Source organism: Actinoplanes hulinensis, assembly GCF_019429605.1.
Classification (GTDB): domain Bacteria; phylum Actinomycetota; class Actinomycetes; order Mycobacteriales; family Micromonosporaceae; genus Actinoplanes; species Actinoplanes campanulatus.
In genome coordinates this window covers 170,989-228,659 of sequence record NZ_JAHXZI010000017.1, presented here as the reverse complement: position 1 = coordinate 228,659, position 57,671 = coordinate 170,989, and the positions used below count along the sequence as shown (strand labels likewise).

At 71.6% G+C, this 57,671-nt stretch carries 46 protein-coding genes (2 of these 46 only partly in view); 18 read left to right on the top strand and 28 right to left on the bottom strand.

From position 1 onward, the window contains the following. Positions 1 to 1,241 carry the 5' portion of a GTPase HflX gene (gene hflX, locus KZ829_RS30235; protein WP_220147284.1) on the bottom strand. It extends 172 nt beyond the left edge of the window, so 1,241 of the gene's 1,413 nt are visible here — the first part of the coding sequence; its start codon is at positions 1,239 to 1,241; its stop codon lies off the left edge, out of view. Positions 1,242 to 1,395: 154 nt separating this feature from the next. On the opposite strand from hflX, the gene KZ829_RS30230 reads away from it, so the two are divergent. Then, positions 1,396 to 2,856, top strand: coding sequence for an NAD-dependent malic enzyme (locus tag KZ829_RS30230; RefSeq protein ID WP_220147283.1), 1,461 nt, complete (start codon positions 1,396 to 1,398; stop codon positions 2,854 to 2,856). Between the two features lie 47 nt (positions 2,857 to 2,903). Here the strand turns inward: KZ829_RS30230 and KZ829_RS30225 are convergent, their stop codons facing one another. Genes KZ829_RS30225 through miaA form a run of 3 tightly spaced genes read right to left on the bottom strand, consistent with a single transcriptional unit; the run spans position 2,904 to position 5,403 of the window. Then, positions 2,904 to 3,644 (bottom strand): glycerophosphodiester phosphodiesterase, encoded by a 741-nt coding sequence (locus KZ829_RS30225; protein WP_220147282.1) that lies wholly within the window; start codon positions 3,642 to 3,644, stop codon positions 2,904 to 2,906. Beyond that, a complete protein-coding gene (gene dapF / locus KZ829_RS30220) occupies positions 3,644 to 4,489 on the bottom strand; it encodes a diaminopimelate epimerase (protein ID WP_220147281.1) in 846 nt (281 codons plus the stop codon). The genes KZ829_RS30225 and dapF overlap by 1 nt, the downstream gene beginning before the upstream one ends. Before the next feature lie 8 nt (positions 4,490 to 4,497). Further along, positions 4,498 to 5,403 carry a tRNA (adenosine(37)-N6)-dimethylallyltransferase MiaA gene (gene miaA, locus KZ829_RS30215; protein WP_308285721.1) on the bottom strand — a complete coding sequence of 302 codons (906 nt, stop codon included), beginning with the start codon at positions 5,401 to 5,403 and terminating at the stop codon, positions 4,498 to 4,500. A 180-nt stretch (positions 5,404 to 5,583) separates the two neighbouring features. Here miaA and KZ829_RS30210 point away from each other — a divergent pair, with 180 nt between their 5' ends. The 4 genes from KZ829_RS30210 (at position 5,584) to KZ829_RS30195 (ending at position 10,825) form a co-directional block, all read left to right on the top strand. Then, positions 5,584 to 6,792, top strand: coding sequence for a DUF349 domain-containing protein (locus tag KZ829_RS30210; RefSeq protein ID WP_183216306.1), 1,209 nt, complete (start codon positions 5,584 to 5,586; stop codon positions 6,790 to 6,792). 243 nt (positions 6,793 to 7,035) lie between these two features. Next, positions 7,036 to 8,937: an SCO2524 family protein gene (locus tag KZ829_RS30205; RefSeq protein WP_220147279.1), complete on the top strand. Its 1,902-nt coding sequence runs from the start codon at positions 7,036 to 7,038 to the stop codon at positions 8,935 to 8,937. Next, complete coding sequence (locus tag KZ829_RS30200; RefSeq protein WP_220147278.1) at positions 8,937 to 9,854, top strand: SCO2523 family variant P-loop protein; 918 nt, start codon at positions 8,937 to 8,939, stop codon at positions 9,852 to 9,854. The genes KZ829_RS30205 and KZ829_RS30200 overlap by 1 nt, the downstream gene beginning before the upstream one ends. Then, on the top strand, positions 9,851 to 10,825 hold the full coding sequence (locus KZ829_RS30195) for an SCO2522 family protein (RefSeq protein WP_220147277.1): 975 nt from the start codon (positions 9,851 to 9,853) through the stop codon (positions 10,823 to 10,825). The genes KZ829_RS30200 and KZ829_RS30195 overlap by 4 nt, the downstream gene beginning before the upstream one ends. On the opposite strand, the gene KZ829_RS44180 is transcribed toward KZ829_RS30195, so the two are convergent. After that, complete coding sequence (locus KZ829_RS44180) at positions 10,794 to 14,984, bottom strand: HEAT repeat domain-containing protein (protein ID WP_220147276.1); 4,191 nt, start codon at positions 14,982 to 14,984, stop codon at positions 10,794 to 10,796. The genes KZ829_RS30195 and KZ829_RS44180 overlap by 32 nt on opposite strands. 46 nt (positions 14,985 to 15,030) lie before the next feature. Continuing rightward, positions 15,031 to 15,996, bottom strand: a complete 966-nt coding sequence (locus KZ829_RS30185) for an FAD-dependent oxidoreductase (protein ID WP_220147275.1) — start codon at positions 15,994 to 15,996, stop codon at positions 15,031 to 15,033. 170 nt (positions 15,997 to 16,166) lie between these two features. Between KZ829_RS30185 and KZ829_RS30180 the strand changes: the two genes are divergently transcribed. Next, the gene (locus KZ829_RS30180; RefSeq protein WP_220147274.1) at positions 16,167 to 17,108 is read left to right on the top strand and encodes an SCO2521 family protein; all 942 of its coding nucleotides are present in this window, start codon (positions 16,167 to 16,169) and stop codon (positions 17,106 to 17,108) included. Positions 17,109 to 17,122: 14 nt separating this feature from the next. Here the strand turns inward: KZ829_RS30180 and KZ829_RS30175 are convergent, their stop codons facing one another. From KZ829_RS30175 to KZ829_RS30160, 4 genes are read right to left on the bottom strand one after another with little or no spacing between them, the layout of a single operon-like run. Next, positions 17,123 to 17,605, bottom strand: a complete 483-nt coding sequence (locus KZ829_RS30175; RefSeq protein WP_220147273.1) for a hypothetical protein — start codon at positions 17,603 to 17,605, stop codon at positions 17,123 to 17,125. Between the two features lie 17 nt (positions 17,606 to 17,622). Next, positions 17,623 to 19,410 carry an NAD-binding protein gene (locus KZ829_RS30170; protein ID WP_220147272.1) on the bottom strand — a complete coding sequence of 596 codons (1,788 nt, stop codon included), beginning with the start codon at positions 19,408 to 19,410 and terminating at the stop codon, positions 17,623 to 17,625. A gap of 44 nt (positions 19,411 to 19,454) precedes the next feature. After that, positions 19,455 to 20,942: a tRNA (N6-isopentenyl adenosine(37)-C2)-methylthiotransferase MiaB gene (gene miaB, locus KZ829_RS30165; protein WP_220147271.1), complete on the bottom strand. Its 1,488-nt coding sequence runs from the start codon at positions 20,940 to 20,942 to the stop codon at positions 19,455 to 19,457. A gap of 21 nt (positions 20,943 to 20,963) precedes the next feature. Next, positions 20,964 to 21,437 carry a hypothetical protein gene (locus tag KZ829_RS30160; RefSeq protein WP_220147270.1) on the bottom strand — a complete coding sequence of 158 codons (474 nt, stop codon included), beginning with the start codon at positions 21,435 to 21,437 and terminating at the stop codon, positions 20,964 to 20,966. Between the two features lie 129 nt (positions 21,438 to 21,566). Here KZ829_RS30160 and KZ829_RS30155 point away from each other — a divergent pair, with 129 nt between their 5' ends. The 4 genes from KZ829_RS30155 to KZ829_RS30140 all read left to right on the top strand — a co-directional run bounded on the left by KZ829_RS30155 (position 21,567) and on the right by KZ829_RS30140 (position 24,890). Then, the gene (locus tag KZ829_RS30155) at positions 21,567 to 22,310 is read left to right on the top strand and encodes an amino acid ABC transporter ATP-binding protein (RefSeq protein ID WP_220147269.1); all 744 of its coding nucleotides are present in this window, start codon (positions 21,567 to 21,569) and stop codon (positions 22,308 to 22,310) included. A 70-nt stretch (positions 22,311 to 22,380) separates the two neighbouring features. Beyond that, positions 22,381 to 23,313 (top strand): glutamate ABC transporter substrate-binding protein, encoded by a 933-nt coding sequence (locus tag KZ829_RS30150; protein WP_220147268.1) that lies wholly within the window; start codon positions 22,381 to 22,383, stop codon positions 23,311 to 23,313. A 69-nt stretch (positions 23,314 to 23,382) separates the two neighbouring features. After that, positions 23,383 to 24,039 carry an amino acid ABC transporter permease gene (locus KZ829_RS30145; protein WP_220147267.1) on the top strand — a complete coding sequence of 219 codons (657 nt, stop codon included), beginning with the start codon at positions 23,383 to 23,385 and terminating at the stop codon, positions 24,037 to 24,039. Continuing rightward, positions 24,036 to 24,890: an amino acid ABC transporter permease gene (locus tag KZ829_RS30140; protein ID WP_220147266.1), complete on the top strand. Its 855-nt coding sequence runs from the start codon at positions 24,036 to 24,038 to the stop codon at positions 24,888 to 24,890. Before KZ829_RS30145 ends, KZ829_RS30140 begins: the two co-directional genes overlap by 4 nt. Positions 24,891 to 24,893: 3 nt before the next feature. On the opposite strand, the gene rny is transcribed toward KZ829_RS30140, so the two are convergent. The 6 genes from rny to KZ829_RS30110 all read right to left on the bottom strand — a co-directional run bounded on the left by rny (position 24,894) and on the right by KZ829_RS30110 (position 33,207). Further along, on the bottom strand, positions 24,894 to 26,618 hold the full coding sequence (gene rny, locus KZ829_RS30135) for a ribonuclease Y (protein WP_220147296.1): 1,725 nt from the start codon (positions 26,616 to 26,618) through the stop codon (positions 24,894 to 24,896). 2,273 nt (positions 26,619 to 28,891) lie between these two features. After that, the gene (locus KZ829_RS30130) at positions 28,892 to 29,620 is read right to left on the bottom strand and encodes a regulatory protein RecX (RefSeq protein ID WP_220147265.1); all 729 of its coding nucleotides are present in this window, start codon (positions 29,618 to 29,620) and stop codon (positions 28,892 to 28,894) included. Between the two features lie 14 nt (positions 29,621 to 29,634). Then, positions 29,635 to 30,684 carry a recombinase RecA gene (gene recA / locus KZ829_RS30125; RefSeq protein WP_220147264.1) on the bottom strand — a complete coding sequence of 350 codons (1,050 nt, stop codon included), beginning with the start codon at positions 30,682 to 30,684 and terminating at the stop codon, positions 29,635 to 29,637. 194 nt (positions 30,685 to 30,878) lie between these two features. Beyond that, the gene (locus KZ829_RS30120) at positions 30,879 to 31,079 is read right to left on the bottom strand and encodes a DUF3046 domain-containing protein (RefSeq protein WP_183216339.1); all 201 of its coding nucleotides are present in this window, start codon (positions 31,077 to 31,079) and stop codon (positions 30,879 to 30,881) included. A 35-nt stretch (positions 31,080 to 31,114) separates the two neighbouring features. Continuing rightward, positions 31,115 to 31,777: a UdgX family uracil-DNA binding protein gene (locus tag KZ829_RS30115; protein ID WP_220147263.1), complete on the bottom strand. Its 663-nt coding sequence runs from the start codon at positions 31,775 to 31,777 to the stop codon at positions 31,115 to 31,117. 83 nt (positions 31,778 to 31,860) lie between these two features. Continuing rightward, entirely contained in the window at positions 31,861 to 33,207 is a 1,347-nt protein-coding gene (locus KZ829_RS30110) for an aminotransferase class I/II-fold pyridoxal phosphate-dependent enzyme (protein WP_220147262.1), read from the bottom strand. Positions 33,208 to 33,266: 59 nt separating this feature from the next. Between KZ829_RS30110 and KZ829_RS30105 the strand changes: the two genes are divergently transcribed. Continuing rightward, a complete protein-coding gene (locus KZ829_RS30105) occupies positions 33,267 to 34,505 on the top strand; it encodes a bifunctional pyridoxamine 5'-phosphate oxidase family protein/GNAT family N-acetyltransferase (RefSeq protein WP_220147261.1) in 1,239 nt (412 codons plus the stop codon). Positions 34,506 to 34,552: 47 nt separating this feature from the next. Then, complete coding sequence (leuE, locus tag KZ829_RS30100; protein WP_220147260.1) at positions 34,553 to 35,206, top strand: leucine efflux protein LeuE; 654 nt, start codon at positions 34,553 to 34,555, stop codon at positions 35,204 to 35,206. Positions 35,207 to 35,218: 12 nt separating this feature from the next. On the opposite strand, the gene KZ829_RS43385 is transcribed toward leuE, so the two are convergent. Continuing rightward, on the bottom strand, positions 35,219 to 38,077 hold the full coding sequence (locus tag KZ829_RS43385) for a serine/threonine-protein kinase (protein WP_246636484.1): 2,859 nt from the start codon (positions 38,075 to 38,077) through the stop codon (positions 35,219 to 35,221). A gap of 142 nt (positions 38,078 to 38,219) precedes the next feature. Between KZ829_RS43385 and KZ829_RS30090 the strand changes: the two genes are divergently transcribed. Then, a complete protein-coding gene (locus KZ829_RS30090) occupies positions 38,220 to 42,770 on the top strand; it encodes an ATP-dependent helicase (RefSeq protein ID WP_443611888.1) in 4,551 nt (1,516 codons plus the stop codon). Positions 42,771 to 42,844: 74 nt separating this feature from the next. Here KZ829_RS30090 and KZ829_RS30085 read toward each other — a convergent pair whose 3' ends face one another. Beyond that, positions 42,845 to 43,774: an LLM class F420-dependent oxidoreductase gene (locus KZ829_RS30085; protein WP_220147259.1), complete on the bottom strand. Its 930-nt coding sequence runs from the start codon at positions 43,772 to 43,774 to the stop codon at positions 42,845 to 42,847. A gap of 73 nt (positions 43,775 to 43,847) precedes the next feature. Here KZ829_RS30085 and KZ829_RS30080 point away from each other — a divergent pair, with 73 nt between their 5' ends. Then, entirely contained in the window at positions 43,848 to 44,636 is a 789-nt protein-coding gene (locus KZ829_RS30080; RefSeq protein WP_220147258.1) for an SAM hydrolase/SAM-dependent halogenase family protein, read from the top strand. Positions 44,637 to 44,802: 166 nt separating this feature from the next. Here the strand turns inward: KZ829_RS30080 and KZ829_RS30075 are convergent, their stop codons facing one another. Then, positions 44,803 to 45,537, bottom strand: coding sequence for an N-acetyltransferase (locus KZ829_RS30075; protein WP_220147257.1), 735 nt, complete (start codon positions 45,535 to 45,537; stop codon positions 44,803 to 44,805). Between the two features lie 59 nt (positions 45,538 to 45,596). Here KZ829_RS30075 and KZ829_RS30070 point away from each other — a divergent pair, with 59 nt between their 5' ends. Then, a complete protein-coding gene (locus KZ829_RS30070) occupies positions 45,597 to 46,385 on the top strand; it encodes a DNA-formamidopyrimidine glycosylase family protein (RefSeq protein ID WP_220147256.1) in 789 nt (262 codons plus the stop codon). A 4-nt stretch (positions 46,386 to 46,389) separates the two neighbouring features. On the opposite strand, the gene pspM is transcribed toward KZ829_RS30070, so the two are convergent. The 6 genes from pspM to rimO all read right to left on the bottom strand — a co-directional run bounded on the left by pspM (position 46,390) and on the right by rimO (position 51,371). Beyond that, positions 46,390 to 47,160: a phage shock envelope stress response protein PspM gene (gene pspM / locus KZ829_RS30065; protein ID WP_220147255.1), complete on the bottom strand. Its 771-nt coding sequence runs from the start codon at positions 47,158 to 47,160 to the stop codon at positions 46,390 to 46,392. Positions 47,161 to 47,187: 27 nt separating this feature from the next. Then, entirely contained in the window at positions 47,188 to 48,048 is an 861-nt protein-coding gene (locus KZ829_RS30060; protein ID WP_220147254.1) for a PspA/IM30 family protein, read from the bottom strand. A gap of 237 nt (positions 48,049 to 48,285) precedes the next feature. After that, entirely contained in the window at positions 48,286 to 48,660 is a 375-nt protein-coding gene (locus KZ829_RS30055; RefSeq protein ID WP_183216360.1) for a helix-turn-helix domain-containing protein, read from the bottom strand. Between the two features lie 158 nt (positions 48,661 to 48,818). Beyond that, positions 48,819 to 49,310: a CinA family protein gene (locus tag KZ829_RS30050; RefSeq protein ID WP_220147253.1), complete on the bottom strand. Its 492-nt coding sequence runs from the start codon at positions 49,308 to 49,310 to the stop codon at positions 48,819 to 48,821. A gap of 16 nt (positions 49,311 to 49,326) precedes the next feature. Then, positions 49,327 to 49,917, bottom strand: a complete 591-nt coding sequence (gene pgsA / locus KZ829_RS30045; RefSeq protein WP_220147252.1) for a CDP-diacylglycerol--glycerol-3-phosphate 3-phosphatidyltransferase — start codon at positions 49,915 to 49,917, stop codon at positions 49,327 to 49,329. Further along, complete coding sequence (gene rimO / locus KZ829_RS30040) at positions 49,914 to 51,371, bottom strand: 30S ribosomal protein S12 methylthiotransferase RimO (RefSeq protein ID WP_220147251.1); 1,458 nt, start codon at positions 51,369 to 51,371, stop codon at positions 49,914 to 49,916. Before rimO ends, pgsA begins: the two co-directional genes overlap by 4 nt. Positions 51,372 to 51,459: 88 nt before the next feature. Between rimO and KZ829_RS30035 the strand changes: the two genes are divergently transcribed. Both KZ829_RS30035 and KZ829_RS30030 read left to right on the top strand, forming a co-directional pair. Beyond that, positions 51,460 to 52,101 (top strand): helix-turn-helix transcriptional regulator, encoded by a 642-nt coding sequence (locus KZ829_RS30035; protein ID WP_220147250.1) that lies wholly within the window; start codon positions 51,460 to 51,462, stop codon positions 52,099 to 52,101. Positions 52,102 to 52,132: 31 nt separating this feature from the next. Then, on the top strand, positions 52,133 to 52,618 hold the full coding sequence (locus tag KZ829_RS30030; protein ID WP_220147249.1) for a DUF3291 domain-containing protein: 486 nt from the start codon (positions 52,133 to 52,135) through the stop codon (positions 52,616 to 52,618). Here KZ829_RS30030 and KZ829_RS30025 read toward each other — a convergent pair. Continuing rightward, positions 52,563 to 55,079 (bottom strand): DNA translocase FtsK, encoded by a 2,517-nt coding sequence (locus tag KZ829_RS30025; protein WP_220147248.1) that lies wholly within the window; start codon positions 55,077 to 55,079, stop codon positions 52,563 to 52,565. The genes KZ829_RS30030 and KZ829_RS30025 overlap by 56 nt on opposite strands. A gap of 86 nt (positions 55,080 to 55,165) precedes the next feature. On the opposite strand from KZ829_RS30025, the gene KZ829_RS30020 reads away from it, so the two are divergent. Next, positions 55,166 to 55,585, top strand: a complete 420-nt coding sequence (locus tag KZ829_RS30020) for a YbjN domain-containing protein (protein WP_308285720.1) — start codon at positions 55,166 to 55,168, stop codon at positions 55,583 to 55,585. 112 nt (positions 55,586 to 55,697) lie between these two features. On the opposite strand, the gene KZ829_RS30015 is transcribed toward KZ829_RS30020, so the two are convergent. Continuing rightward, positions 55,698 to 57,263 (bottom strand): S1 family peptidase, encoded by a 1,566-nt coding sequence (locus KZ829_RS30015; protein ID WP_220147247.1) that lies wholly within the window; start codon positions 57,261 to 57,263, stop codon positions 55,698 to 55,700. 116 nt (positions 57,264 to 57,379) lie between these two features. After that, positions 57,380 to 57,671, bottom strand: partial view of a ribonuclease J gene (locus KZ829_RS30010; protein ID WP_183216376.1) — the final stretch only. The gene runs 1,397 nt beyond the window's last position; only the last 292 of its 1,689 coding nucleotides appear in the window; its start codon lies beyond the right edge, outside the window; its stop codon occupies positions 57,380 to 57,382.

Sequence of the window (57,671 nt, the reverse complement as noted above, 5' to 3'; positions counted from 1 at the left end):
GGCAGCCGGTCAGCGATCGCCTTGTGCAGCTCCGGGATGCCGGCGCCGGACCGCGCGGAGACGAAGATCGCATCCGGCCACGCCCGCTTGAGGCGCAGCACGGTCTCCTCGTCGGCCGCGTCCAGCTTGTTGATCACCAGGAGCTCGGGCAGCCGGTCGGCGCCGACCTCACCGAGCACCTCGCGGACCGCGCTGACCTGACCCTCCGGGTCCGGGTGGGCGCCGTCGACGACGTGTACCACCAGGTCGGCCTGGGCCACCTCCTCCAGCGTCGAGCGGAACGCCTCGACGATCTGGTGCGGCAGGTGCCGGACGAAGCCGACCGTGTCGGAGAGCGTGAAGACACGCCCGTCCTCCGCGGCGGTCCGCCGGGTGGTCGGGTCCAGGGTGGCGAACAGCGCGTCCTCCACCAGGACCCCGGCCTGGGTCAGGCGGTTCAGCAGGCTGGACTTGCCGGCGTTGGTGTAACCGGCGATCGCCACGGCCGGCACCCCGCTGGCGGCACGGCGGGAACGCTTGGTCTCCCGGACCGTCTTCATGGATTTGATCTCACGCCGGAGTTTCGCGATCCGCGTGTTGATCCGCCGCCGGTCGGTCTCCAGCTTGGTCTCACCGGGACCACGGGTGCCGACACCGCCGCCACCCGCGCCGCCGCCGGCGCCACCACCCTGCCGGGACATCGCCTCACCCCAACCGCGCAGACGCGGCAGGAGGTATTGCAGCTGGGCGAGCTCGACCTGGGCCTTGCCCTCCCGGCTCTTGGCGTGCTGGGCGAAGATGTCGAGGATCAGTGCGGTCCGGTCGACCACCTTGACCTTGACCTGCTGCTCCAGGTTGCGCAGCTGGGACGGGGACAGCTCGCCGTCGCAGATGACCGTGTCCGCGCCGGTCATGACGACCACGTCGCGGAGCTCGTCGACCTTGCCGCGGCCGATGAAGGTGGCCGCGTCCGGCTGCTTCCGTCGCTGGATCAGGCCCTCGAGGACCTGGGAGCCGGCGGTCTCGGCGAGAGCGGCCAGCTCGGTCAGTGAATTGTCGGCGTCCTCGACGCTGCCTTCGGTCCACACCCCGACCAGGACGACCCTCTCGAGTCGCAACTGGCGGTACTCGACCTCGGTGACGTCGGTCAGCTCGGTGGAAAGACCGGCCACCCGCCTGAGCGAGTGCCGCTCCTCGAGCTCCAGGTCCCCGGTGGTGGGATCCAGCTCGTCAAGGACGGGTGTCTGGTACGTGTTTCGCAAAAGTAACCTCCTCCGCACGATCGTGGCACGTCGTGCGGGCGCATGCATCCAGATAACGGGGCCTGACTCACGGGTAACCACCGCGAAGGGATCGAACATTCCGCGCGAGCGACAATTCCATCTGCTTCACCCCACCAACGTCGGAGGGAAACCCGTGGTGACCACCCGCCTGCCGAGCGCAGGATTCTCGATCACGATTCGCATCGCCGTAACCGCGGACGCCTCGTCCATCGGCCGGCTCACCACCTGCGTCGGTGAGGCCGGGGCGATCGTGACAGCGCTGGACGTGGTGGACTCCGACCCCACCCACGTGCTGGTCGACCTCACCTGTGACACCGCCGACGCCGCGCACGCCGACCAGGTCGTCAAGCAGCTCGAGGAGCAGGACGGGGTGGACGTCCGCAAGGTGTCCGACCGCACGTTCCTGCTGCACCTGGGCGGCAAGATCGAGGTGTCGTCGAAGGTCGCGCTGCGCAACCGGGACGAGCTGTCCCGCGCGTACACCCCGGGGGTGGCCCGGGTCTGCATGGCGATCGCGGAGAACCCGGCGGACGCCCGCCGCCTCACCATCAAGCGCAACACGGTCGCCGTGGTCAGCGACGGCTCGGCCGTGCTCGGCCTGGGCAACATCGGGCCGGCCGCGGCGATGCCGGTGATGGAGGGCAAGGCCGCGCTGTTCAAGCGGTTCGGCGGCGTGGACGCCTGGCCGGTGGTGCTGGACACGCAGGACACCGACGAGATCGTGGCCATCGTGAAGGCGATCGCCCCGGCCTACGGCGGCATCAACCTGGAGGACATCGCGGCGCCGCGGTGCTTCGAGATCGAGGCACGGCTGCGCGAACTGCTGGACATCCCGGTCTTCCACGACGACCAGCACGGCACGGCGATCTGCGTGCTGGCCGCGCTCACCAACGCGATGCGGGTGGTGGGCAAGCGGATGGAGGACGTGAAGGTGGTCGTGTCCGGCGCCGGCGCGGCCGGCACCGCGATCATGAAGCTGCTGATGCGGCAGGGGGTGGGCGACATCATCGCCTACGACCGCCGGGGCGCCCTGCACCGCGGCATGCCCGGCCTGAACGAGTCGATGCAGTGGCTGGCCGACCACACCAACCGGGAGAACTACTCCGGCGACCTGCCCGGCGCGATCGCCGGGGCGGACGTGTTCATCGGCGTCTCCGCGCCGAACCTGCTCACCGGCGACGACATCGCCCGGATGGCGGACCGGGCGATCGTGTTCGCGATGGCCAACCCGGACCCGGAGGTCGACCCGCGGGAGGCCCGCAAGCACGCCGCGATCGTCGCGACCGGCCGTTCCGACCAGCCCAACCAGATCAACAACGTGCTGGCCTTCCCGGGCGTCTTCCGCGGTCTGCTGGACGCCGGCGCCGAGGAGTTCACCGAGGAGATGGCGCTGGCCGCGGCCCGGGCCATCGCCGACGTGGTGGGCGAGGACAAGCTCAACCCCACGGTGATCATTCCGAGCGTCTTCGACCCGCGGGTCACCCCGGCGGTGGCGGCGGCGATCCGCGCGGTGGTCCGGGGCGGGCACGCCCCGTCCAATTCCGCGGCCGTTCCGGAGTCGGAGCTCGACAAGGCCCCGGAGGCGACCTTTTAAACCTTTTGCCGGGTACGGGGACGCGTGCCCCGTACCCGGTGAAGGTGCTACTCCGCGCCCGCCCAGCCGGTGAGCTCGCCGACCAGGTCGGTGATCAGGCCGGACACACCCGCGTCCACCAGGGGACGCCACTGGGCCATGTCGTTGGGGGTCCACGGCATCACGCCGATCCCGGCCGCGGCCAGCCCGGCCATCGTCTCCGGGCCGCGCAGCACGTCCTCCACCGACGGGTTGGTGCAGGTCACGCCCAGCTCCCGGGACAACTCGACGGTCTCCGCGTCGAACCGGAACAGCAGCAGCCCGCGCCGCACCTCGGGCGCCACGTCACGGACCTTGCGGACCACGTCGGCGTCGAAGCTCTGCAACACCGAGCGGCCCAGCAGGTCGCGCTCGGCCAGCTGGGCCACGATCGACTTCACCTCGTCGAGGGTGGCCGGCGGTTTGATCTCGACGAGGATCTCGGCCGGCCCGGGGGCGAGCAGGTCCAGGGTCTCGGCCAGCGTGGGCACCCGCAGCCCGGTGAACCCGGCGCCGAACCAGGAACCGGCGTCCAGCTCGGCGATCTCGTCGTAGGTCAGGTCCCAGACCCGGCCGGAGCCGTCCGTGGTCCGGTCGACCGTCCGGTCGTGGATCACCACGGGCACGGCGTCCCGGGTCACCCGGACGTCGAACTCGACGAAGGTGGCCCCGGCCCGCAGCGCGGCGGCGAAGGCGGGCAGCGTGTTCTCCGGGGCGACGGTCGAGTAACCCCGGTGCGCGACTCGGTGCACTGCGGCGCGGGCCGGCATCAGAGCACGGCCGCCGGGTCGACCTCGCCGTCGGCGACCAGCACGGCCGGGCCCTCCAGCCACCACCCGCCGTCGGCGTCGTGGGTCACCACCAGGCGGCCGCCGGGCAGGTCCACCGCGATCGAGCCGGTGGCCAGGCCGGCGTCGCGCAACGCCACCGCGCCGACCGCGAGCGCGCCCGTGCCGCAGGACCGGGTCTCGCCGGAGCCTCGCTCGTGGACCCGCATCCGGACGTGACCGTCGGTCCCCTCGACTGGCTCGGCGGGCTCCACGAACTCGACGTTCACCCCGTGCGGGAAGACGGCCGGGTCGTGCAGCGGCGGGTGGGTCAGGTCGAGGGCGGCCAGCTCCGTGCCGTCGTGCAGACCGCAGACCAGGTGTGGGTTGCCGGTGTCCACGGCGACGCCGGGCACGGTGAGCGCGCCGACGGTCGCCGTGCTTCCCGCGTACACCCTGGGGGTCGTCATCCGCGCACGGACCGTGCCGTCACCGATCAGGGTGACCAGGACGCCGGCCCGGGTGGCCACCGGAAGGCCCTCCGGGCCGGGCGTGGCGAGGCCGCGGTCCAGCAGGTAGCGCACGAAGACGCGCAGGCCGTTGCCGCACATCTCGGCGATCGAGCCGTCGCTGTTGCGGTAGTCCATGAACCACTCGGCCTCGGCGGCGAACCCGGCGGCCTCGGGGTGTTTGGCACTGCGGACCACCCGGAGCACACCGTCGCCGCCGATCCCCCGATGGCGGTCGCAGAGCGCCGCGACGAGCTCCGCGGTCAGGTCGAGCTCCCCGAACGGGTCGGGGATGATGACGAAGTCGTTGCCGGTCCCGTGACCTTTGGTGAAACGCACGCCGACCATCATCCCGCAAGCGCGATCGCGTCCGCCACGAGCTTCGGATCCGCCCCGTCCAGCCAGGTGATCGAGGGGTCGCGGCGGAACCAGGACCGCTGCCGGCGGACGAACCGCCGGGTGCCCTGGACGGTGTCGGCCTTCGCCTGCTCCTCGGTCAGCGTGCCGTCGATCTGGGCGAGCGCCTGCTGGTACCCGAGCGCACGGGAGGCGGTCCGGCCCTCCCGGATCCCGGTCAGGCCCCGCACCTCGCCGATCAGCCCGGCCGCCCACATCAGGTCGACCCGCAGCGCGATCCGCTCGTCCAGCGCGGCGGTGTCCCGGTCGACGCCGATCTGCACCGACTCGTAGACCGGCCGCGGATCGGGCAGGCTCGCGGTGAACGGCAGCCCGGTCAGCTCGATCACCTCCAGGGCGCGGACGATCCGGCGGCCGTTGCTCGGCAGGATCTTGACGGCGGCCGCCGGGTCGAGCCCGGCGAGCCGGGTGTGCAGCGCCGCCGGGCCGGCCGCGGTCAGCTCCTCTTCGAGCCTGGCCCGGATCACCGGGTCGGTGCCCGGGAACTCGAAGTCCTCCAGGACCGCCCGGACGTACAGGCCGGAGCCGCCGACCAGCAGCGGCACCCGGCCGCGGGCGAGCACGCCGTCGATCGCGGCGCGGGCCAGCCGCTGGTACTCGGCGACCGCGGCGGGCTCCGTCACGTCCCAGATGTCGAGCAGATGGTGCGGCACGCCCTCGCGCTCGGCCGGGGTGAGTTTGGCCGTGCCGATGTCCATCCCGCGGTAGAGCTGCATCGAGTCGGCGTTGATCACCTCGCCGTCGAGCTCGTGGGCGAGGGCGATGCTCAGCGCGGATTTGCCGGCCGCCGTCGGCCCGACGACGGTGACCACCCGCTGACCTGTCCGGAACCGCACCGGCCAACCGTAGGACACCGTTGTGTCACGGTCGTCGGCGGGAGCTTTCCCCTAACCGGGTTGGACCTGTGACAATGCGCGAGAAAGAATGCCATTGGGAAGTTGGCATTCGAGGCTGCGCTATGGCGGTGGCCGAGGGTCCGGTTGGACCTGCGGCGCCGGGAGAACGAGGATGAGCTCATGAACGACTGGACGGCCTTCGGGCGCGTGGATGCCGACGGCACCGTGTACGTGAAGACCGCCGAGGGCGACCGTGTGGTCGGCTCCTGGCAGGCGGGCACCCCTGAGGAGGGGCTCGCGCACTTCGCCCGGCGATTCGCCGACCTGGTCACCGAGGTCGACCTCGTCGAGGCTCGCCTCAAGTCCGGCGCGGCGGACGCGGCCCACTCGCTCACCAGCGTGAAGCGGCTGCGGACCCAGCTCGACGAGGCCCACGTGGTGGGTGACATCGACGGTCTGGCGGCCCGCCTGGACCGGCTCGCCACCCTCGCCGAGGAGAAGGCCGGCGAGGCCCGCGCGGCCCGCGAGGTGGCCCGCACCGAGGCGGTGGCCCGCAAGACCGCCCTTGTCGAGGAGGCGGAGAAGATCGCCGCCGACGCCACCGGGTGGAAGTCGGCAGGGGATCGGCTCAAGGAGATCCTCGACGAGTGGAAGACGATCCGCGGCGTCGACAAGAAGACCGACGGCGAGCTGTGGAAGCGGTTCGCCGCCGCCCGGGACGGCTTCACCCGCCGTCGGGGCGCCCACTTCGCCACCCTCGACGGCCAGCGCAAGCAGGCGCAGACCGCCAAGGAGGAGCTGGTCACCGAGGCGGAGAGCCTGGCCGAGTCGACCGAGTGGTCGAACACCGCCAACCGGCTCAAGGAGCTGATGACCGAGTGGAAGTCGGCGCCGCGCGCCGCGAAGGAGGCCGAGCAGCGCCTCTGGGAGCGCTTCCGGGCCGCTCAGGACGCCTTCTTCACCCGGCGCAGCGAGGTCTTCTCCGCCCGTGACGCGGAGTACCAGGGCAACCTGGAGAAGAAGCAGGCGATCCTGGCCGAGGTCGAGGCCATCGACGTCGACGCCGACCCGCGCGGCGCGCAGAACCGCATGCGGGACGCGCTGGCCGCCTGGCACGAAGCCGGCCGGGTGCCCCGGGAGGCCGCCGCCTCGCTGGACCGCCGCTGGCGGGCCGCCGAGGACCGGATCCGGGTGGCGATGGACTCGGCGTGGCGCAAGACCAGCCCGCAGGACAACCCGCTGCTGCGGCAGATGCGCGAGCAGGTCGCCGAGGCCGAGGAGAAGCTGGCCCGCGCCCGTTCCGCCGGCGACAACCGGCGGATCAAGGAGGCCGAGCAGGCGCTCGCCTCGAAGAAGCAGTTCCTCGCGCTGGCCGAGCAGGCGAACTGATTTCACGCTCCGGTGACGGGGGCGACGGACCACTGGTCCGTCGCCCCCGTTTCTCGTAGTAGCCGAATGTGCCCTCCGATCGTTCCGCAATGGAGGGTCGCGCGATTTTTCCGGCCCGTTGCGCTACTTTGGAGCGTCGTCGAGGTTGGTACCTTGACGAGTGCGACATCATGAGGGAGCCGGCACCGCCGCGTGCCTTCTCGGTGCGGTCGGCGAGGTCCGCAGAGATGGTGGTGTGCACCAGTGAGGATCGAACCGCGACAGCACCTGCTGGAGACGTGGAAAGCGACCATCCAGAGTTCCTGGCGCGACGGCGCCTGGCGCTGGGGCGGCCGGGACGGATCGAATTCGATCAGTGATGCCGAGCAGTTGCTCTGCATCCTCCTGCCGGCGACCCAGGTGGGCCCGTTCGGGCTGGACCGGCCGAACGCCACGGCCGACGCCATGCTGGAGGCGCTCCGACCGCTCGGCGACGAGAAGACCATCCCGCTGAACCTGGTGCGGATCGCCACGGAGTATTTCACCCGGTATGTGGACAACGACCGGCCGATCTTCTCCGGTGGCAGCTACTACAAGCCCGACGACGGCGCAAAGCTGACCGAGGTCCAGCAGGCCCGCGACATCGTGGACTCGTTCGCCATCTCGGTCACCCTCTCCCTGGCCACCATCGGTTTCGTCCGGATCTTCCGGCAGTCGGTCACCCGGATGGGGCTGCGCCGCGAGCTGCGACAGCTGGAGCGGCTGGCCAGCACCCGGCTCACCGCGGCGATGGTCGGCCTGCTGCGCAGCTTCTCCACACACGTCTTCGAGGCCGACGACGACCCGGGGCAGATCCTGTTGCAGACCGTCAACAAGGCGGGCCTGCCGTCCAAGACGGTGGTCAACCAGTTCCGCTCGGTGCTCCAGGAGACCATCGCGTCGTTCAACGAGGTGCTGATCGGATCGGGCCAGACCGAGGACCTGGAGAGCGCCAACGCCCTCTTCGAGTGCGGCTGGTCCTGGGGCATCGTCAAGGACGCCCCGGCCGTCCCCCTGGAGTACAAATCGTCCGGCCGGGAGAAGGAGAGCACCGCCGCCGGCGCACCGGACGAACCGGCGGAGGAGATCGGCCCGCAGCCCGACGGGGTGGCGGAGAACAAGCCGTACCTCTACTTCACCGTGGTGGCGGTCGACGCCATCGAGGACCTCTTCTCCGAACGGACCCGGGTACTGGGCCTGCTCAACGAGGAGCAGCAGCGTCTCTCCCGTGCCCTCCAGCTGCGCTGGGATCTGACCCTCACCTACTGGGCCACGGTCGCCACCTTCGGCGGCGGCCCGGTGTGGCCGCTGGAGGACCCGCCCTGGCAGACCACCGACGGCCTGCGCAGCGAGTACTACACCCTCCTGGTGACCTCGATCGTCGTCAAGGACCTGGTCCGTAAGCGTGGCTCGGACGCCCGTCTGGCCCGGATCGGCTCGGTCCTGTCCGACCTGGCCAACGAGGCCCGGGTGACCCGCAAGCACCGGCCCGGCGACTCCGGGGTCAAGCTGCACTCCCCCGGCCTCCGGGTCTCCCTGGAGGGCAGCCTCGAGGACTCGCCGGACGAGAAGGCCAACGCGGTCTGGTTCGTCGGCGAGTTCGCCTCGCTGCTGCTCCAGCGGTGCATCGCGATCGCCGGCCTGCTGAGCGACGTGGAGGAGCGGGCCGTGCTGCTGCGCCTCGCCGACCGGGTGTGGGACCATCTCGCCCGCCGCCGCCTCACGGAGACCGGCCACCGGAAGCTGTGGGACCAGCCGGCGCTGGTCTTCGACGATCTGCCGGAGTACGAAAGTCCCTCCTGGTACTACACCGAACGGGTGGTCGCCGGCCTGGTGAGCGCGGCGAACCTGCTGAGCGAGGAGCCGCTCGTCAACGATCGGCTCGTGGTCCGCGCCTTCGACCTGCTCTACGAAGCCGAGCACCTGTACGACATGGAGCTCATGCGGGGCTCCGCCGATGCCAGCCTCGAGGTGATGGACGTCTTGACCGAGATCCGGGCCAAACTCGAGCGGGCCCGTGCGATCGCCCGTACCCGGCCGGGCGCCGCCTCCGCGCTGGTGAACTGGGTCCTGATGGAACTCGACGGCCTCGAGGCCGTCCGGCACAGCGAGAGCACGGCGATCTGATGTTCGTCTTCGCCGCGTCCGACAAAGGCGGCACCGGTCGTTCGGTGACCAGCAGCAACCTGCTGTACCGCAGCGCCCTCCAGGGGAACGACGTCTGTTACCTCGACTTCGACTTCGGCTCGCCGACGGCCGGCGCCATCTTCGGCATCGAGCGCGCGGAGAACGGCACCACCAGCGGTTCCGGCATGCACCGGTTCCTGCTCCAGGAGGTTTATCAACCGGAGCGGATCGACGTCTGGACCGCCACCGACCGGCGCGGGATCCGGGACGGACAGGCCAACACCGGCCGCCTGGTCCTGCTGCCCGGCGACGTGGGCGGCGGCGACTTCCCGGACCGCGCCGACCTGGTGGGCCGGTGCCTCGAGCTGTTCCTGCGGCTCAACGAGGAGTTCAGTCTCTGCATGGTGGACCTGAGCGCGGGCCGCAACCTGGCCGTCGAGATGGTGCTCAAGGTGACCGCCATGCCGGAGATGCAGAAGATCACCAGTCGCTGGCTGGTGTTCCACCGGTGGACCCGGCAGCACGTGGTGGCGGCGGGCGGGCTGGTGAACGGTCCACGCGGGCTGCTCTCGATTTCCGAGAAGTCCGGGCACGACCGGCAGCAGTTCGCCAACAACCTGCGGTACGTGCGCACCGCGGTGATCGATCCGGCGCCGTCGACCCAGAGTGGCCTCACCGCGAAACAGGGCATTTGGCTCGATGAGTGCAATAGACGGCTCACTCGATTGGCTGGAGAGCACCAAGTCGGCAAAAATCTATTACTAGGGTCCGTACCACTCGATCCCATGCTCCAATGGCAAGAACAGTTGATCACTGACAAAGACGTGGTGAGCGGCGTCGCGAACCAGGAGACCCGGAACGCGTTCGACTTGCTGGCGAGGCGCCTCGTCGACGACTCCTCTTGGGAGACCCTATGACGGTCGCGCTGCACCGCATGGATTACCGGGAGCAGGCGACGGAGTATGTCGCCCCCTCCGTCGGCCTGTCGCACGTCTCGCTGGAGCTCGGCCACCTCTACATGGAGGACCTGCAGGCCCGGGAGGGTGAGAGCAGGCTGGCGGACTACTTCGTGAGTGTGTACCCCTGGGTCAAGGCCATCGAGTCGATGGGCCGCTGGGGCACCACCTCGCCACGGATCAGCACCTGTTTTCTGATCGACGACTACTTCAGCCGCCTCGACGAGCCGGGCGTCATCATCAAGAAGGTCGTCGACGCGGCCGCGAAGAGCGGACTGTCCATCGACTACATCGCCCGTGAGTCGAGCTGTGCCGAGTTCGGCGACACCCGGCTGGCCCAACTGGTGTTCGACCAGATCGTCCCGGAGCCGCTGCGGGGCGCCAACGGTGGCCGGCCCACCGTCAAGGACAGCGGCTGGCTGTCGAACGGGCGGCGCTCCCCCAACACCGCGGCCGCCCCGGCGATGGCCGCCGAACCGTGGCAGAGCCCGGAGCAGACGGCGGCGAACCGGCACTCCGTCTTCATGGACGTGGAGATCCGCGACGACGAGCTGTGGTCCTGCTCGTTCCTGGCGTCGGTGTGGCAGCTGCTCCGGCTGGGCCTTCTCCGGCCCGAGGACAAGCAGCTCACCAAGCCGGTCCGGGTCGACGGCGACTATCCGAGCGACTGGTCCGACCTGCCGCCGGTGATCAAGTTGACGAAGACCGCGAACTCGTTCTGCGCGTACCGGAGCTTCTCGATCCTGCCGACCCGGTTCATGGAGATCGAGATGGCCGCGCGCACGGTGCTGCACCAGGTCCGGGTCGATCCGCTGATCATGGAGGACCTGGAGGCCAGGGCCGGTTCGGAGAGCATCGAGCTGCCGCCGACCATCCTGGACCGGATCGACTACGCCTTCATCAACGACTGGACCCCGGCCAGCGGTCGCTGAGCCGCAGCAACGCGTCGGCCGTGTTGCGGACGGCGAAGTCCTCGTCCTCGGCACAGTCGATCAGGATGTCGCGGACCTCGTCGAGGTGGGCGATCGGCGCCAGCATCTCCACGGCCGCGCGCCGGGCCTCGTGCGCCTCGGCGGTGCGGGCATGGCTCAGCAGCACCCGGCGGACGTCGTCGTCGGTGATCCAGTGCGCCAGCGCCCGGATCAGGACCGGGCGGATCACCGGGTCGGCGCCGGCGAGACGGGCCAGCAGGTCGGTCCGGGTCCCGTCCTCGCGCAGTGCCGCGGCGGCACGGGCGGCCGCGGCGACCACCGCCGGGTCGATGTCCACCCGGACCCGGTCGCGCAGCACCTCGCCGGCCGCCTTGGCGTCGCCGCCGGAACCCAGGATCTCCACGGCCGCCGCGCGGATCTCCGGGTTCGGGTCGGCTCCGGCGCGCTCGGCGATCACGGTCCAGAGATGGCCGGCGTCGGCGCGGTCCAGCACCGCGGCCCGGGCGGCGGCCGCGAACACCTCACCCACGCTGTCGTTGCTGGTCCGGTCCAGCAGCAGAGCCGGCAGGTCGATGTCGGGCGGGCAGTCGGCGATCAGCACCCGCAGCGCCTCGAGCCGGATCTCCGGATGGCCGTGGCCGGTCAGCTCCAGCAGCCGGCGGGCGTCGGCCGGATCCAGGATCCGGCCGCACAGGCCACGCAGCGCCGCGGTCCGCGTCTCGGTGTCGGCGTCGTGCACGGACGCGGTGATCAGCGCCCGGGTCGCGGTGGGGCCCCGGTCGCCGGCCAGCGACTCGACCGCGGCCCGCCGCACCGACGGTGTCGGATCCTGCCCGGCGACCCGGGCCAGCACGGCCGCACGGGACGGGGCGGCCGGGAGCGCGGCCAGCCCGCTCACGGCGGCCAGCCGGACGGCCGGCTCGGTGTCCGAGGTCGCCGCCCCGGTGAGGATCTCCTCGGTCCGCGGATAGGCCCGGTAGGTGGCCCCGAGCACCCGGACGAGAGCCACCCGGAGCACCTCGTCCGGTTCGGCGGCCAGCCGGGCCACCAGAGCCTGCCAGGACCGCTCCCCCGGCCGGTTCCCGCGTCCGGCCAGCGCCACGGCCGCCGCGCGGACGACCGCCCCGTCCGGATCGGTCTCGATCCGTTCGAGCAGCCGCGCCTCCGGGCCGCTGCGGGCCAGCAGGCGCACCGCCGCCCGGCGGACCCCGGCCGCCGGGTCGGTCCGCATCCGCCCCAGCAGCAGCTCACGAACCGGCCCGTCGCTGCCGGCCCGGGGCAGCAGGATCCCGGCCGCCGCCTCCACCACCTCGGGCGCGTTGTCGTCCCGGCAGGCGTCCACCAGGTCCTGCGCCACCGCGACGGACAGCTGCCGGGGGCGGGCCAGGACACGCAGCGCGCCCGCCCGGACCGCCGGGTGCGGGTCGCTGCGGCGGCACTCCAGCAGAATCTCCTCGATCCCGGGCTCGGCCCGCAGCCGCTCACCGAGGATCTGTACGGCGGAGAGCCGGACCGTGGAGAAGCCGTCCCGCCGTTGTGGGTCCGGTGAGACCGCCCGGACCAGCACGGCGCGGGCCTCCGGATAGACGGCGGCCAGCGGCGCGAGCGCCTGCACGGACGCGAGCCGGACCACCGCGCGCGCGTCGTCGGCGGCGCGGACCAGCGGGCCCAGCGCGAGCCGGCCCTCGTCGGCGCGCTCCTGCCGGACCGCCTGGTGGGCCATCTCGCCGAGGCCGGCGACCGCGGCGCAGACCACCCGTACGTCGTCGGCCTCGCCGATCCGGGCCTTGAAGATCTCGTCGAAGTGGTCGTCGGGCCGGGCCAGGACGGCCGCGATCCGGGCGGCGGAGGCGGCCGCCGGGTTGCCGACGATCTCCACCCCGGCGGTGCGGTACCAGTCGAGGTAGGCCTCGCGGTCCGGCCAGTTCGGCCCGATCGCCTCGATCGCCGGGATGAACTCGTCGACCAGCAGGTCCGCGTAGTCGGGGCCGGGCAGGTCCCGTTCCGGGGTGGCGGCGCAGTACTCGATGATCCGGACCACCTCGCGCAGCGCCAGCTCGGCGGCGTGCCGGGCGTCGGCGATCTGGCGGACCCCGGCCAGGCACTGCACGGCCAGGGCGACGTTCCACGGCGGGCCGGGGCGGGGCGCCCGGCCGGACGGGCCGGGGTACTCCCACCACTCCGGGTTGACCTCGGTGATCAGCAGCTCGACCAGCTCCGCCGCGAACCCCGCCGACAGCTGGCCGGCGACCAGGCGCAGGGTCTCCCGCCAGGCGGGGTCGGCCCAGTTCTCCCGGAACACCGCCCGGATCTCGTCGAACCGGGACCCGCCGGGACTGAACCGTTCGATGATCGCCCAGGCGCAGTAGAACTCCTGGAAGGTGCGGTGCACGAAACGGTAGTCGGCCCGGCCGTACCGGCCCAGCACGTAGCTGCGGCGGCGCAGCTGGTCGATGGCCTGGCGGGCGAACTCGCCGGCCTCCGCCCAGCCGAGGCCGTGCCGTTCCAGGTGCTGGGTGAAGATCCGCCGCAGCTGGTCGCCGCCGACGTGGTCGCGGTGCCCCAGCCGCCCGGACATCATGTCGAAGGCGAGGCCGCGCAGCAGCTCGTGTTTGACCTCGGCGTCCAGGCGCTGCGAGCCGGCCGGCGCGTCCACCATCCGGCTGTCGTCCCAGCTGTCCACCAGGGTGACGGCGACCTGCTCGTACAGCCGCCAGCGTTGTTTCGGCAGCATCCGGTGCCGGCCGATCACGGCGAGGATGCTGAGCAGCATCGGGTTGCCGGCCAGCTCGGTGAGCTCCGGCGAGCGGCGGATGGTGCCGATCACCACCTCCCGGCGGACCGTCGCGTCGGCGCCCGGCGCCTCCGGCAGCGCCTCGAACCAGCGGCGCAGGAACTCGGCGGTCTGCTCCGGCACGAACCGTTGCAGGGTGTGGTGGGCGAACCCGGCGGCGGTCAGGGCACGCCTGTTGTACTCCGCGGGCCGGGTGGTGACCACCACCCGCGCCTCCGGGAACGTCTCCGCGAACGTGGCGATCTGCCCGGCGGTCTCCTCACGGATCCGCCGTTCCAGGATCTCGTCCAGGCCGTCGAAGACGACCACGGCCGGGTCGCCGCGGGCCAGGTGCAGGGACAGGCCCTCGGGCTCCTCCTGGTAGCCGTCGGTGGCGGCGCGGTGCGCGAGGAACTCCCGGAGGTTGCGGCACTGCCCGGCGGCCACGGCCGCGGCGTAGGAGCGCAATTCCACGAGTACGGGCAGATGTCCGGCCAGTGGCGCCAGGCGCTCGTCGGCGTGCGCCCGGGCCAGTGCCAGCGTCAGGTAGCGGACCACCGCCGACTTGCCCGCCCCGGGATCGCCGACCAGCACGAACCGGCGCTGTGCGCGCTCGCAGAGCACGTCGAAGACAGGCTGCCCGGGCCAGGACAGCGGGAGCGCGTCCCGGTCCAGCCGCTCGGCCTCGCCGGCCCCCTCGCCCCACGGCGCCCGGGTCAGCTGCGGCGGATGGTCCGCGCGGGCGAACGGCTCGACGAAGACGTCGAACAGCTGCGTCCCCAGGTACGGCGACGACTGCTGGGCCAGGTTCAGCAGGTCGAGCCCGCCGTACTGCTGGCGGAGGCGCTCGAAGTAGTGGGCGGTCACCGCGGCGCTCAGGCCCGGGGCCACCGGGACGGCCGGCGCCGCGGTGACGCCCCGGGACCGCTGCTCCAGCAGTTTGTGGACGGCGGCGTAGACGAGCAGCCCGAGGTCGGCCGGCGCGTCGAAGAAGCTGCACAGGTGCTCACGCTGGAGCACGTCGCGCAACGCGTCGACCTGGGCCGCCTTCGGGCCGCGGTCGACGAAGCGCACCGGCCAGGCGGCATGCTCGCTGAGCAGGAAGATGAGGCAGTCCTTGCCGCTGGCGACGGCGTGCTCGTACTCCAGGTGGGTGATCGACTTGGACTGCTTGGGCGGGGTGTAGCCGTACCGCCAGGCGAAGATGCCGATGTAGATGTCGCAGGACTCGACGTCGTCGAGACAGCGCGCGAGCGGGGCGGTGGCGCCCGCCACGTACTCCTCCATGGTCTTGAACCGGAGGCCGATGAGGCCGAGCGCATGGCGGACGGCCTCGCGACACTCCTTCAGATCCTCGAAGGTCGCGGAGATGTAGGCCTCGCTCAAGCGAATCTCCCCTCGCCGCGTTCCCCCTACAACGCCGCGTAGCGAATCAATATAGTCGCGTGAGGCAAGCCTCCACCATGGACGCGACGTCCCGTCCACAGCCCCAGGAGACGGTCACGCCGCCACCCCCGTGGCCGTAGTTGTGAATCACCACCTGCCCGTCCAGGGTGGTGGTCTCCAGCCGGATCCGGTGGCGGACCGGCCGGCGCCCGGAGCGGACGCCGATCACCGGCGCGTCCCGCAGCAGCGGCTCGATGTCGGCGCACCGGCGGCGGATCCGCTCGACCGCGACGGCCTCCGGCAGCACCACCCCGCCAGGCGCTTCGATGGTGCTGCCGAGCACGACCGTGTCGCCGTGCGGGATGTAGTACGTGAGCTCCGGGCCCTCGCCGTCCTCGGCGAAGAACGTGTCGATGCCGGGATTGCGGACCACCACCACGAGGCCGCGCACCGGGACCAGGCCGGGATCGCCGGCCAGCCTGCGGGCGCCGCTGCCGCTGCAGTTCACGATCACCGGGGCCCGGCCGGACAGCTCGCGCAGCGACCGCAGCTCGCGCTGCTCCACCCGGACGCCCTCGGCCCGCAGCTCAGCCATCAGGTACTCGGAGTAGACCGGCATGTCGACCACCGCCGTGGTGTACCGCCAGGCGCTGCGGTACTCCGGCCAGGTCCACTCGTCGCATCGCTCCAGGTCCCCGGTGAGGTGCAGCCAGGGATGCGGATCGGCGACGCCCCGGGCCACCTCGACGCCACGCACCATGGTGACTCCTGCGGTGCGCGCGGCGGCCAGCTCACGGAAGGCGGTCAGGCCCTCCCCGGCCCAGCGCTCGGCCTCCGGGTGATCGACCAGGAACGGCCCCCACATGGCGCCGGCGGCGCAGGAATCCGTGGCGGGCGGCAGCCGCCGCGCCACGACACTCACCGCGAGACCCCGCCGGGCCAGGCACAGTGCGCTGGTCAAACCGCAGACGCCCGCACCGACCACAATGGCATCGATGTTGGTAACGGTCACCCCCCGACACTAACGGCTTACTCGGCGGCGTCGCACGGGCTGAAATTTCGGCACCCGGCCGCACCTGAGCCGACCTCGGCTGACGAGCCCTTATCCTTCCGGCGCGGGGTGATTGCCGGGTCTCGCCACGGAACGCCACGATGGAATCAGGAAACGGCCGCGGAGGACTCATGTTGGCTTTCGGAGAGGTCCAGACCGGCCTCCTGCAGAACTCCGTCGCCCTCCCCCGGCGCGCCACCGAGCACCTGCTCAGCAACGAGGCCGACGAGCGGGTCCGCTCGGTCGAGCGGCCCATCGCCCGGTCCGTCTCACCGGACCGGCTCGAGGGTGTGGACTGCCGCCTGCCGACCACTTCCGGACGTCAGACCAGAGCCATCGGTACGGTCGTGTCGCGCGCCGTCGTGGTGGCCGGCCACGTCGCGCAGGGTTCGGCGTACGCCCGGGTGGCGCCCGCCCGCACCACGATCCGGCTGCCGTGGTCGCACTACCTGGCCAGTCCCGGTCATCTGGAGGCGATCGGCAAGCTGGACCGGTCCGATCTGGAACAGGGTGTGCTCACCGGCGCGCGGACCGCCGAGACGCTGGAGCTGAGCGCGATCGCGGCCCGGATGCTCGACACGGTCCAGCGGTCCCGGGTGATCGACCACGCCCCGCCACTGCGTACCCCGCGGGTCCGGCTGCGCTGGACCGCCCTGCTGGACCGGTCCGTGGAACGGCCGGGCGGCACGTTCACGCTGGTCTCCGAGGACGTCCGCTCGCTCCAGCTGCGGGTGCCGACCACCGACCTGGGCGCCGTGGTCGCCCTCTGCGAGGACCTGGCCGTACACGACTGGCTGCTCACCACGGTGCTGTCGGTCCTGGACGCGACGCTGGCCCACGACCACAGCCGCGCCGAGCGGGTGAGCCGGTTGCAGCCGCTGCTGGAGCACCTGCCGCATCTGTGGATGCCGGGCGCGCACGTGCCCGAGGAGTTGCTGCAGATCTGGTCGGCACTGGATCAGCGGCCGGGTTTCACCCGGCAGTGGGACGGGGCGATGGCCCGGGTCCGGGACCAGATCACGATCGGCGCGCTGGATCTGTTACAGGGTGATTCCACGAAACCGGCGCGGTGAGCCGTCGGTCTGATCTATGGGAGGCGGGCCGGCACGGTGAGGCGTTCCGCTCCGGCGGGCCAGACCCGGACGACCCGGCGGCCCATCGCCTTGGCCCACTCCACCGTCTCGGCCGTGCCGCCGCGACCGCCGGCCGGATCACCGTCCCAGACCGCGACCAGGATGTCGCTGCGCTCCACCACCTCGCGGCTGGCCGCCTCGTAGGCCGCCTCGGGCGGGCCGGCCACCTCCAGCCGGGTCACCCGGCGGGCCTGGCGCAGCAGGTGGGGCGGTGGCGCGGCGGGTGGCGCCGCCGCGGCGGGCACCGGCAGCACCACGTCGAAGGTGCCCCGGCAGGCCTGGACGGCCCGGGCGAAGATCTGGTCGGAGCCCTCGGCCAGGCAGGTGACCCCGTGCACCCGTGGATAGCCGGACAGCAGCTGGACCAGCTCCGCGAGGATGAGCCGGTGGGTCGCCGGCCGCAACCGGATGTGCCCGGTGACGCCGATCGTCGTCATGCCCGCTCCCGTGGGGATCACGCCGGGTGCAGCGCCCGGCTTACTCCAGTGTCCGTCAGCCGGACCACCCGGAACCCGGCGTCCGCCAGGATCTGCGGAATCTCCAGCACCGCGGCGCGACATTTGGCACGTCCCTCCGGGCCGAGCTCCTCCCAGTCGACCAGATCGGGCGTCTGCCGCAGCGCGCTGTCCCGCCGCGCGCCGCGCACCCAGCCGTTGCCACGGGCGGCCTCCGTCCAGCGCTGCTGCTCCCGGCGGGCCAGCAGCTCGACCTCGGCCTCGGTGAAACAGAAGTCGTCGTCACCACCGTCGGCCGGCACCACCGCGCATCCGACCATGTGAAGCTTGATCCCGAAGTCGCCGGCCTGTTGCCGGTTCGACCGGCGCAGCTCCTCGTCCAGCTCGGACCAGGGGCACAGCGCCGGACCGCCGCCCAGCCGCTCACCCCGCAGCAGGCTGGCCTCGACGAACCGCTCGTGGATGAGCCGGCCCAGCCGCTCGGACAGGTCCTCGGCGATCAGCGCCGGATCGCAGCCGGCCGCCACCGCCGAGAAGAGCCGGACCCGGCCGTCGATCGGGTCGAGCAGCGGCTCCTCCCGCTGGTCCCGGCTGAACGCCTCGGTGATCGCGGCCAGCGCGTCCACCACCACGATGATGTCGCCGGAGACCCGGTGCCACAGGCGGTGCTCGCGCAGCGCCAGCTCCAGCCCCTCACGGTCGTCGGCGAAGCAGAGGAAGACCCGGTCGTAGCCGGCCCGGCCGGGGTCGTCGAGCAGGGCGGACACGTCGGTCTCGTACGCCGTCACCCGGCACCCGTCCGGGACCACCCCGCCCCGCTCGGCGAACCGGTCCCGCACCCGGATCGCGTCCGGCGCCACCAGGTCCACGACGACCCGCTGCGCCGGGCTCGACCGGCGCAGCCGCCAGTGCCGGGCGATCTCCACGATCAGCGCACGGACCAGCGAGGAGTCGCCGGCCACCAGCAGCCGGGGCACCCGGTCCGGACGGTTCGGCAGCGGCCGCTGGTCCAGCAGGACGTGCACCGCCAACTGGTCCAGGTGGAAGAAGTCCAGCCGCTGGCCGGGTGTGTGCGGCACGCCGAGCCGCCGGGCCTGGAGGGTGAGCGCCCAGTCCGCCTCGTGGATCTGGGCGTAGACGGCGAGATCGTTGCGCGGGGCGGCCATTCGGGCGGCGGCCGCGGCGATCTCCAGGTTGGCGGCGCTCGTCTCGGCGCAGGCGTACAGCGTCGCGGCCCGGGGGACGCCCGCGCCACGCAGCACGTCCGGGTCGCGGGCGTCGCCGTTGACCCCGAGCAGCCCGCGCCGGCGCAACTCCAGCGGGCCGATCGGCTGCGTGCGGACCACCACGACGCGATGGCCGCTCAGGTGCAGGCGGTGCGCCAGCGTCCGGGCGACCGAGGAGTCGCCGCAGACCACCACGTGCCGGCGGGCGCGGCGGGCCCGGAGGCGGCGCATCTCGCTGGCCAGCAGGACCCGGGCGGCCTCGGCGAAGGCGTACAGCGTGACGATCGGGGCCACGAACCGGGCCACCTGCAGCGCCGGCGGGAAGTCGGTGCCACCCTCCAGCGGATCGGAGCCCAGGACGAACAGCTGCAACGTGCCGTACAGCAGGTTCAGCGGGTCACGGTCGGCGACACCCTGCGAAGCAAGATACTGATCCAGGCCGATGAAACCGAGAACCAGCGCCAGCACCCCGGCCAGGGCGAACACGGCCCGCGTCACGGTGACGGCGGGCTGCCCCTGGTCGTCGGCGAGGGACAGCGGGGTGCGGGGAAAGGTGGCCATCGATCCACATTGTCACACCCCGCCGCCATGCGGCTACGCAGCGATCAGAGGGCGCATCCTTCGGACGCGGGCGGCAGCGGGGCCGGCACACCGACGCCCGGCAGGCCGAGCGACACACCCTTCAACTTCGGGGTACGACCGGACTCGTACGCGTCTCCGGCCCGGGTCCGGCGGTGGCTGAGCGGGTTCCCGTCGGCGTTCAGGTGATGCGGTGCGGCGTAGGTCACCACGGTCTCGACGATGTCGCCGGGACGCGGCACGGTGTCCCCGGTCGCGAAGTGCACGAGACGGCCGTCCCGGGCCCGGCCGCTGAGCCGGCCGGTCCGCTCGTCCTTACGGCCCTCACCGACCGCGACCAGCACCTCGACCTTCTTCCCGACGAGCCGCTTGTTCTCCGCCCAGGTGATCTCTTCGAGGGTGGTGATGAGCCGGTTGTAACGGTCCTGGACGACCGCCTTCGGCACCTGCTCCTCCATGGTGGCGGCGGGCGTGCCGGGCCGCTTGGAGTACTGGAAGGTGAAGGCGCTGGAGAACCGGGCCTGCCGGACCACCTCGAGGGTCTGCTCGAAGTCCCCCTCGGTCTCGCCGGGGAAGCCGACGATGATGTCGGTGGTGATCGCGGCGTCCGGCATGGCGGCCCGGACCTTCTCGATGATGCCCAGGTACTTCTCCTGGCGGTAGCTGCGGCGCATCGCCTTCAGCACCCGGTCGGAGCCGGACTGGAGCGGCATGTGCAGCGAGTGGCACACGTTCGGCGTCTCGGCCATCGCGGCGATCACGTCGTCGGTGAAGTCCTTCGGGTGCGGGCTGGTGAACCGGACCCGCTCCAGCCCCTCGACGTCCCCGGTGGCGCGCAGCAGCTTGCCGAAGGCGAGCCGGTCGCCGAACTCGACACCGTAGGAGTTCACGTTCTGCCCCAGCAGGGTGACCTCGAGGACGCCCTCCTTGGTGAGGGCCTCCACCTCGGCGAGGATCTCGCCGGGGCGGCGGTCCTTCTCCTTGCCGCGCAGGCTCGGGACGATGCAGAACGTACAGGTGTTGTTGCAGCCCACCGAGATGGAGACCCAGCCGGAGTAGGTCGACTCGCGCTTGGTCGGCAGGGTGGAGGGGAAGACCTCGAGCGACTCGAGGATCTCGACCTGCGCCTCCTCGTTGTGCCGGGCGCGCTCCAGCAGGGCCGGCAGCGACCCGATGTTGTGGGTGCCGAAGACCACGTCGACCCAGGGCGCCTTCTTGACGATGTCGCCCTGATCCTTCTGCGCCAGACAGCCGCCGACCGCGATCTGCATGCCCGGGTTCTTGAGCTTGGTGGGACGCAGGTGGCCGAGGTTGCCGTAGAGGCGGTTGTCGGCGTTCTCCCGGACCGCGCAGGTGTTGAAGACCACGACGTCCGCCGCGTCCGCCTCCGCGGCGCGCACGTAACCCGCGTCCTCCATCAGGCCGGAGATCCGCTCGCTGTCGTGCACGTTCATCTGGCAGCCGTAGGTGCGCACATCATAGGTGCGCGCGCTGCCGGTCATCTCGGTAGTCATGGCAATTGACCAGGCTACCCGTTACGCCGCGGCGGGCCGCTCCGGCGTCGGGCCGGGTTTCCACCGCGATCGGTCACAGCCGGCCGGGGCGGCGCAGGCCGGGTCGGCGCCGGTGCAGGGCCGGACGTTGCGGCGCTCCGGCCCGTCGTCGGTCTCCACCTCGTCGACATGCACCGCCCGTAACGATCCGTTCGGCTCCGCCAGCACGTACCGGGACGGGTTGAGGGTGTCGTCGGGAAGCAGGACCGCGGCGCCCAGCCGGACCGCGACGGCGCTCGCGACGGTCTCCTCGGCGACGCCGGCGGGCGTCACGTAGACGTCGATCAGGGTCGGGAAGTCGCCTCCGACGTGGTAGACGTCGCAGAGCAGGTCAGCGCCGGGGACCATGCCGTGCACCGGGCGCTCCAGCGCCCCGGCGAGCGCGCCCATGACCCGGTCGGGCTCCCAGCGACCGGCGACACACCAGTTCCACGGGCCGTCCGCCATGTACTCCATGCTCTCGGCCCCTCTCTCAGCGCAATGGCTGTGTTACCGCTCCGTGACCATTCTCGACACAATCCGATACGGGAGGCCCCATAGGGTGTGTCCATTCGAGTGAACCGAGAACGAGTGGATGGACCAGGGGTGACAGACGAGGCTCTCATCGTCCTAGAGAACGTCAACAAGTGGTTCGGCCCCTTGCACGTGCTGCAGGACGTGGACCTGTCCGTCGCACGCGGCGAGGTCGTGGTCGTGATCGGACCCTCCGGGTCCGGCAAGTCCACGCTGTGCCGCGCCATCAACCGGCTGGAGCCGATCGACTCCGGCCGGATCACCTTCGACGGGCAGACACTGCCGGCCGAGGGGCGAGGGCTGGCCCGGCTGCGCAGCGAGGTCGGCATGGTCTTCCAGTCCTTCAACCTGTTCGCGCACAAGACGATCCTGCAGAACGTGATGCTCGGGCCGATCAAGGTGCGCAAGGAGAAGAAGGCCGTGGTCCAGGACCGGGCCATGTCCCTTCTCGAGCGGGTGGGCATCGCCAACCAGGCCGAGAAGTACCCGGCCCAGCTCTCCGGCGGCCAACAGCAGCGGGTGGCCATCGCCCGCGCGCTCGCCATGCAGCCCAAGGCCCTGCTCTTCGACGAGCCGACCAGCGCCCTCGACCCGGAGATGGTCGGTGAGGTGCTGGAGGTCATGACGTCGCTGGCCCGCGAGGGGATGACCATGGTCGTGGTCACCCATGAGATGGGTTTCGCGCGCCACGCCGCCGATCGTGTCGTATTTATGGCAGACGGCCAATTGGTCGAAGAGGCCACGCCGGACGAATTCTTCGCGAACCCACGCAGCGATCGGGCCAAGGACTTCCTGTCCAAGATCCTCACGCACTGAGCGTTCGGGTCCGTCCGCACAGAGGCGGCCTCGATCCGTCGCGCGCTGATCCACAAAAAGGAGAAGAGATATGCGTTTCACTCGCGTAGCCGTACTGGCCACTGCCGCGGCTCTTACGTTCGGCCTCGCCGCCTGCGGCGAGGAGGGCACCCCCACCCCCAGCGGCGGCGGCACCGGGCCCGCGGCGGCCCCGGACACCTGCAAGAGCTCGGGTACGACGTTCACCGCCGACTCCGCGGCCGCCGTCGCCGGCAGCCCCACCTTCGACAAGATCAAGTCGGGCGGCAAGGTCGTCATCGGCGTCAAGTTCGACCAGCCGAACCTGGGCTACAAGGACACCGCCGGCACCCGCTGCGGCTTCGACATCGAGATCGCCCAGTACCTCGCCTCCAAGCTGGGCGTCGACCCCGCGAAGATCGAGTACAAGGAGATCCCGTCCGCCAACCGGGAGACCGCGATCAAGGGCGGCGAGATCGACTACTACGTCGGCACCTACTCGATCACCGACAAGCGCAAGGCCGACGTCTCGTTCGCCGGTCCGTACTTCGTTGCCGGCCAGGACCTGCTGGTCCGCAAGGACGAGACCGCGATCACCGGCAAGGACACCCTCAAGGGCAAGAAGGTCTGCTCGGCCATCGGCTCCACGCCGATCCAGCGGGTCCGCGACGAGGCGCTCACCGAGCCGGAGAACATCGTCGAGTTCAAGACCTACTCCGAGTGCGTCTCGCAGCTGCTGGACAAGAAGGTCGACGCCGTCACCACCGACGACGCGATCCTCAAGGGCTACGCCGCGCAGAGCCCGTCCGACCTGAAGGTCGTCGGCCAGCCGTTCAGCACCGAGAAGTACGGCATCGGCCTGCCGCGTGACGACAAGGCGTTCCGCGACTTCATCAACGACAAGCTGGAGGCCGCCGTCACCGACGGCACCTGGCAGAAGATCTACGACGGCACCCTCGGCCTGTCGGGTTCGGCGGCCACCGCCCCGGCCCTCGAGCGCTACTGATCGACACCACGCCGGCCGGCGTCGGGTGGTCCGCCACCCGGCGCCGGCCGGTCCAGTTGAAGGACGGGCATGACGGAATTCCTCCGCGTATTGACGGACAACTGGGAACTGTTCGTCGACGGCTTCACCAATACGGTGTACCTGTTCCTGATCAGCGCGGTGGGCAGCCTGGTTCTGGGCGTCCTGCTCGGCGCGTTCAGGGTCTCACCGATTCCCACGCTGCGCTGGTTCGGCGCCACCTACGTCAACATCGTGCGGAACACGCCGTTGACCCTGGTCTTCGCGTTCCTGGTGTTCGCGGTCCCGAAGCTGGACGTGAACCTGGACTACGACCAGGCCGCGTTCACCGCCCTGACGATCTACACGGCCGCGTTCGTCTGCGAGGTGGTCCGCTCCGGCATCAACACGGTGCCGACGGGCCAGGCCGAGGCGGCCCGCGCCCTCGGCATGACCTTCGACCAGGTGCTCGGCCAGGTGATCCTGCCGCAGGCGCTGCGGGCCATGGTGCCGCCGATGATGAGTGTCCTGATCGCGATGCTGAAGAACACCACGGTGGCGGCCGGCTTCTCGGTGCTGGAGGCGGGCGCGATCCCGGCGTACATGGCCGAGCGGGGTGAGCCGCAGTTCTACGTCCTGCTGTGGATCACCATCGGCTTCCTGATCCTGATCAGTCCGCTGGTGCTGCTGCAGCGGTCCCTCGAGCGCAAGTGGGCGGTGGCGCGATGACGTCGGTGCTGTACGACCTGCCCGGCCCCAAGGGCCGCCGCCGCAACCTGATCATCGGTGTGGCCGCCACGCTGGTGATCCTGGGCCTGATCGCGTTCGTGATCTACCGCTTCTGGGAGACCGGCCAGTTCGAGGCCCGCCGGTGGGACCAGTTCAAGTACAAGGCCGTGCAGATCGAGCTGCTCAACGGCGTCTGGTTCACCCTCAAGGCGGCCGGCATCGCGGCGGTCCTCGCCCTGCTCTTCGGCGCGGTCTGCGCCGCCGGACGCCTCAGCGACCACGCCGCCCTGCGAGCCCCGTCCACCTTCGTGGTCGAGCTGTTCCGGGCCATCCCGCTGCTCATCCTGATCTTCTTCGGCTACTACGTCCCGCTGCAGTACGGCTGGTCCATCGACAAGCTGTGGGCCCTCGTCATCGGCCTGACCCTGTACAACGGCTCGGTGCTCGCGGAGATCTTCCGCGCCGGCATCAACGCGGTGTCCAAGGGGCAGTCCGAGGCCGCCTACGCCGTCGGCATGCGGAAGAACCAGGTGCTGCGGCTTGTCCTGCTGCCCCAGGCGTTCCGGGCCATGCTGCCGGCCATCGTCAGCCAGCTCGTCGTCCTGCTGAAGGACACCGCGCTCGGCTTCATCATCACGTACCCGGAACTGCTGACCGTCGGCAAGACGATCGGCGGGCGGCTCGCGTTCGGGCTCCCCTACGTGCCGGCCTACCTGGTCGTCGGGGCCATCTACATCACGCTGTGCGGCATGCTGTCGCTGCTCGCCTGGTGGCTGCAGCGGCGCCTCACCCGGATGCCCAAGGCCAAGGCGAAGACGCTGCCGCTCACCGACGTCACCCGCCAGATCTAGCGCCTACCGGGCCAGTTCGGTCACCCGGGACTCACGGACCACGGTGACCCGGATCTGGCCCGGGTAGGTCAGCTCCTCCTCGATCTGCTTCGCCACGTCACGGGCCAGCACGGCGGCGCCGATGTCGTCGATGTCGTCCGGCCGCACCATCACCCGGATCTCGCGGCCGGCCTGCATCGCGAAGACCTTCTCCACCCCGAGCTTCCCGCCCGCGATCTCCTCGATCCGCTCCAGGCGCTTGACGTACGCCTCCAGGCTCTCCCGCCGGGCCCCCGGCCGGCCGCCCGAGCAGGCGTCCGCGGCCTGCGTCAGCACCGCCTCGATGGTCTGCGGCGGCACCTCGTTGTGGTGCGCCTCGATCGCGTGGACGATGTCCTCGTGCTCGCCGTACTTGCGGGCCAGGTCGGCGCCGATCAGGGCGTGGCTGCCCTCCACCTCGTGGGTCAGCGCCTTGCCGATGTCGTGCAGGAAGGCGGCCCGCTTCATCGTCGGCACGTCCAGGCCCATCTCGGCGGCCATGATCCCGGCGATGTGCGCCGTCTCCACCAGGTGCTTCAGCACGTTCTGGCCGTAGCTCGTCCGGTACCGCAGCCGGCCCAGCAGCTTCGCCAGCTCCGGGTGGATGTTCGTGATCCCGACATCGACCAGGGCCTCCTCGGCCGCCCGGTCGCAGAGGCGCTCCACCTCGTTCTTCGCGCTGTCGAAGACCTCTTCGATCCGGTGCGGGTGGATCCGGCCGTCCAGGACCAGCTTCTCCAGCGTGAGGCGGCCCACCTCACGGCGTACCGGATCGAAACAGGAGAGAAGGACCGCCTCCGGGGTGTCATCGATGATCAGGTTGACGCCGGTGGTCGACTCGAACGCCCGGATGTTGCGGCCCTCACGGCCGATGATCCGGCCCTTCATCTCGTCGCTCGGCAGATGCAGCACGCTGACCACGCTCTCCGCGGTCTGCTCGCTGGCGATCCGCTGGATCGCGTCGACCACGATGTGCCGGGCCCGGGTGTCCGCGGTGTTCTTCGCCTCGGTCTCGATGTCCCGGACCAGGATCGCCGCCTCGCGCTTCGCCTGCCCCTCGATCGCCTCGATCAGCTCGGTCCGGGCCGCCTCGGCGGTCAGCCCGGCGATCCGCTCCATCTCCCGGCGCCTGACCTCCTCGGCCTTCGTCAGGTCGGCCTCCCGCGTGGTGAGGGCCGCCTCCCGCGCCGACAGATCCGTCTCCAGCGTGGCCAGGCGGCGCTCCCGTTCGACGAGGCGCTCCACCTCCTCGCCGTGCAGCCGCTCCCGCTCGTCGATCCGCGCGGCCCGGCGCTCCACCTCGGCCGCCTGCTCCTTCACCGTGGCGTTGAGCAGCGCGATCTCACGCTCCCCGGACCGGCGGGCGGCGGCGCGCAGTTGCTCCGCGTCGGCCTCGGCCTGACGGTGGGCGTGCTCCAGGATGGTGTCGGCCTCGCTGTGCGCGGTCTCCAGAACCCGGCGGGCCTCGGCCCGGGCGGCACTCGCCTCCGCCTTCGCGGCGGCAGCCTCGGCGCGAACCGACGCGGCCTTGGCGTTGGCGTCCTCCACCTTCGCCCGGGCGTCACCGACCGCCTGCTCCTGCCGCTCCTGCGCGTCCTGCCGGTCGGCGCGCAACTGGCGCAGCGCCCGTGTCCCGAGGACCAGCCCCGCTATCACCGCTACGGCGATCACGATGATGGCAACCACCAGCACCCAGTCCAGCGGGGTCATCATCTCGCCGCGTCTCCCTTCGCCGCCGGCGCGGTGCACACGCGCGGGCCTCTCTGCGGGATGCCCGACCAAGGCAGCAGATCGCGGGCGGCACCGGCCCCCGGGTACACGCGCTCCGCCGTTCGGCCACCCCGGCTTCCAGTCTCCGTCCGGCGCCGGCATTCCGCCGGGCACCGGGTGCGGCTCACCGCGCCGGGGCCGGGCCGCCCTCGCCGGATCACCGGGTCGGGTGGCTCTGCTCCGGGCCTCGGTCGCGGGCTTGGGCTGCGGTCGGGGTTCCGGTCGCTTCTCCGGTTACCCGGAGCAGCCCGGGTTACCCGGGGCCTTTCGGCCACCCGGAACCTTCCGGCCACCTGGGCCTTTCGGCCACCCGAGACCTTCCGGCCACCTGGGGCCTTCAGCCACCCGAGACCTTCCGGCCACCTGAGGCCTTCAACCGCCCGAAGCCTTCCGGAACACCGAACCGCCCGTTGCCTGAGCCCTGGCCACCCGGCGCCTTCCGGTTGGCCCAATGCGCCCGGCTGCCCTACGGGTCACCGGAGCCCTGGGTTACCCGGAACCTCGGCTGCCCGAAGCCCTCCGGCCCGCTGGGGGCTCTTGGCCGCTTCGGCTTGCCTGCCGCCGAGGCGCCGGACACCGAAATCCTTCGGTTGCCCGAAAGCTTTCGCCCGGTTGAGCCTTCGCCCGCCGGTAGCCCGTCAGCGAGCCGATTCGCCGGAATCCCTCGGTTGCCCGTGGTCCTCCCGGAGCCTTCGGTCGCTTGAGCCTTCGGTTCCCCGAAGCCTGCTGGCGCCCAGGTCCGGCTGTTGCCCGTGGCTAGCTGGTGCCCTGGCCCTTCCGGTCGCGAACGCGGATCGCCTTGGGAGCCGCGGCATCGTGGTCGCCGCGGAGGCGATCCGGCCGCTGCCCTGGCCGGCCGGCCCGGGTCTCGAACGTCTCGGCGACCTCGGAATCCGTGGCGACCAGGTCCTTCAACCCAGTCGCGCCCGAAATCCGTCGCCGCCTACTCGGCCGGCCCGGCCGCCGTGGGTTCCGAAGCCTCCTGAATCGCTTCAACCCGGCGGCTGCCGCTGCCTGGTCGCCTCGATTCCGTCGCTTCGCCTACCCGAGCGGCCCGGTCGCTGTGGAGCCGGTCGAGACGGCTGTAACAGCCGAACCGTCCGGATTCCGGTCAGCGACCGGTCTTCGGACCAGTCGCTCCGCTCAAGCAGGACGACCGGTTCAGAGTCGGAACATCCGCCGGCCTGAGCCGAAGACGATGTGCCGGATTCCGTCCCTGCCGCCCACCGTCACGGAGGGCGCTCGAGCTCCTCGGCCGGAGAACCGCTGCCCGATGATGACCATGAGGACATCAAGCCAGCGTTTCCCTGCGTAGCCTCGCCACCGCGGTCGCCCCGCCAACCGGGAACATCGTTACCGTCCGTGGGATACGACAATGTCTCGAGCGATCTTTCTCGCCCGAGACCCCATCTGATGATCCTTCGGCCGGCTCAGGTGCCCCCTGTCGGCGAGCCGCCCGTCAGCCGCTCGAATCAGAGTGTGTGGAGTTGTGGGGTTGACCGCCGGTATGTCGCGCCACCAGCCGCGCGGTCAGCGGCCGACGGAGGCATCTCACGGACGTCGGACCGTCCAAGTGATGCCGTAATGTAATGCGATCTATGTTGTGCCTGTTGCATGGATGGTCGAACAAACCTTGTGTAACGCGAGGCTAGGTCGCGAGCACCGCTTCGGTCAAGGACTCATGATTTGGCAGCGGATGGGACGTACGGCACAGACCTGCTTACGCCCAGCTCACGAACCCACGGGACATTCCCGGCGTACCGTGCGATCACGCCACCGTGATAATGAGCCACTCCAGACTTCAACCATTATCACCACCGCCACCAGCGCTCTCATCATGCGACACGGAGCGTGACAGGGACGCGTGGTAACGGAGCGTATCAGCCGCCCCGGCCTCGAGGCCGTTGCGTGATATCGCACCGAATGGACGCCAGCGGAGCAATCCTCACATCAGGACTATATCGGCCAAAGTCCTGGTCCCGGCGCCAACACCCGGTCCCGAGCGCTGGACTCAACCCCGAAAGTTTCGGCCGCTGCCGCAGCGGCTGACGGAAATCCGCCACCGGCCATTCGAGGCTGGTGACGCTGCCCAAGGACGTGCCGGCCCGCCTCGCCATGTGGGTATCAAGGACGTGCAAGCCACCTCGCCACCACGGGCGGCAGGCGTGCGAACCTGCCTCGCCATGCCGCGACTGGCGCGTGGCAGCCCGTCGTCAGAGGCCGGTGGACCCGTCCTCGAGCGCATCCGCGTCGAGCGCGTCGGCGAACTCGGCGGCCTCCTCGTCACGGGCGGCCAGCGCGTCCTTGACGGCGCGGATGGCGATGCCGGCCGGATATCCCTTGCGGGCGAGCATCGCGACCAGCCGCCGGAAGACCGCCTCCGGGGCGCCCCTCGCCGACCGGAGCTTGCGATCGACCAGCGCCCGGGCGGCAGCCGCCTCCGCCTCGTCGTCGACCGCCTCCAGCGCTTCGGAGGCCACCTCGGCGTCGACCCCGCGCTGGCGCAGCTCATTGGCCAGCGCCCGTCGCGCCAGCCCTCTGCCGTGATGACGACTGGAGACCCACGCCCGGGCGAAGGCCGCGTCGTCGATGATGCCGACCTCGTCGTACCGGTCGAGGACCTCTGCGATCGCCTCTTCGGAGATCTCCTTGCGGATCAGCGCCTTCGCCAGCTCGGCTCGGGTTCGTGGTCGAACCGCGAGCTGGCGAAGACAGATCTCCCGGGCGATCTCGGACTCGCTGCGCGGCGGCTCCGGCCGCTCCCGCCCGTCTCCACCCGCGTGGTCATCCGGCACGTCGGACCCGGCCGGGCGCCGGCGGGCGCCACGGCCACCGGCACGGCGGGCCGCACCCGCCTCTCCGTCCTCCGGCATGCCGGAGGAGGCCCGGGGCGGGATGGCATCCCACCCTCGCCCGGACCGTGCACCGCGCCGTCCAGCCATCGCCGGTTACCGGGTCAGAAGTCGACCGGCGGCAGCTCGGGGCCACCGGCGGCATCGGCGCCGGCCTGCCCGACGCCGAGCTTCTCCAGGATCTTCTTCTCGATCTCGGCGGCGACGTCGGGGTTCTCCCTCAGGAACTCCCGCGCCTTCTCCTTGCCCTGACCGAGCTGGTCCCCGTCATACGTGTACCAGGCGCCCGACTTCCGGATGATGCTCTGCTCGACACCGACGTCGATGAGCGAGCCCTCCCGGGAGATGCCCTTCCCATACATGATGTCGAACTCGGCCTGCTTGAACGGCGCGGCCACCTTGTTCTTGACGACCTTGACCCGGGTGCGGTTACCGACGACGTCGGTGCCGTCCTTCAGGCTCTCGATGCGCCGGACGTCGAGCCGGACCGAGGCGTAGAACTTGAGGGCCCGGCCACCGGTCGTCGTCTCGGGCGAGCCGAACATGACGCCGATCTTCTCGCGCAGCTGGTTGATGAAGATCGCGGTGGTGCCCGAGTTGCTGAGAATACCGGTGATCTTCCGAAGGGCCTGGCTCATGAGACGGGCCTGCAGACCGACGTGACTGTCACCCATCTCACCCTCGATCTCGGCACGCGGCACGAGGGCGGCCACCGAGTCGATGACGATGATGTCGAGAGCACCCGAACGGATCAGCATGTCCGCGATCTCGAGGGCCTGCTCACCGGTGTCCGGCTGAGAGATGAGAAGGGCGTCGGTGTCGACACCGAGGGCCCGTGCGTAATCCGGGTCGAGAGCGTGCTCGGCGTCGATGAACGCCGCGATACCGCCGGCCTTCTGCGCATTCGCCACCGCGTGCAGGGCGACCGTGGTCTTACCGCTCGACTCCGGCCCGTAGATCTCGATGACCCGGCCACGCGGCAGGCCGCCGACACCCAGCGCCACATCCAGCGCGATGGAGCTGGTCGGGATGACGGCGGTCTGCACGACCGGCCGCTCCCCGAGCCTCATCACCGAGCCCTTGCCGAACTGCTTGTCGATCTGCGCCAGCGCCAGTTCGAGCGCTTTCTCACGATCAGGTGTTCCTGCCGCCATTACCGCCACCCCTGTATTCGACTTCGCGTTCTTCGCTGACGAGCTTTTGTTCACCACGGTCGACACGGTAGGCGGTGGGTATGACAAAAATCCTCCGCCCTGTCGTGTGCTGTGGATGACCGAGCCGCTGTGGACAATAGCCGAACACCTGTACGAGGATCGAGAGAATCGCCGAACAGACGTTCTAAAGCAGCTCAGCGTAGCCGCATGGGCACCCGATCGGGGTATGCGGCGACCACCGCGCGCCAGATGGTAGCCGTTTCGACACCCTGAGCGATGGCCGTGTCGATGGTCCGGCCGCCCAGTTCCGTGAAGGCGTGATCCGCCGCAATGCTCCGGGCATAGGCGGACCCGAAACTCTGCTCCAGGCGTTCCCAGAAATCTGTCAGGCGCACCGTGAAAGGGTACCCACGAGCGGGCCGCCGACCCGTCAGGCGACCGCCGCGGCCGCGACGCGGAGGTCGTCGACCAGCCCTCGGTACGCCGTCTCGCGATCATCCGCCCGCAGCACCGCCGAGGGGTGGATCGTGGCCAGCGCCTGGATCTCGGCCACCGGGAAGTCCTCGGGGTGCTGGGCCGATGCCGGCCATGGCATCAGCTGCCCGCGTGACCGGGTCACCCGGAACGATGGGCCGAGCAGCGCCTTGCCCGCGGTGGCGCCCAGGATGACCACGAGCTCCGGCTTGAGCAGCGCGAACTCCGAGACCAGCCACGGACGGCAGGCGGTGATGTGGGCGGGCCCCGGGTTCTGGTGGATCCGCCGGCTGCCCCGCAGCTCGAACCTGAAGTGCTTCACCGAATTCGTGATGTAGAGATCGGCCGGGTCGATGCCGGCGTCGTCGACCGCCTCCCGCAGCAGGCGCCCCGCCGGCCCCACGAACGGCAGCCCCTGCCGGTCCTCGATGTCACCGGGCTGCTCGCCGACGAAGACGATCCTCGCGTGCGGCGCCCCGCGCCCGAACACGGTCTGGGTCGCGTTCTCGTGGAGCTCGCAGCCCTGACAGTCCGCCGCGGCCGACTTCAGCTCGTCGATGCTCCGGGGGTGCGGCGGCACCCATCGCTGCGCGCCCACCGGCGCCTCGGTCCATGGCATTGCACCGTTCTACCCGCAGCCACCGACAAAATCCCCGCCCCAACCCTTCCGGATGACGGCACTCCCTCCTTCCTACGGAGACCTCACCTCATCGGCGGAGCCACGCCGGCCGGGTTGACCGCGGCCGCCACCGCCCCGGCCAGTTCCGTCGCCTCCGCGGGCTCGAGTGTGCTGATCGTGATGCGGATCCCCGGTGGGGAGCCCATCCGGAAGAGGGTGCCGGGCGCCACCGCGTACCCCCGATCGCGAAGCGCCGCGACCGCCCGGGTCTCGTCGGGCACCGGAACCCAGACGTTGATACCGGTCTCGCCGAAGGCTTCGACGCCCTCCGCCCGGAGCGCCGCCTGGAGTGCCCGGCGGCGTTCCCCGTACGTCCTCGCGGCGTGCGCGACCAGCTCGGTCGCCTCTTCGTCCCGCCAGAGCCGGAGCAGCAGCCGCTGCAGGACGGTCGACACCCAGCCCATGCCGATCCGCATCCGGCCGGCCACCCGGGCCGCGGTCGTCTCGTCGCCCGCGAGCACGGCGATGCGCAGATCCGGTCCGAAGGGCTTGGAGGCGGACCGGACGAACGCCCAGGAGCCGGTCACCGGCCCGATGCAGTTCGGCTCACGCTCGGCCAGCTCGGCCGCGTGATCATCCTCGATGACGACGACGCCCGGATGGCCGGCCAGCAGCTCCCGAAGGCGGACGGCCCGCTCGGCGCCGACCGCGGCGCCGGTCGGATTCTGCGCGCGGACGGTGATCACGACGGCCCGGGCGCCGGCTCGCAACGCCGCGGCCAGCGCTTCCGGGTCGGGCCCCTCGGCATCGACGGCGAACGGCACCGCGCGCAGGCCCAGGGCGGCCACCAGGTCGATCAGGGCGGCCCACCCAGGATCCTCGATCGCGACGCCGTCGCCTGGTCGAAGGTGGGCGGCGAGGACCCGCTCGATCGAGTCGAGAGCCCCCGAGGTGACCACGATCACCGCACCGGAGACGGGGACTCCCTCGCCCAGCAGCCGGGGCCGGGCGGCGTCGGCCAGCTCCGGCATGGTGACGGCGGACGCATAACCCTGTGGCGGGCCGCTTTGCGCCGCGAGCGCGGCGATCGCCGGAGCCAAGGGGGGCAGCAGATGCGGATCCGGCTCTCCGGTGGAGAGATCGCGCAGGCCCGGCGGAGCCGGCGTACGCAGAGCGGCCCGCGTCACCGCGACGGCCGGGCGCGTGCGGACACGGGTGCCGCGCCGGCCCTCGGTCTCGATCACGCCGCGCTGGCGCAGCTCCTGATAGGCCTTGGCCACGGTGGCCGGGCTGACGTGCAGAGAGCCCGCGAGGACGCGGACCGGCGGCAACGCCGCCCCGGCGATCCAGTCGCCCCGGACGATGCCCGCCTCGATGCTGGCCGAGATCTCGGCGGCGCTGTCACCTCTGACCTGATACTGTGCTGACACAGAAAGCAGTCTGTACTAGTACAAGGTCATTCGCAAGCGGAACAGCCGGGGAGGCCTCCATGACCGACCTCTACACCCCCACCTCTCGTACGACGGCCACACGCACCCGGAAGCGGATGCACTACGAGCGTGACACGGCCCACGCCATTCTCGACGAGGCGTTCGACTGCGCGGTCGGTTTCGTGGTCGACGGTGAGCCCCGGGTGCTGCCCAACCTGCACGTCCGCCTCGGCGACACGCTCTACCTGCACGGCTCCACCGGCTCGCGGCTCGGCCTGGCGGCCCGTGGCGACGGCGTCCCGGTGTGCGTGACCGTGACCCTGCTGGACGCGCTGGTCTACGCGCGGTCGCAGTTCAACCACAGTGCCAACTACCGTTCCGTGGTCGCTCTCGGGACCGCGCGGCCGGTCACCGACGACGCCGAGAAGCTGCGTGTGCTGTCCGCCCTGGCCGACAAGGTCGGTGACGGCCGCTCCCGGGACAGCCGGCCACCCACCCACCAGGAGCTCGCTCAGACGACAGTGCTGGCGCTTCCGCTCGTCGAGGTGTCGGTGCGGATCCGGGCCGCCGGCGCCGTGGACGACCCGGAGGACCTGGATCTGCCGCACTGGGCCGGGGTTCTGCCGCTGCGGACGGTGGCTGGGCCCCCGGTGACGGAGCCGGGCGTCGCGGCCGCCCCGCCGGCGTATCTTCCGGGCGCCCCGTCGGAGTGGCAGACCCCGGTCGTGCTGGAGGGCCGGCACGTCCGGCTCGAGCCCCTCACGCCCGGCCATGTGAAGCCGCTGTTCGAGGCGCTGGACGACGAGGAGGTCTGGCGGCACATCCCCTTCCCCCAGCCGCGCACGGCGGAGGATCTGGCCGAGGATGTCGCGGGTGTGCTGCGCGGTCAGTGGCTGGGCCAGCGTTCCGGCTGGGCACAGGTCGACCCGGCCACCGGCGCGGTGATGGGCATGACGACCTACCACGACATCGACACGAACCAGCGGGCCCTCGGCATCGGTCACACCATGCTCGGGCGGAAGTGGTGGCGGACCGGGGTCAACACCGAGGCGAAGCTGCTGCTGCTGGAGCGGGCGTTCGACGTACTCGGCGCCGAACGCGTGTTCTGGTTTACGGACGTTCGCAACGAGCGTTCCCAGCAGGCGATCGCACGGCTGGGCGCCAGCCGTGACGGGATGATCCGCCGTCATCGCAAGCGGCCCGACGGCAGCTGGCGGGACACCGTGCTGTTCGCCATGACGGTGGACGAGTGGCCGGCCGCGGCCCGGCGCCTCAGGGACCGGCTGGCCACGGGATGAGTCCCATCAGCGATACTCCGGAGCGCTCCGGCGAGAAAGGTTGACCGATGCTCGGCATCACTGATTTCTGGACGTACGTGCTGGGCGTGGTGGCCATCATCCTCCTGCCCGGCCCGAACTCGATCTTCGTGCTCTCGGTGGGCGCCCAGCGCGGCGTCCGCGCCGGCTACCAGGCCGCGGGTGGAGTGTTCCTGGGCGACGCGGTGCTCATGATCCTCTCGGCGACCGGCGTCGCCTCCCTGATCGCCGCCTACCCGGCCCTCTTCCTCGTGCTGAAGTACGCGGGGGCGGCGTACCTGTCCTGGGTCGGCGTCAACATCATCCGCAGCGCCTGGCGGCGGTGGCGCGACCGTGCCGTGCCGGCCCCCGCACCGACCGGCGAGCCACCCGCGGGGATGCAGCGCCCCTTCCGGCGGGCCGCCGTGATCAGCCTGCTCAACCCCAAGGCGATCCTGTTCTTCGTGTCGTTCTTCATCCAGTTCGTTCAGCCCGGCTATCCGCATCCGGAGCTGTCGTTCCTGGTCCTCGGCACGGTCGTGCAGTTCTTCAGCGCGCTCTACCTGTCCGCGCTGATCTTCGGGGGCCGCTACCTCGCCGGGCAGTTCCGGGAACGACGACGGCTGGCCACCGGAGCGACCACCGCGGTGGGCACGCTGTTCGTGGGATTCGGGATCAAGCTCGCCACGGCCAGCGTGGGCTGAGACGCCCCACGATCAGGAAGGGCTCGGGGCCGGGTTGCGGGTGGCGCCCACCGCGTAGAAGGTGCCGCGGACCATCTGGAGCTTGCCGAGGTCCGTGGTCCACGTCTTCTCCGCGGTGGTCCAGCTCAGCACGAAGGCCCGGCCGTCGACCACGAACCATCGGACGATGGTGTGCCGGGCGGCGCCGCCCCGGGTTCGGTAGCGGTACTCCCAGTCGGCAGCCCGGTGCAGCAGGGCCACCGCTTCGAGCCCCACTCTCGTGTAGCCGGGCAGTCCACCCGGTCCAGCCAGACGGCCTTCCTCGGCCTGCAACGCCCGGACCGGGTCGGCGACGGGATCCTGGCCGGCGTCGAGGCTCAGCACCCGGGAGTTCCGGGAGTTCCGAAAGCAGTAGGTCGTACCGATTCGCTGGTAGGTCCAGTCGTCGGGGATGGCGATGTGAAAGCCGGATCCGTCGGTGAAGTAGGACCAGCCGGGGGGCAGGGTCCACCCGTTGACGCCCCGGGTCGCGCCCTTCCGCGGGGTCGCCGGGAGACCCGTCGGCGGTGACGTGTCGCAGCGGGCGGATACGAAGGTTCCCCGCTGCGGCGAACTCACCGCAGTGGAGGGGGCCGTGGTGGCCGGTTTCGAGAGTGCCGGCGAGCCGGCCGGCTCCGCCGGGGAGACCTGGGAAGCCGGGGAGCTCCGGGATGCCGAGGTTCCGGATGCCTGGGAGGCCGGGGAGGTCCGGGAAGCCGGGGCTCCGGCGGGCGGCACCGGGACGGTGGGTGACGGTGTGGTCGTCACCAGCGACTCTGTCACGGCCGACGGGGAAGGAAGGAAGACCTGGGGGCGGGGCTCGTCGCGGTCGGCCACATAGCCTGCGAACAGACTGCCACCCAGCGCCAGCATGACCAGAGCGGTGACGGCGATCCGGGCCTGCGTCACCCGTACCGATCGGGTGGGGTGTGGGTTTGACGGCCCGCTCGTCGTGCCGCCCGAGGCCGCGCGGACGACGGCCGTGCCCGCCGCGGGCGGGAGGCGGGAGGTCTTCGGCTTCGCCGGATCGGAGGGCAGCGGGTCCGTGGCCTGACGGCCGGCCTGGTCACCGGCGGGACGCCCATCCGGGAAGCACGTTCCGGCTGCTGGCGCGCCGGACGCCGCTGTTGACTGCCAGAGCTCCAATTTCGTGCCCGCCATGCCGGATGCGGAGACGTCGTCCCGGCCCGCCTCCGGATCGTGCGCGGTCGTTCCCGGCCTGCCCGCGGCTGCTGCGGGAGGATCCAGCCCCGGGGGTGGGCCGGACGGGTCCGGCTCGCGGGCCATCGCGGGCGACGACACCTGACCCGGCGCCGGCGACGCCTCACTGTGCGAAGAGGACGCCTGAGCCGGCACCGAAGGCGTCTCGCCGCGCGAGCGGGACGGATCACTCGGAACGGGCGCGCGGCCCGGCGATCCGGACGGGTTGCCCACGATGAGATCAGGCCGGCCACCTGACGCAGCCGCGACATCGGCCGGGCCCTCGGTAGAGGGGCCGATCCCGGGGAGTCCGGCGTTCGGTCCCGCTGGAGTCGCTGCCGCAGGACCCGGCGCGTCGCCCTGATGGGTCCCGGTGCCGGGAGTGCTCGGCACGCCTCGAACATCCTCCGCCGAAGAGGGCGGATGTCCTCTGCCCGCGGAGGGATTCGGCACCGGCCCGGCCTGGTAGGAGGCGGATGGGCCCGGACGCCCGGCGGAGGGGCCACCGGTCGCACGCGGAACCGCGGTGGGCGAGCCCGGCGACGGCGCACCGTCGGAGGGCGGGACCGGGGCGGCGCCCGTGGCTCTCCGGACCGGATCGGGCGAGGACCGCGGCCGCCCGATGTGCGTTCCCGCCTCCGGCGCGGCGGCCGCCGGAGACGCATGGGGAGACGACCGTCCGGCCACCGGGGCCGTCCCCCGGTGCGGCCGCGCCGGAGACCCGGCCGCGTGTGGGGATCCCGGCTCGGCCTCCGGTACGGGTCCCGGCCCGGTCGTCCCGCGCGCCCGCCGGCCGTCGCGCTGGCCGGGCAGGAACGGAATCTTCTCCCGCGGGTCCTCGAACACGATCATGCGCAGCCGCCGTTCGACCTCCGGAACCGTCAGGCGGGTGGCTGGTTCGTATCGGAGGAGGCCGTCGAGCACCGAGGCCAGCGGGCCGGCACGGACCGGCGGGTCCGGAGGTTCCGTGGCGAGCGCCGCAAGGGTCGCCATCGCCGTCTCACGGGCGTAGGGCGACCGCCCTTCGACGGCCGCGTACAGGGTCGCTCCCAGTGACCACAGATCCGATTCGACGGTGGAGGCGCCGTCGCGGGCCCGCTCCGGCGACACGTACTGGGGCGAACCGACGATCAGGCCGGGGGCGGTCACCGACCCGTCGTCGACGAACGTCGCGAGACCGAAATCGGTCAGCACGACCCGCCCGTCGGTCCCGATGAGCACGTTGTGCGGTTTCACGTCGCGGTGCAGTACTCCGGCCCGGTGCGCCGCGGCGAGGGCGTCCAGGACGGCCAGGCCGATCCGCGCGGCCACCGCCGGCTCGTACGGCCCCTCCTCGTGAAGCACCTGTTGGAGCGACCGGGACTGCACGTACTCCATGACGATCCAGGACAGCCCTTCGGCGTGTACGACGTCGTAGATCCGGACCACGTGGGGATGGTTGAGACGGGCCGCGCTCCGCGCCTCGCGAAGGGTCCGCGAACGCAGACGATCCTTTTCAGCACCGGTCATCCAGTCCGGCGGAACGATCTCCTTGACGGCTACCTCGCGGTGGAGCATCTCGTCCCGGGCCAGCCAGACCCGCCCCATGCCACCGGCGCCGACCGGCTCCAGGAGACGGTACCGGCCGGCGACAAGCATCTGCCTGACCGCCATCGGCACCCACCCATCAAGTCGGGTATCAGGATAATCAGCCACAGACCGCCCGAGGAACGACGATCACCCGGCCCCCGCGTGCGGTTTCCCGCTGGACCGGGAGGGCGGTTTTCTGTCGTACCCCCAGGGCAGGATGTGAGGCGTGCGAGAGGTGCTAGAGAGGTTCGGTCCGGCCACCCGGGAGTGGTTCACGGCCGCCTTCGCCGCGCCCACCGCCGCTCAGGCCGGGGCGTGGCGGGCGGTCGGCGCGGGGCGTAACGCCCTGGTGGTCGCGCCGACCGGGTCCGGCAAGACGCTGGCCGCCTTCCTCTGGTCGCTCGACCGGCTGGCCCGTGAGCCGGTCCCCGAGCAGCCCCGGCAGCGATGCCGGGTGCTCTATGTGAGCCCGCTGAAGGCGCTGGCCGTCGATGTCGAGCGCAACCTGCGCGCGCCGCTCACCGGGATCCGGCAGGCGGCCGGGCGGCTGGGGCTGCCGCCTCCGGAGATCACCGTCGGGATGCGGACGGGCGACACTCCGGCCGAGGAGCGGCGTGGCTTCACACGGACCCCGCCGGACATTCTGATCACCACGCCCGAGTCGCTGTTCCTGCTGCTCACCTCCGCCGCGCGGGAGTCGTTGCGCGGCGTCCAGACGGTGATCATCGACGAGGTGCACGCGGTCGCCGCCACCAAGCGCGGCGCGCATCTGGCCCTCTCCCTGGAGCGGCTGGACGCGCTTCTCGACCGCCCGGCCCAGCGGATCGGCCTGTCCGCCACGGTCCGCCCGATCGACGAGACGGCCCGGTTCCTCGGCGGCGCCCAGGATGTGGAGGTCGTCCAGCCGCGCAGCGCCAAGACGATCGAGGTGCTGGTCGAGGTCCCGGTGGAGGACATGACCCGTCTCGACGAGATGCCCGATCCGGATCCCGACGAGCCGGGCGGCAGCCGGCGCACGCCGTCGATCTGGCCGGCCGTCGAGGAGCGGGTCCTCGACCTGATCGAGGCGCACCGGTCGACGATCGTGTTCACCAACTCGCGGCGCGGCTCGGAGCGGCTCTGCGCCCGGCTCAACGAGCTGGCCGCCGAGCGCGCCGATCCGGCGGCGGCGCAGGTCCCCGCCGGCTCGCGGATGCCCGCGGAGATCATGGCGCAGGCCGGCGGCACGCGTGGCGCGCCACCGGTCGTCGCCCGTGCCCACCACGGCAGCGTCTCCCGCGAGGAGCGCAAACAGATCGAGGAGGCGCTCAAGTCCGGGCATCTGCCGGCCGTGGTCGCGACATCCAGCCTGGAGCTGGGCATCGACATGGGCGCGGTGGATCTGGTGGTGCAGATCGAGGCGCCGCCGTCGGTCGCGGCCGGCCTGCAGCGCATCGGCCGTGCCGGCCACCAGGTGGGCGCGGTCTCCCGCGGTGTGGTCTTCCCGAAACACCGCGGCGACCTGCTGTCCTGTGCCGTGGTCGCGGAGCGGATGGGCGCCGGCGCGATCGAGGAGCTGCGCTGCCCGCGCAACCCGCTCGACGTGCTCGCCCAGCAGATCGTGGCCATGGTCGCTCTGGACGAGTGGCAGGTCGACGACCTCGCCGCGCTGGTGCGGCGGGCCGCGCCGTTCGCCGAGCTGCCGTCGTCGGCGTTGCACGCGGTGCTCGACATGCTCTCCGGGCGGTACCCGTCGACCGCCTTCTCCGAGCTGCGCCCCCGCCTGGTGTGGGATCGCACCACCGATCAGCTCACCGGGCGTCCCGGCGCCCAGCGTCTGGCCGTGACCAGCGGCGGCACGATCCCCGACCGGGGCACCTTCGGGGTCTTCCTGGCCGGTTCGGAGCGCGCCTCCCGGGTCGGTGAGCTGGACGAGGAGATGGTGTACGAGTCTCGCGTCGGCGACGTCTTCCTGCTCGGCTCGACGTCCTGGCGGATCGAGGACATCACACCGGATCGGGTGCTCGTCTCGCCGGCGCCCGGAGCGCCCGCCCGGATGCCGTTCTGGAAGGGCGACTCCCCCGGCCGGCCGGTCGAGCTGGGCCGGGCCATCGGCGCCCGGCTGCGCGCGCTGACCCGGGCCGGCGACGACAGGGCCACCACCGAGCTGCACGCCTCGGGTCTGGACGAGTGGGCGGCCGGCAACCTGATCGCGTACCTGCGCGAGCAGCGGGAGGCGACCCGCCATCTGCCGGACGACCGGACCGTGGTGGTGGAGCGGTTCCGCGACGAGCTGGGTGACTGGCGGATGACCGTGCACTGTGTGCTGGGCGCCCGGGTCAACGCGCCGTGGGCACTGGCGATCGGGCGCCGGCTCAGCGAGCGGTTCGGGGTGGACGGTCAGGTGATGCCCTCCGACGACGGCATCGTGGTGCGCCTGCCGGACACCGCCGAGGAGCCGCCCGGCATCGACCTGGTCGCCTTCGATCCGGAGGAGATCGCGCAGATCGTCGAGGAGTCGGTCGGCACGTCGGCGCTGTTCGCGTCCCGGTTCCGGGAGTGCGCGGCCCGGTCGCTGCTGCTGCCCCGCCGCGATCCACGCCGCCGGCAGCCGCTCTGGCAGCAGCGGCAGCGTTCCGCGCAACTGCTCGACGTGGCCCGGGAGTTCGCCGACTTCCCGGTGACCCTGGAGGCGGCCCGCGAGTGCCTCCAGGACGTGTTCGACGTGCCGGGCCTGGTCGGCCTGATGCGGGAGATCTCCGGGCGCAAGGTCCGGCTCGTCGAGGCGGAGACGGCACGGCCGTCACCGTTCGCCCGGTCGCTGCTCTTCGGCTATGTCGGCGCTTTCCTGTACGAGGGGGACGCCCCACTGGCCGAGCGCCGTGCCGCCGCGCTCACCCTCGACTCGACCCTGCTGGGCGAGTTGCTCGGCCGGGTCGACCTGCGGGAGCTGCTGGATCCGGAGGTGGTCGCGGAGACCGAGGCCCAGTTGCAGTGGCTGACCGCCCAGCGCACCCCGCGTGACGCCGAGGACGCGGCCGAGCTGCTGCGGCTCCTCGGTGACCTGGCGCCCTCGGAGCTGGCCGTGCGCGGCGTTCCGGAGGAGTGGCTGGAGCAACTGGCCGCGACCCGGCGGGCGATCCGGGTGCGGGTGGCCGGCGAGGATCGCTGGATCGGCATCGACGACGCCGGCCGCTACCGGGACGCGCTGGGTGTGGCGCTGCCGGTCGGTGTTCCCGAGGCGTACCTGGAACCCGTGGCCGACCCGCTCGGCGACCTGGTGGCACGGTTCGCGCGGACGCACGGGCCGTTCGCGGCGGCCACCTGCGCGGCCCGGTTCGGTCTCGGGGTCTTCGTCGTGGAGCAGGCGCTCAAGCGGCTCAGTGCGGCCGGCCGGGCCACTTCGGGCGAGTTCTCGCCGGGCGGCGCGGGCATCGAGTGGTGCGACGCCGAGGTGCTCCGGATGCTGCGGCGGCGCTCGCTGGCGGCGCTGCGCCGGGAGATCGAGCCGGTCCCGCCGCGGGTGCTCGCCTCCTTCCTGCCGAGGTGGCAGCAGGTGGGTGGGTCGGGCCGTGGCGTGGACGCGCTGGCCGCCGCCATCGAGCAGGTGCAGGGCGTCGCGGTGCCGGCGTCCGCATGGGAGCGTCTGGTGCTGCCGGCCCGGGTGTCCGATTACGCACCGCCGCTGCTGGACGAGTTGTGCGGGGCCGGTGAGGTGGTGTGGGCCGGGTCCGGTTCGATCGCCGGGGGCGACGGCTGGGTCACGCTGGCCTATGCGGAGAGTGCCCCGCTGCTGCTGCCACCACCCGACGAGGAGTTCGCGGCGACCCCGCTGCATCAGGCGGTGCTCGATGCTCTCGGTGACGGGCAGGCGATGTTCTTCCGGTCTCTCGCCGACCGGGTCGGCTCGGCCGACGACACCGAGCTCTCGGCGGTGGTGTGGGATCTGGTGTGGGCCGGTCACCTGACCAACGACACGTTCGCACCGCTGCGGGCGCTGCTCGGTGGCAGCGGAGCCCATCGGGCGAAGGCGGCGCCCGCCCGGACGAGGTATGGGCGGCCCGGCCGGCCACGCCTGCCCGCCCGTGGTGGGCCGCCGAACATGGCGGGTCGCTGGTCCCGGCTGCCGGAGCGGGATCTCGACCCGACCCGGCGTGCGGCGGCCGTCGCCGAGCTGCTGCTGGAGCGGCACGGCGTGGTGACCCGCGGTGCGGCCGTGGCCGAGGGGGTGAGCGGCGGGTTCGCGGCGGTCTACCCGGTGCTGGCGGCGCTGGAGGAGCGCGGGGCGGCCCGGCGGGGCTATTTCGTCGAGGGTCTGGGGGCGGCCCAGTTCGCGGTGCCCGGCGCGGTGGACCGGCTACGGGCGCTGAGTGAGCCGGCCGAGCAGGACCGCCGGGCCGTCGTGTCCGCCGTGGTGCTGGCGGCCACCGATCCCGCCAATCCGTTCGGGGCGGCGCTGCCCTGGCCGGACCGGGTCGTCGACAGCGGCGACGGCAACCCGGTCGCCAAGGCCGGCCACCGCGCCGGCCGGAAGGCGGGCGCCCTGGTCGTCACGGTCGGCGGAGACCTGATCCTCTACGTCGAACGCGGCGGCCGGACCCTGCTGTCCTTCACCGACGACACGGAGACGCTGGCCAGGGCCGCCCAGGGCCTGGCCGGCGCGGTGCGCTCCGGTGCCCTGGGCGCGCTGTCGGTGGAACGCGCGGACGGCGAGTCGGTCCACGCCTCCCCGTTGCGAGAGGCTCTGACCACGGCCGGCTTCCGTGTCACCCCTCGCGGCCTGCGCCTACGCGCCTGAGGCCGCGAGGGGCGAGAGCACGAGGCGCGACCAGGTCGAAGCCGCATGTCGCAAGGGGCGAGAACACGACGAGGTCAGAGCCGCGCAGTGACCTCGGACGCCACCAGGTCGATGTGATCGAGATCGGACAGGTCCAGCACCTGCAGGAACAGACGGGAGGCGCCCGCCTCCGCGTACCGGCCGATGGTCTCGACCGCCTCCGCGGGGGTGCCGACGATGCCGCCGTTCTCGCGCATCTCCTCGACGTCGCGGCCGATCGCGGCGGCCCGGCGGCGGATCTCGGCGTCGTCACGCCCGACGCAGAGGACCGCGGCGGCCGAGTAGGTGAGCGGCTCGGTCCGGCCGAGGGCCTCGGCGGCGGCGCGGACCCGCGAGTACTGGGCCGGGATGTCCGAGATCTTGGAGAACGGGACGTTGAACTCGGTGGCGTACCGCGCCGCCAGGTACGGGGTGCGCTTCTTGCCGTGGCCGCCGACGATGACCGGCACCCGTGGTGACTGCACCGGCTTGGGCAGCGCCGGAGAGTCGCTGATCCGGTAATGCTTGCCGTCGAAGTCGTAGGTGGCGCCGGCCGGCGTCTCCCACAACCCGGTGATGATCTCGAGCTGTTCCTCGAGCCGGTCGAAGCGTTCGCCGACCGCGGGGAACGGGATGCCGTACGCCCGGTGTTCGGCCTCGAACCAGCCCCCACCGAGGCCGAACTCGACCCGGCCGCCGCTCATCGCGTCCACCTGGGCGACCGCGATCGCCAGCGGGCCGGGCAGGCGGAAGGTGGCCGAGCTGACCAGCGTGCCGAGCCGGATCCGGGAGGTCTGCACGGCCAGGGCGGCGAGCGTGATCCACGCGTCGGTGGGGCCGGGCAGACCGGGCGCATCGCCCATCTTGAGGTAGTGGTCGGAGCGGAAGAACCCGTCGTATCCGCCGTCCTCGGCGGCTTTGGCGACCCGCAGGAGATCGTCGTGGGTGGCGCCCTGCTGGGGTTCGGTGAAGATCACGAGACGCATAGATCCACACTGCCACGACACTCCGGCGCGCCCACCTCACTCCGGACGACGACAGGCAGTAACGTTGACCACCATGGGCGGTTATGGATGGATCAGCTTCACGACCGATTACGGCACTTTTGACGGCTTCGTAGCCGCCTGTCATGGATCGATCGCCCGCGTCTCCCCCGGCACCAGAGTGATCGACGTCACTCATCACGTGCCGCCGGCCGATGTCAGCCGGGGCGCCGCGGTCCTGGCGCAGACCGCGCCCCACCTGCCGCCCTCGGTGCATCTCGCGGTCGTCGACCCGGGCGTCGGAACGGCCCGCCGCGGCGTGGTCCTCGTCACGCCGAACGGCCTGCTCGTCGGCCCGGACAACGGCCTGCTCATCTGGGCCGCCGAGGCGCTCGGCGGCATCACCGCGGCCTACGAGCTGGACAACAAGGACTGGACGCTCGGCGACGTCTCCCGCACCTTCCACGGCCGGGATCTCTTCGCCCCGGCCGCGGCCCGGCTGGCGGCGGGCGCCGATCCCGCGGAGGCCGGCCCGGCGGTGGACCCGTCCGGTCTGACCCGTCTGCCGGACCCGGTGGTCACCGTCGGCGACGGCTGGATCGAGGCCGAGGTCCTGACGGTCGACCGGTTCGGCAACGTCCAGCTGGCCGCCGAGGGCTCCGCACTCTCCGGCCTCGGCACGGAACTCATGGTCAACGGCGGCGTCCGGGCCCGTCGCGGCACGACCTTCGCCGACGTCAACGTGGGCGAGCTGCTCGTCTTCGCCGACTCGGCGGACCGGGTCGCGATCGCGGTCAACAACGGCCGCGCCGTGGTCCTTCTCTCGGTGGTCCCCGGCGACATCGTCCGCATCGCCGCCCGATAAGGAACAAACCCTTTCCGGTACGCGACAGGCGGCCCCAACCGCAGAAGACCAGTCCCGCCGCACTACGCGAGCACCCGCGGGGTCCCGCCCGCGAGGCCCCGCCGGGCTGAGATCGGTGGTCCGGCTCACCGGCCCGAGCGGCGCCGCGACCGCCCGGCGGGGACGGTCAGATGCGGTGGTGGACCCAGACGTTGGGCTCGACGTAGACGGCGTGATCCTGCTCCACGTCGCAGTGGATCGGGGACAGGGCGCCCGGCACCTCGACCGGCCCGGTGGCGTCGAAGGCCAGCCCGGTCCAGGATCGCCACTGCTCCAGCGTCCCGGCGTAGGTCATGCTGTAGTGCGCCACGTTGACGATCTTCGCCCCGGCGCGCACATGCACCCGCAGCCACGGGTCGACGGGCAGTCCGTCGTCACGGGTCGCGTGGGCGTACGCATCGATGGGTTGTCTGATCTGAGCGTGCTTGCCGCTGGGCCGGACCGGCGCGACCAGGTCGGTGAAGCCGTGCTCGGCCGCGTTGTCGCGCATCGCCGCGAGGATCAGGCCGGAGAGGCCGGACCCGCGCAGATCGGGCCGGATGTTGATCTCCAGAGCCGAGACCATGGTGGGTTTCGTCCCGCTGAGACGGTCGTGGACGGCCTGGCGGATCACCCAGTCCCAGCCGCCCTCGGGCAGCCCTTCAGCCGGATCCTCGTCCCACGCGAACGGCACCGAATGCGCCTTGGCCACCGGCTTCCCGGTCTCCTTGTCGACCGCAAGCAGGGAGAAGTCCGGCCAGAACTGGTCAAAATACCGGTAGTAGAGGCCACCGGTCGGATCCTTGGTCATGAACTCGGGCCAGCCTGGGAGTTCGTCATAGAGGTCCAGCCGGTCCCCGATCGGGGCGATATCGAGTTGCATGCGGGCAGGATGCCAGCCCACCCCGGTCCGGGCACCCGGTTTTCGGGAGAATGGTGGGCATGCCGGAAGGGGACACCGTCTGGAACACCGCCCGCGTGCTGGAGAAGGCGCTCACCGGCGAGGTGCTGACCGGCTCCGACTTCCGGGTGCCGCGGCTCGCGACCACCGACCTCACCGGCTGGACCGTCGCCGAGTCCGCGAGCCGGGGCAAACACCTGCTGCTGCGCCTGATCCGGGACGGGCGGCCGCCGCACACGCTCCACTCGCACCTGCGGATGGACGGCGCCTGGCGGGCCTACGCGCCCCGGGAACGCTGGACCGGCCGCCCCGCGCACCTGATCCGGGTGGTGTTGCGCACCGCCCGCTCGGTGGCCGTCGGGTACCACCTGCACGAGGTGACGCTGATCCCGACCGCCGAGGAGGACCGTCTGGTCGGCCATCTCGGGCCGGATCTGCTCGGCGCCGACTGGGATCCGGCCGAGGCGGTCCGCCGGATCGCCGCGAAGCCCTCGGCCACGATCGCCGAGGCGCTGCTGGACCAGCGGAATCTGGCCGGGGTGGGCAATCTCTACAAGGCGGAGACGCTGTTCCTGCGCGGGCTGTGGCCATGGACCCCGGTCGACGAGGTGACCGACCTGGCCGGCACGGTCGAGCTGGCGCAGAAGCTGGTCGCTTCCAACCGCGGCCGCTGGACGCAGACCACCACCGGATCGCTGCGCAAAGGCGAGACCAGCTATGTGTACGGTCGTCGCGCCCAGCCGTGCCGCCGTTGTGCCACCGCGATCCGCAAGGCCGAACAGGACGACCGCGTCACCTACTGGTGCCCGCGCTGCCAGCCGGAGCCGTGACGGGTCAGCCGGCCGCCGCGGGTGGGGTGCGGAATTCGCTGGTCCGCAGCTCGGCCAAGCCCTCGGCGATGCCGCGCAACCGGTCGGCCGCGTCGACCAGACTGAAATACGCCGGATGGCGGGTGTCGATGAGCGGTTGCCCGTCCTCCGCGACGTAGCTGGCGGCGGCCGCGACCAGCGCCTCGAACGCCTCGACGCCCTCACTGAACTGCTCGGCGAGACCGGCGTGCGACTCCACGAGCGCGTCGCGCCGGCCGCCCTGCCCGAGCGGGATGGCCCGCTCGACGCTGGCCGCCCGCTGGCCGAGGTCACGCAGCCACCGCTCGGCGGTGGCCGCCTCCCGCACCGCGGCCTCGCCCTCGCCGGTCAGCCGTCCGGCCAGCCCCGCCATCGTCTGTGACGCGCGCTCCAGCCGGTCCCACGAGTCGGCGATGACCGAGCCGCGCAGCGCGAACCGGTTCTTCTGGCGGCGCACCTCCTGCACCACCGTCCGCCCGGCCGGGAACCGCTCGAGCGCCGCGGCGAGCCGGGTCTCCGGCAGGCTGGGCGCCGGCGCCGGCTGGGCGGCCAGCTCACGGTGGTCGCTCCAGCGCCACCAGGCGAGCATCACCGAGGATCCGGCGGCCGCCGCCCAGACCGCGTCGGCGACGCCTATCCCCCCGTACGGAGTGAGGACGGCGGCCGCCGCGGTCAGGCCTCCACCGAGCACACTCCACCGGCGCGCGGAACCCCGCAGCCGTTTGAGCCGCCGGAAATACCTGGTCCGGTCGTCCACCGTCGCTCCCCTCCCCGTCGTCGTCGCTCAGCCGGCAGCGGTGGTGTCGCCCCGCTTCTGATTGAGGCTCGCCCGGATCTCGTCGAGACGGGCCACACCGGCCGGATCGGCGGCCGGGGTGGCGGGCTGCTCGACGGCCGGGCGATCGGCGGCGCCGCCCAGCTTCTCCCCCGCCATGCTGGACCGGATCTGCTCCAGGCGGGACGCGCCGGCCAGGTCCAGGCTGGATTTCTGCACCTCGAGCATGCGGCCCTCGACCGAGTCGGCGGCCAGCTCGGCACGGCCCATGGCGTTCGCATACCGCTGCTCGATCTTGTCGCGCACCTGGTCCAGCGACGGGGTGTTGCCCGGCGCCGCGAGCTGCGACATCGACTCCAGCGACTTGGCCACGGTCTCCTGCATCTTGGCCTGCTCGAGCTGGCTGAGCAGCCGGGAGCGCTCGGCGATGCGCTGCTGGAGGACCATCGCGTTGTTCTCGACCGCTTTGCGGGCCTGCCCGGCGGCGGCGAGCGCCTGGTCGTGGAGGGTCTTGAGATCCTCCATCGACTGCTCGCCGGAGACCAGCTGGGTGGCCAGGGTCTGCGCGGTCGACTCGTACTTCTGGGCTTCGGCCTCGTCACCTGCGGCCCGGGCGCGGTCGGCGAGGACGAGCGCCTGACGGGCCATGCCCTGCAGCTTCTCGACCTCGGACATCTGCCGGGACAGCTTCATCTCGAGCTGCCGCTGATTGCCGATGACGGCCGCGGCCTGCTGCACGAGGGCCTGGTGCTGGCGCTGAGCATCCTCGATGGCCTGCTGGATCTGGACCTTCGGATCGGCGTACTCGTCGATCTTCGCGCCGAAGAGCGCCATCATGTAATGCCAGCCCTTGACGAACGGATTCGCCATCTCGTGGTGTCCCCTCAATGTCGCTCTGCCGGACGCGTCAGCCCCCGTGTCGAGGATGACGCGAAACCCATCGTGACAGCCGGACGCCACTGGCGTCACGGGTCCTCCGGGGGATCTCAGGGTCTCCCCTGGCATCGAGGCTACGCCTCCCTGAGGGGCCAGAGCGAGGCGCCGAACCAGCACACGAAACAGGCCGGGCCGTCCCCTGGGACAGCCCGGCCGATCGCGTCATGATGATCAGGCGGCGTAGACGATGTCCCGCTTCGGTTTGCGGGTCGCGTGCAGAGTCGTCTTCAGCGGGGAATCCTTGCGCACGGAGACGGAGACGTCCCCTTCGGTCGTCTGGCCGTCGACCGGGACCAGCACACCCTCCATGTTCTCCGCCAGGGACAGCGTGCTGCTGACCTCGCTGAGCAACTCGGAGAGGCGGGCGCCGAGCGCGTCGCAGATGGCCGCGAGCAGCTCGCTGGACGCCTCTTTCTGACCACGCTCGATCTCGGACAGATAGCCCAGGCTGACGTTCGCGGCGGTCGACACCTCGCGCAGCGTGCGGTGCTGCCCCTGCCGGCGCGCACGAAGAGCGTCGCCGATAACGCGGCGTAGCAGGACCATGGCACCTCCTCCTGCGAGCTCGCCGCCAGCATACGCCGGAGGCTTCCCGCAACCGTACCTGGCCCGAGCCGCCCCGACATCCCGCCCCGCCGAATTCCCGGGCCCCTAGGCCCACGGCAGAACCGGACAACAGGTGCGGTAGGGGGCGTAACCCCAGCTCAGGCCGCAGTCGGCGCGGAACGGAGAGAGTCGGTCAGCAATCGAAGGACGGCCGTCACACTTTCGGTACGGACTGCCGCCCGGTTCCCGTCCAGTTTCAGCTCACGCACCTCGGTCCCCTGGGGGCCGGCGACCGCCACGAACACCAGCCCGACCGGCTTGCCGTCCTGCGGCTCCGGGCCCGCGACCCCGGTGGTGGCCAGGCCCCAGTCCGCGCCGCAACGCTCCCGGGCGCCCTCGGCCAGCGCGGCGGCCACGTCACCGTCGACCGGGCCCCGCTCCGCCAGCAACCCTTCCGGTACGCCGGCGAGCCGCGCCTTGAGCTCGGTCGCGTAGACCACCAGCCCGCCCCGGTAGACGGCGCTCACCCCGGGGATCTCGACGATCGTCGCGGCCACCAGACCACCGGTGAGAGACTCCGCGGTCGCCACCGTCTGCCCCCGGTCCACCAGCGCGTGCACGGCCGCCGCGGCCGCCACCGAGATGTCCATCCGATCCTCCCGACCCCTAGGAGACAGAGCCCCGCCGCAACCGCAGCGCCTGGACCACGTAGTCGGCCCCGGTCACCACGGTGACCACCAGCGCGGCGCCCATCAGCGCCACCCCGACGAGGTGGAACGGCTCCGGCACCGGCCACAGATACCACGCGATGGCGACGGTCTGCAGCCCGGTCTTGAGCTTGCCACCCCGGGAGGCCGGGATCACGCCGTACCGGATCACCCAGAAGCGCAGCGCGGTCACGCCCCACTCACGGACCAGGATGACCACCGTCACCCACCAGGGCAGTGCGCCGTAGAACGAGAGCAGGACCAGTGCGGTGCCGGTGAGCGCCTTGTCCGCGATCGGGTCGGCGATCTTGCCGAACGAGGTGACCAGCGACCAGCGCCGGGCGATCCAGCCGTCCGCGAAGTCGGTCGCCGAGGCGATGCAGAAGGCGAGGCAGGCCGCGATCCGCCAGTCCGGCCGGGTCATCTCGGAGACGACGACCAGGAACAGGAAGACCGGTACGAGCACGATCCGGACGACGGTCAGCGCGTTGGCGGCGTTGTAGAGCGACACCACCCGCGCCGCCGGAGCCGGAGCGGGCTCGTCGGTCACCGCGTCACCGGGGCGGCCGAGATCATCTCGACCGGGACGGCGATCAGGTCCACACCCTCGGTGCCGGTGACCCTCGCCCGGACCAGGTCGCCGGGGCGCAGCATCGACAGGTCCACCCCGGCGTCGCCGGGGACCAGGCTGGTCGAGCCGTCCACCTCGGGCGCCTGGTGCTCGGCGCGGCCCTCGATCTCGTCGCCGTCGATCGTGTCGATCAGCACCTCGACGGTGTCGCCGATCCGGTCCTCGGCGCGCTGGGCGCACAGCTCCTCGGCGAGCGCGACGACCCGGTCGTACCGCCGCTTGATAGTGGCGTCGCTCACCTTGCGGTCCAGGCCGGCGGCCTCGGTGCCGTCCTCGTCGCTGTAGTCGAAGACGCCGATGGCGTCGAGCCGGGCCTCGGTGAGGAAGCGGACCAGCTCGTCCACGTCCTGCCTGGTCTCGCCGGGAAAGCCGACGATGAAGTTGCTCCGGGCGCCGGCCCCGGGCGCCAGCTTCCGCGCCGAGTCGAGCAGCTCGAGGAAGCGCTCGGTGGACCCGAACCGCCGCATCCGGCGCAGCACCGGCTCGCTGGAGTGCTGGAACGACAGGTCGAAGTAGGCGGCCACGCCGGGCGTGGTGGCGATCGCCTCGACCAGACCGGGACGGGTCTCGGCGGGTTGCAGGTAGCTGGCCCGCACCCGGACGATGCCGTCGACCGCGGCCAGCTGTGGCAGCAGCTTCTCCAGCAGGCGCGGGTCGCCCAGATCCTTCCCGTACGACGTGCTGTTCTCACTGACCAGCACCAGCTCGCGGACGCCGGTCTTGGCCAGCCACTCGGCCTCGGCGAGCAGTTCCTGCGGGTCGCGGGAGACGAAGGCGCCGCGGAACGCCGGGATCGCGCAGAACGCGCAGCGCCGGTCGCAGCCGCTGGCCAGTTTCAGCGAGGCCACCGGGCCGGTGTCGAGCCGGCGGCGCAGCACCTTGCGCAGGTGGGCCGGGGTGTGGTCGTCGACGGTCGCGTGACCGGGGACGACCACCTTGGCGGCCTGCCGCTTCACCGGGGTGATCGGGAGCAGCTCACGGCGGTCGCGGGGGGTGTGCGCGTCCAGGCTCTCGCCGCGCAGCACGCTCTCCAGCCGGTCGGTGATGTCGGTGTAGTCGTCGAAGCCGAGCACCGCGTTCGCCTCGGGGAGGTTGTCGGCGAGCTCCTTGCCGTAGCGCTCGGCCATGCAGCCGGCGGCGACCACCTTGGCGCCGGTGTCGGCCGCGGCGAGCAGCGTGTCGATCGAGTCCTGCTTCGCCTTCTCGACGAAGCCGCAGGTGTTGACGACGACCACGTCCGCGCCCTCGGCGTCGGTGCCGACCTCCCAGCCGCCGGCGTCGAGGCGGGCGGCCAGCTCTTCCGAGTCGACCTCGTTACGGGCGCAGCCCAGCGTCAGTAGCGCGACACGGCGGGTGGGAGAGGTTCCAGACACCCGCCAAGGTTACCGGGCAGCCCGGCGTGGTCGTTCCTCCGCTCGTCCAGCTTCTAGCGCCAAACGCGATTGACAATACGATTGCCCGGTGACGACCTCGGAGAACTGGGACGATCTCGCCGCGGTGACGGCGCTGAGCGACGGGGTGCGGCGCTCGGCGTACCAGGCGGTGGCCGACGGCGGGCCGGAGCCGGTCGGCCGCGACGAGGTGGCCGACACGCTCGGCGTGGGCCGCACGCTGGCCGCCTTCCATCTCGACAAGCTGGTCGACGCCGGGCTGCTCGAGGTCTCCTACGCCCGCCGGACCGGCCGCAGCGGGCCGGGCGCCGGGCGGCCCGCCAAGCTGTACCGGGTCGTGCCCTGGGAGCACTCGGTCAGTGTGCCGCCGCGCGCCTATCGCGACGCCGCGGAGATGCTCGCCGAGGCGGTGGACCGCAGCGGCGCCGATCAGGCCCTCTACGAGGTGGCCCGGGAGCAGGGCCGGCGGGAGCCGGCGAGCGACCCGGCCGCGGCCCTCGCCGAGCGGGGCTACTCCCCGGTCGCCGGACCGGACCGGATCGAGCTGCGGAACTGCCCCTTCCACCGGCTCGCCGAGGAGTTCCCACCCCTGATCTGCGGGATGAACCTGGCGCTCATCGACGGCATGGTGGCGGGTTCCGGGTGGACCGCGCGGATGGACCCGGCGCCCGGCCGGTGCTGCGTGACCCTCTGTAAAAACAAATCTGATTGACATTAGACGGTGGGGCTGGTGAGGTGGACGCATGACCGACTTCCACCTGGCCCAGATGAATGTCGCCCGCTTGAGAGCCCCGCTGGAAGACCCGTCCGTCGCCGAGTTCGTGGCCGGCGTCGATCTGATGAACGAGCTGGCAGACCACTCGCCAGGCTTCGTCTGGCGGCTCAGGGAGGAGGACGTCGACGAGGCCACGCTGCCGGGCCCACGCGATCCCGCCGTGATCGCCACGATGTCGGTGTGGGAGTCGCTGGAGCATCTCCGGGCGTATGTGTACCAGTCGGCCCACCTCGACTACCTGCGCCGGCGCCGGGACTGGTTCGTGCCCGGCGGCTCGGCGCTGGTGCTGTGGTGGGTGGAGGCCGGCCACATCCCGAGCCTCCGTGAGGGCCTGAAGCGCATCCACCGGTTGTCCACGGAAGGCCCCGGGCCGGAGGCGTTCACGTTCCGGCAGACGTTCAGTCCCCGCCCACCCGCAGATCGGCAAGAGCTTCTTCCAGCTCGTCCGGCTTGACCAGCACGTCGCGTGCCTTCGAGCCCTCGGAGGGGCCGACGATCCCGCGGGTCTCCATGAGGTCCATGAGCCGGCCCGCCTTGGCGAAACCGACGCGCAGCTTGCGCTGGAGCATCGAGGTCGAGCCGAACTGACTGGTCACCACCAGCTCGATCGCCTGGATCAGCAACTGGAGGTCGTCGCCGATCTCCTCGTCGATCTCCTTCTTCTTGCTGGGCGGCGCGTCGGTGACGCCCTCCCGGAACTCCGGCTCGCGCTGGTTCCGGCAGAACTCGACGACCGCCGCGATCTCGCTCTCGTCGACCCAGGCGCCCTGGATACGGACCGGCTTCGAGGCGCCCATCGGCAGGAAGAGGCCGTCACCGCGGCCGAGCAGCTTCTCGGCGCCGGGCTGGTCCAGGATGACCCGGCTGTCGGCGAGCGAGGAGGTGGCGAAGGCCAGGCGGGACGGCACGTTCGCCTTGATCAGGCCGGTGACCACGTCGACCGACGGGCGCTGGGTGGCCAGCACCAGGTGGATGCCGGCGGCCCGGGCCAGCTGGGTGATCCGGACGACCGAGTCCTCCACGTCGCGCGGGGCGACCATCATCAGGTCGGCCAGCTCGTCGATGATCACCAGGAGGTAGGGGTAGGGCTTCATCTCCCGCTCGCTGCCCGGCGGCGGCTTGATCTCGCCGCTGCGGAGCTTGCGGTTGAAGTCGTCGATGTGGCGGACCCCGTTGGCGGCGAGGTCGTCGTAGCGCATGTCCATCTCGCGGACCACCCACTCCAGGGCGTCCGCGGCCTTCTTCGGGTTGGTGATGATCGGCGTGACGAGGTGCGGGATGCCCTCGTAGGCGGTCATCTCCACCCGCTTGGGGTCGACCAGCAGCAGGCGCACCTCGTCCGGGGTCGCCCGGGTCAGGAGCGAGACCAGCAGCGAGTTGAGGCAGGAGCTCTTACCGGCGCCGGTGGCGCCCGCGATCAGGATGTGCGGCATCTTGGCGAGGTTCGCCGTGACGAATCCGCCCTCGATGTCCTTGCCGAGTGCCACCAGCATCGGGTGGTGGTCGCCGGTGGCCGCCCGGGAACGCAGCACGTCGCCGAGCGAGACGTTCTCCGGGTCGGTGTTCGGGATCTCCACGCCGACCGCGCTCTTGCCCGGGATCGGGCTGAGGATCCGCACGTCCGGCGACTTCACGGCGTAGGCGATGTTGCGGGAGAGCTGGGTGATCCGCTCGACCTTGGTGCCGGGGCCGATCTCCACCTCGTACCGGGTGACCGTCGGGCCGCGGGTGAAGCCGGTGACCACGGCGTCCACGTTGAACTGGTCGAAGACACCGGTCAGCGCGGCCATGATCTCGTCGTTGGCGCGGCTGCGGGCCTTCGGCGGGGCGCCGGTGGCGAGCAGGTTCGGCGGCGGCAGCCGGTAGTCGCCCTTGACCGCCGAGATCTCCAGCTGCTCGGCCCGGGTGGGCATCGGCGAGTGGTCGGGCGGCGGCTTCTTCCGGGTCTTCGGCAGCTTCGGCAGGGCCACCGTGTCGTGCAGGACGAGTTCCTCGTCGAAGTCGTCCTGCGGTTCCTGATCGAGGGGCGGCGGAGGCTCGGCCATCGTGGCCTGGCGGCGCCGGGCGGGGCGGCGCGGCTTCGCGGGCGGCTCCTCCTCGTCGTCCGGGTCGTCGTCCAGGTCCAGCGACGGGCGCGGCGTGTGCTTGCCGGAGCGCCCGGAGACCAGGTCGAGCAGGAGCACCACCCGCTCCGGGACCTTGGCGATCGGCGTCGCGGTGATGACCAGAAGGCCGAAGACGAAGAGCAGCAACAGCAGGGGGACGGCCACCCACGCCGTGACGGCCCGCTCCAGCAGGCCGCCGATGCCGAAGCCGAGCAGCCCGCCGGCCTGCCCCACCTCGGGTTTTTCCACCTCAGGTCCGGAGATGTGCAGCAGCGCCGCGGTGGCCACGATGATCGCCGTCCAGCCGACCAGGGTCCGGCCGCGATGCTCGGGGTCGGCCGGCTCCCGCATCAGCCGGATCGCGCCGAAGAGGAGCAGCAGCGGCAGCAGCACGGCCAGGCTGCCCAGGAAGAGCCGCACCATGTCGGCCACCCAGACCCCGACCGGCCCGGCGCTGCCCGCCCAGACCGCGACCGCGATCAGGATGGCGGCGCCGAGCATGAAGAGGCCGGCGCCGTCCCGGCGGTGCTCGGGCGCGATGCTCCGGGCGGTGGCGGCCTGCCGTCCGGCGCCACGGGCCAGCCAGCCCACCCCGCCGGCCAGGCCCATCCAGATGGCGCCGACGCCACGGGCCAGGCCGGGCCCGACGGCCGGTGGTTGCTTCCGGACCGCGGGGCGCCGCGTGGGAGTCTTACGCGCGGTCGTCTTACCGGTGGCTTTGCGCGCCGGCTGACGGGCACGGTTGACCGCCGCGCCCCGGGTTGTGGACGCGGCGCGGCTCCGGCCCGCCGGAGGAGTTCGGCCCGCCATGGATGTCACCGTAGCGGTGACCGGGCGATCCTTCGAGAAGGCGCACCGTGACTGCTTTTCACTTTCCCGGCAATTACCATCGCAAGGTGCAACCTCTCAGCAACGACATGATCAAGGCCGCGCTGGATAAACGAGGCTTCTCCTACTTCGTCGATGCCGACGGTGACATCGCCGGCAACTTCCAGAACAACCTCATCTACTTCTTCCGTCTCGGTGAGCGGAAGGAGATCCTCCAGGTACGGGCCATGATGCAGCACGTCTTCCCGGTCGGTGAGGTCCCGAAGCTGTACGAGTTCTGCAACACCTGGAACCGCGACCAGCTCTGGCCGAAGGCGTACGTGCAGGTCACCGACGACGGCCAGGCCATCGTGGTGGGCGAGGTGACCAGCGACTGGGAACACGGCGCCACCCTCGAGCAACTCGATCAGGTGCTGCTCTGCGGCATCGCGACCGGGTGCCGTCTCGGCGAGGCGCTGGGCGAACTGAAATCGGGGTCCTCGCGCTGAGCACGAGGACCCCGATCGGATGCCGGGTCACGGATTCCCGGCCGGGCTGAGGTGACCGGACCCGGCGGCGGAGCCGGGCGGCTTCCACGCCCGGCCCACCGAGTCGGCAGGACTACTGCACGTTGAACCCGAGGCTGTACGCGCCGGCGCCGGCCGACGCCACGACCACGTACCGGTAGGTGCCGGAGCGGCCGGTGAAGCTCAGCGTCTTGTCGCCGTCACCGGTGGCCCGGGCCACCGTACGGAAGCCGCCGCGGTTGTTGAGCCGCTGCAGGACCAGGTCGAAGTCGGCGCCGTCCGGAGCGTCCAGGCAGGCGGTGTGCGTGCCGGCCCGGGCCCGGTAGGCGCCGCCGTTCGGCTGCGCCTGGGCCTGACCGGTCCGGTTGATCGTGCCGGTCCGCTGCACCGGGAGGGCGTCACACGCGGACGCCTCCCCACCCTCCTCAGCGGGCGGGGCGGTGGTCGGCTCGGTGGCCGGCGGCGTGGTGGCCCCGCCGGCGTCGCCCTCGCTGGTGACCAGGGTCAGGTTCTGGGCCGCCAGGATCTCGTTGACCGGCTGGAAGAAGGTCTCGCCGCCCACCGTGCAGTCGCCGGAACCACCCGAGGTGACGCCCTGTGCCTGGTCGCCGGAGAGCCACGGGCCGCCGGAGTCGCCGCCCTCGGCGCAGACGTCGGTCCGGGTCAGACCGGTGACGGCGCCCTCCGGGTAGCGGACGGTCTGGTTCTTGGCCAGGATCGTGCCGCAGAACGTGCCGGTGGTGGAACCGGACCGGCAGACCGCCGCGCCGACCGGGGCCTCGGTGTTGCCGGCCACCGGCAGCTCGTTGCCCTGGAAGTCGTTGACCACCGGGCGCGGCGTCCAGTCGTCGTTCACCGCGACGAAGCCCATGTCGGCGTCGCCCGGGAAGACCGAGAACTCCACGGTGCCCTGGGCCTGGTTGTTGAAACCGATGGTGGCGGTGCCCTCCTCGCCGCAGTGGCCGGCCGTGACGAAGCCGGTCGTCACCGAGAAGCCGATCGAGCAGCGCGCCTGCCCGCCATCGACGTTGATGAAGTACGGGTCGGCGCCACGCACGTCGAACAGCGGCTTGGGCTTGGCCTTGCTGATCTTCACGGTCACCGCGTCGGACGAGACGCCGGCCGACCTCGCGGCCGCGAGCGCCGCCGACTTCGCGGCCGGCTGCGCGACCACGACCACCTTGTTGGTGGTCACGTCGACGTACCAGCCGGTCAGGCCGTCGGTGTCGACGGCCGCCGCGTCAAGCTTGGTCTTCGCCGCGTCCAGCTCGGCCTCACTCCGCTTGACCAGCACCGGGACGGCACCGGCGGCCTTCACCACGGACACCGCCCCGGCGTCGGTCACCGCGACCTTGAGCGTGGTGCCGTCGGACGCGAGCCAGGCGCCGCCGAAGTCCTCGCCGGTCTGGGCGGCAAGCGTCGCGGAGACGCCCCCGGCCCATTCCGAACGGGCCAACCGCGTGGCCGCCTGCTCGCCGTCGAGGCCGAGGTCGCGTTTCATCGCCGCGAGCAACTCCGGGGAGAGACCCCCCGGAGTTCCGGTCGCGGCCGTCGACCGGGCGTCCTCGTCGGTGCCGGCCAGCGATGGCAGGGTGAACGCGACTGCCGCCGCGCCCGCCACCGCCACCACCGCTGCCACGGCGATCGGTCTGCGCTGCATCTGGAAGACTCCCTCCGCCACGGGTGCCGTGGGGGCGGCACCGGTGCCTGGGAGTACGCAGCTCGTACGAAGATGGTTGAAAAGTCCCGCGTGATCCTTATGGATTCACAGACTTCTCAGACTTCGACGACCGTCGGCACGATCATCGGCCGTCGCCGATAGGCATCGTTCACCCATCGGCCCACGGTCCGCCGGACCACCTGTTGCAGCTGGTGGGTATCGGTGATCCCGTCCTCGGCGGAGCGGTGCAGCGCCGCGGTGAGCAGCGGGACCACCGGGCTGAACGCCTCCGGGTCCTCGGAGAAGCCCTTCGCCGAGATGACCGGTTCGCCGACCACCTTGCCGGTGACCGAGTCGATCACCACGGTGGCCGCGATGAACCCGCCGTCGCCGAGGATGCGGCGCTCG

Coding starts and splice junctions, on each gene's coding strand:
- KZ829_RS30225 (WP_220147282.1), bottom strand. CDS start 3,644: ATGCCGGCCCGCGCCGCAGTGCACCGAGTCGCGCACCGGGGTTACTCG.
- KZ829_RS30210 (WP_183216306.1), top strand. CDS start 5,584: ATGAACGACTGGACGGCCTTCGGGCGCGTGGATGCCGACGGCACCGTG.
- KZ829_RS30200 (WP_220147278.1), top strand. CDS start 8,937: ATGTTCGTCTTCGCCGCGTCCGACAAAGGCGGCACCGGTCGTTCGGTG.
- KZ829_RS30195 (WP_220147277.1), top strand. CDS start 9,851: ATGACGGTCGCGCTGCACCGCATGGATTACCGGGAGCAGGCGACGGAG.
- KZ829_RS30180 (WP_220147274.1), top strand. CDS start 16,167: ATGTTGGCTTTCGGAGAGGTCCAGACCGGCCTCCTGCAGAACTCCGTC.
- KZ829_RS30175 (WP_220147273.1), bottom strand. CDS start 17,605: ATGACGACGATCGGCGTCACCGGGCACATCCGGTTGCGGCCGGCGACC.
- KZ829_RS30170 (WP_220147272.1), bottom strand. CDS start 19,410: ATGGCCACCTTTCCCCGCACCCCGCTGTCCCTCGCCGACGACCAGGGG.
- miaB (WP_220147271.1), bottom strand. CDS start 20,942: ATGACTACCGAGATGACCGGCAGCGCGCGCACCTATGATGTGCGCACC.
- KZ829_RS30160 (WP_220147270.1), bottom strand. CDS start 21,437: ATGGAGTACATGGCGGACGGCCCGTGGAACTGGTGTGTCGCCGGTCGC.
- KZ829_RS30150 (WP_220147268.1), top strand. CDS start 22,381: ATGCGTTTCACTCGCGTAGCCGTACTGGCCACTGCCGCGGCTCTTACG.
- KZ829_RS30145 (WP_220147267.1), top strand. CDS start 23,383: ATGACGGAATTCCTCCGCGTATTGACGGACAACTGGGAACTGTTCGTC.
- KZ829_RS30140 (WP_220147266.1), top strand. CDS start 24,036: ATGACGTCGGTGCTGTACGACCTGCCCGGCCCCAAGGGCCGCCGCCGC.
- rny (WP_220147296.1), bottom strand. CDS start 26,618: ATGACCCCGCTGGACTGGGTGCTGGTGGTTGCCATCATCGTGATCGCC.
- KZ829_RS30130 (WP_220147265.1), bottom strand. CDS start 29,620: ATGGCTGGACGGCGCGGTGCACGGTCCGGGCGAGGGTGGGATGCCATC.
- recA (WP_220147264.1), bottom strand. CDS start 30,684: ATGGCGGCAGGAACACCTGATCGTGAGAAAGCGCTCGAACTGGCGCTG.
- KZ829_RS30115 (WP_220147263.1), bottom strand. CDS start 31,777: ATGCCATGGACCGAGGCGCCGGTGGGCGCGCAGCGATGGGTGCCGCCG.
- KZ829_RS30105 (WP_220147261.1), top strand. CDS start 33,267: ATGACCGACCTCTACACCCCCACCTCTCGTACGACGGCCACACGCACC.
- leuE (WP_220147260.1), top strand. CDS start 34,553: ATGCTCGGCATCACTGATTTCTGGACGTACGTGCTGGGCGTGGTGGCC.
- KZ829_RS43385 (WP_246636484.1), bottom strand. CDS start 38,077: ATGGCGGTCAGGCAGATGCTTGTCGCCGGCCGGTACCGTCTCCTGGAG.
- KZ829_RS30085 (WP_220147259.1), bottom strand. CDS start 43,774: ATGCGTCTCGTGATCTTCACCGAACCCCAGCAGGGCGCCACCCACGAC.
- KZ829_RS30080 (WP_220147258.1), top strand. CDS start 43,848: ATGGGCGGTTATGGATGGATCAGCTTCACGACCGATTACGGCACTTTT.
- KZ829_RS30075 (WP_220147257.1), bottom strand. CDS start 45,537: ATGCAACTCGATATCGCCCCGATCGGGGACCGGCTGGACCTCTATGAC.
- KZ829_RS30070 (WP_220147256.1), top strand. CDS start 45,597: ATGCCGGAAGGGGACACCGTCTGGAACACCGCCCGCGTGCTGGAGAAG.
- KZ829_RS30060 (WP_220147254.1), bottom strand. CDS start 48,048: ATGGCGAATCCGTTCGTCAAGGGCTGGCATTACATGATGGCGCTCTTC.
- KZ829_RS30055 (WP_183216360.1), bottom strand. CDS start 48,660: ATGGTCCTGCTACGCCGCGTTATCGGCGACGCTCTTCGTGCGCGCCGG.
- KZ829_RS30050 (WP_220147253.1), bottom strand. CDS start 49,310: ATGGACATCTCGGTGGCGGCCGCGGCGGCCGTGCACGCGCTGGTGGAC.
- KZ829_RS30030 (WP_220147249.1), top strand. CDS start 52,133: ATGACCGACTTCCACCTGGCCCAGATGAATGTCGCCCGCTTGAGAGCC.
- KZ829_RS30025 (WP_220147248.1), bottom strand. CDS start 55,079: ATGGCGGGCCGAACTCCTCCGGCGGGCCGGAGCCGCGCCGCGTCCACA.
- KZ829_RS30015 (WP_220147247.1), bottom strand. CDS start 57,263: ATGCAGCGCAGACCGATCGCCGTGGCAGCGGTGGTGGCGGTGGCGGGC.